General features: G+C 34.6%; 41 protein-coding genes and 1 tRNA gene. 40 read left to right on the top strand and 2 right to left on the bottom strand.

Going from position 1 to position 41,121, the window contains the following annotated elements; all coding sequences use genetic code 11:
• Positions 1-166: 166 nt before the first annotated feature.
• Both P6936_RS06820 and P6936_RS06815 read left to right on the top strand, forming a co-directional pair.
• Entirely contained in the window at positions 167-1,123 is a 957-nt protein-coding gene (locus tag P6936_RS06820) for a DUF3137 domain-containing protein (RefSeq protein WP_276881214.1), read from the top strand.
• 8 nt (positions 1,124-1,131) lie between these two features.
• Positions 1,132-1,785, top strand: a complete 654-nt coding sequence (locus tag P6936_RS06815; protein ID WP_276881213.1) for a LemA family protein — start codon at positions 1,132-1,134, stop codon at positions 1,783-1,785.
• A gap of 328 nt (positions 1,786-2,113) precedes the next feature.
• Here P6936_RS06815 and P6936_RS06810 read toward each other — a convergent pair whose 3' ends face one another.
• Positions 2,114-3,016 (bottom strand): diacylglycerol/lipid kinase family protein, encoded by a 903-nt coding sequence (locus P6936_RS06810; protein ID WP_004837672.1) that lies wholly within the window; start codon positions 3,014-3,016, stop codon positions 2,114-2,116.
• A gap of 121 nt (positions 3,017-3,137) precedes the next feature.
• On the opposite strand from P6936_RS06810, the gene P6936_RS06805 reads away from it, so the two are divergent.
• From P6936_RS06805 to rpe, 28 genes are all read left to right on the top strand, one after another.
• The gene (locus P6936_RS06805; RefSeq protein ID WP_276881212.1) at positions 3,138-4,550 is read left to right on the top strand and encodes a CapA family protein; all 1,413 of its coding nucleotides are present in this window, start codon (positions 3,138-3,140) and stop codon (positions 4,548-4,550) included.
• Positions 4,547-5,113, top strand: coding sequence for a phosphatase PAP2 family protein (locus P6936_RS06800; protein ID WP_276881211.1), 567 nt, complete (start codon positions 4,547-4,549; stop codon positions 5,111-5,113). The genes P6936_RS06805 and P6936_RS06800 overlap by 4 nt, the downstream gene beginning before the upstream one ends.
• 26 nt (positions 5,114-5,139) lie before the next feature.
• A tRNA-Leu gene (locus P6936_RS06795) sits at positions 5,140-5,226 on the top strand.
• A gap of 135 nt (positions 5,227-5,361) precedes the next feature.
• Positions 5,362-6,750 carry an MATE family efflux transporter gene (locus P6936_RS06790; RefSeq protein WP_276881210.1) on the top strand — a complete coding sequence of 463 codons (1,389 nt, stop codon included), beginning with the start codon at positions 5,362-5,364 and terminating at the stop codon, positions 6,748-6,750.
• Positions 6,751-6,822: 72 nt separating this feature from the next.
• The gene (pyrH, locus tag P6936_RS06785; protein WP_276864423.1) at positions 6,823-7,539 is read left to right on the top strand and encodes a UMP kinase; all 717 of its coding nucleotides are present in this window, start codon (positions 6,823-6,825) and stop codon (positions 7,537-7,539) included.
• The gene (gene frr, locus P6936_RS06780) at positions 7,539-8,099 is read left to right on the top strand and encodes a ribosome recycling factor (RefSeq protein WP_004837677.1); all 561 of its coding nucleotides are present in this window, start codon (positions 7,539-7,541) and stop codon (positions 8,097-8,099) included. Before pyrH ends, frr begins: the two co-directional genes overlap by 1 nt.
• Positions 8,100-9,194 (top strand): type II secretion system F family protein, encoded by a 1,095-nt coding sequence (locus P6936_RS06775; RefSeq protein ID WP_276881209.1) that lies wholly within the window; start codon positions 8,100-8,102, stop codon positions 9,192-9,194.
• Positions 9,195-9,203: 9 nt separating this feature from the next.
• Positions 9,204-9,572, top strand: a complete 369-nt coding sequence (locus tag P6936_RS06770; protein ID WP_004837679.1) for a type II secretion system protein — start codon at positions 9,204-9,206, stop codon at positions 9,570-9,572.
• Complete coding sequence (locus P6936_RS06765; RefSeq protein ID WP_276881208.1) at positions 9,569-10,285, top strand: prepilin peptidase; 717 nt, start codon at positions 9,569-9,571, stop codon at positions 10,283-10,285. Before P6936_RS06770 ends, P6936_RS06765 begins: the two co-directional genes overlap by 4 nt.
• Positions 10,282-10,746: a pilus assembly FimT family protein gene (locus P6936_RS06760; RefSeq protein WP_276881207.1), complete on the top strand. Its 465-nt coding sequence runs from the start codon at positions 10,282-10,284 to the stop codon at positions 10,744-10,746. Before P6936_RS06765 ends, P6936_RS06760 begins: the two co-directional genes overlap by 4 nt.
• A complete protein-coding gene (gene comGE, locus P6936_RS06755) occupies positions 10,727-11,038 on the top strand; it encodes a competence type IV pilus minor pilin ComGE (protein WP_276881206.1) in 312 nt (103 codons plus the stop codon). Before P6936_RS06760 ends, comGE begins: the two co-directional genes overlap by 20 nt.
• Positions 11,039-11,530 (top strand): PilW family protein, encoded by a 492-nt coding sequence (locus P6936_RS06750; RefSeq protein WP_276881205.1) that lies wholly within the window; start codon positions 11,039-11,041, stop codon positions 11,528-11,530.
• Positions 11,527-12,327, top strand: a complete 801-nt coding sequence (locus P6936_RS06745; protein WP_276881204.1) for a hypothetical protein — start codon at positions 11,527-11,529, stop codon at positions 12,325-12,327. Before P6936_RS06750 ends, P6936_RS06745 begins: the two co-directional genes overlap by 4 nt.
• Positions 12,328-12,392: 65 nt before the next feature.
• The gene (locus P6936_RS06740) at positions 12,393-13,586 is read left to right on the top strand and encodes an acetate/propionate family kinase (protein ID WP_276881203.1); all 1,194 of its coding nucleotides are present in this window, start codon (positions 12,393-12,395) and stop codon (positions 13,584-13,586) included.
• Positions 13,587-13,649: 63 nt separating this feature from the next.
• A complete protein-coding gene (gene rpmF / locus P6936_RS06735) occupies positions 13,650-13,829 on the top strand; it encodes a 50S ribosomal protein L32 (RefSeq protein ID WP_004837686.1) in 180 nt (59 codons plus the stop codon).
• Between the two features lie 53 nt (positions 13,830-13,882).
• Positions 13,883-14,857, top strand: coding sequence for a phosphate acyltransferase PlsX (gene plsX, locus P6936_RS06730; protein WP_276862281.1), 975 nt, complete (start codon positions 13,883-13,885; stop codon positions 14,855-14,857).
• A complete protein-coding gene (locus P6936_RS06725; RefSeq protein WP_004837688.1) occupies positions 14,854-15,078 on the top strand; it encodes an acyl carrier protein in 225 nt (74 codons plus the stop codon). Before plsX ends, P6936_RS06725 begins: the two co-directional genes overlap by 4 nt.
• Complete coding sequence (gene rnc, locus P6936_RS06720) at positions 15,078-15,797, top strand: ribonuclease III (RefSeq protein WP_276881202.1); 720 nt, start codon at positions 15,078-15,080, stop codon at positions 15,795-15,797. Before P6936_RS06725 ends, rnc begins: the two co-directional genes overlap by 1 nt.
• Positions 15,790-16,869 carry an elongator complex protein 3 gene (locus P6936_RS06715; RefSeq protein ID WP_276881201.1) on the top strand — a complete coding sequence of 360 codons (1,080 nt, stop codon included), beginning with the start codon at positions 15,790-15,792 and terminating at the stop codon, positions 16,867-16,869. Before rnc ends, P6936_RS06715 begins: the two co-directional genes overlap by 8 nt.
• Complete coding sequence (gene smc, locus P6936_RS06710; RefSeq protein ID WP_276881215.1) at positions 16,860-20,378, top strand: chromosome segregation protein SMC; 3,519 nt, start codon at positions 16,860-16,862, stop codon at positions 20,376-20,378. Before P6936_RS06715 ends, smc begins: the two co-directional genes overlap by 10 nt.
• A gap of 44 nt (positions 20,379-20,422) precedes the next feature.
• A complete protein-coding gene (gene def / locus P6936_RS06705; protein WP_004837692.1) occupies positions 20,423-20,899 on the top strand; it encodes a peptide deformylase in 477 nt (158 codons plus the stop codon).
• A complete protein-coding gene (gene fmt / locus P6936_RS06700; protein WP_276881200.1) occupies positions 20,892-21,830 on the top strand; it encodes a methionyl-tRNA formyltransferase in 939 nt (312 codons plus the stop codon). The genes def and fmt overlap by 8 nt, the downstream gene beginning before the upstream one ends.
• A complete protein-coding gene (rsmB, locus tag P6936_RS06695) occupies positions 21,823-23,124 on the top strand; it encodes a 16S rRNA (cytosine(967)-C(5))-methyltransferase RsmB (protein WP_276881199.1) in 1,302 nt (433 codons plus the stop codon). The genes fmt and rsmB overlap by 8 nt, the downstream gene beginning before the upstream one ends.
• Positions 23,105-24,130, top strand: a complete 1,026-nt coding sequence (gene rlmN / locus P6936_RS06690; protein WP_276881198.1) for a 23S rRNA (adenine(2503)-C(2))-methyltransferase RlmN — start codon at positions 23,105-23,107, stop codon at positions 24,128-24,130. Before rsmB ends, rlmN begins: the two co-directional genes overlap by 20 nt.
• Positions 24,131-24,132: 2 nt before the next feature.
• A complete protein-coding gene (locus P6936_RS06685; RefSeq protein WP_276881196.1) occupies positions 24,133-24,858 on the top strand; it encodes a Stp1/IreP family PP2C-type Ser/Thr phosphatase in 726 nt (241 codons plus the stop codon).
• 8 nt (positions 24,859-24,866) lie between these two features.
• Entirely contained in the window at positions 24,867-26,825 is a 1,959-nt protein-coding gene (gene pknB / locus P6936_RS06680; protein WP_276862291.1) for a Stk1 family PASTA domain-containing Ser/Thr kinase, read from the top strand.
• Positions 26,822-27,694, top strand: coding sequence for a ribosome small subunit-dependent GTPase A (gene rsgA, locus P6936_RS06675; protein ID WP_276881195.1), 873 nt, complete (start codon positions 26,822-26,824; stop codon positions 27,692-27,694). Before pknB ends, rsgA begins: the two co-directional genes overlap by 4 nt.
• Entirely contained in the window at positions 27,688-28,353 is a 666-nt protein-coding gene (gene rpe / locus P6936_RS06670) for a ribulose-phosphate 3-epimerase (RefSeq protein ID WP_276881194.1), read from the top strand. The genes rsgA and rpe overlap by 7 nt, the downstream gene beginning before the upstream one ends.
• Before the next feature lie 126 nt (positions 28,354-28,479).
• Here rpe and rpmB read toward each other — a convergent pair whose 3' ends face one another.
• Positions 28,480-28,668: a 50S ribosomal protein L28 gene (rpmB, locus tag P6936_RS06665; protein WP_004837700.1), complete on the bottom strand. Its 189-nt coding sequence runs from the start codon at positions 28,666-28,668 to the stop codon at positions 28,480-28,482.
• Positions 28,669-28,862: 194 nt separating this feature from the next.
• Between rpmB and murB the strand changes: the two genes are divergently transcribed.
• The 10 genes from murB to P6936_RS06615 all read left to right on the top strand — a co-directional run.
• The gene (murB, locus tag P6936_RS06660; RefSeq protein ID WP_276881193.1) at positions 28,863-29,765 is read left to right on the top strand and encodes a UDP-N-acetylmuramate dehydrogenase; all 903 of its coding nucleotides are present in this window, start codon (positions 28,863-28,865) and stop codon (positions 29,763-29,765) included.
• The gene (rapZ, locus tag P6936_RS06655; protein WP_004837702.1) at positions 29,765-30,625 is read left to right on the top strand and encodes an RNase adapter RapZ; all 861 of its coding nucleotides are present in this window, start codon (positions 29,765-29,767) and stop codon (positions 30,623-30,625) included. The genes murB and rapZ overlap by 1 nt, the downstream gene beginning before the upstream one ends.
• Positions 30,607-31,329 (top strand): tyrosine-protein phosphatase, encoded by a 723-nt coding sequence (locus P6936_RS06650; protein WP_004837703.1) that lies wholly within the window; start codon positions 30,607-30,609, stop codon positions 31,327-31,329. The genes rapZ and P6936_RS06650 overlap by 19 nt, the downstream gene beginning before the upstream one ends.
• Before the next feature lie 12 nt (positions 31,330-31,341).
• The gene (whiA, locus tag P6936_RS06645) at positions 31,342-32,244 is read left to right on the top strand and encodes a DNA-binding protein WhiA (RefSeq protein WP_060929419.1); all 903 of its coding nucleotides are present in this window, start codon (positions 31,342-31,344) and stop codon (positions 32,242-32,244) included.
• 12 nt (positions 32,245-32,256) lie between these two features.
• On the top strand, positions 32,257-35,709 hold the full coding sequence (locus P6936_RS06640) for a DNA polymerase III subunit alpha (protein WP_276881192.1): 3,453 nt from the start codon (positions 32,257-32,259) through the stop codon (positions 35,707-35,709).
• 9 nt (positions 35,710-35,718) lie between these two features.
• Positions 35,719-36,678, top strand: coding sequence for a 6-phosphofructokinase (pfkA, locus tag P6936_RS06635; RefSeq protein WP_276881191.1), 960 nt, complete (start codon positions 35,719-35,721; stop codon positions 36,676-36,678).
• Between the two features lie 8 nt (positions 36,679-36,686).
• Entirely contained in the window at positions 36,687-38,459 is a 1,773-nt protein-coding gene (gene pyk / locus P6936_RS06630; protein ID WP_060929422.1) for a pyruvate kinase, read from the top strand.
• Entirely contained in the window at positions 38,459-39,700 is a 1,242-nt protein-coding gene (gene rlmD / locus P6936_RS06625; RefSeq protein ID WP_276881190.1) for a 23S rRNA (uracil(1939)-C(5))-methyltransferase RlmD, read from the top strand. Before pyk ends, rlmD begins: the two co-directional genes overlap by 1 nt.
• Positions 39,701-39,930: 230 nt before the next feature.
• Positions 39,931-40,704, top strand: a complete 774-nt coding sequence (locus P6936_RS06620) for a replication initiator protein A (RefSeq protein WP_276881189.1) — start codon at positions 39,931-39,933, stop codon at positions 40,702-40,704.
• On the top strand, positions 40,701-41,121 hold a 421-nt coding region (locus P6936_RS06615; RefSeq protein WP_276881188.1), incomplete at its 3' end, for a DnaA ATPase domain-containing protein. The genes P6936_RS06620 and P6936_RS06615, both read left to right, overlap by 4 nt.

Here is a 41,121-nt window from a genome sequence, read left to right as displayed (position 1 = left end):
GGCGTGCCGGTATTCTTCTTATAGGCCCTGTGCAAACTGCCAGCTAAGCCGATAGCTTTGATTAAGGAGCTTAGCAAAGCTAAGGATTGTTTTATGCTATTGAAATTAATTATCATTAGATGTAATATAAAAGTAAGTAAACTAAGAATTGGAAAAGGGTTAGGGGATGACAAGAGATTATAGGAACGTTTTCTTGGATGATCAAATTATAATAAGACTAAAAGAAGCTGATAAGACTTTGACCATAAAAGATAGTCCAGCAGGTATTAAAGATTGCAAGGAAAGCAAGCCCTCAAATAAATTAAACTTGAAATTGATAATGATGGCCCTTGTGGCTATAATTGTTTTTCAATCTCATTATTATTTTCTCTTCATTTTTTTGTTGGCATACTTTATACTTATGAAAAAGCCACAAGCAAGTGAAGGTGAAGGAGAGAGTGATACTGAAATTGTCTATAAAGAAAATATTTTAAAGCCTATCTTAGCTGAGATTTGTCCAGGGACGAGCCTTGATTATTCTCCAGCTAATGATTACGATGTCTATGAAAAACTCCTTCCTAGGGCGGATAAATATTATTCAGATTGTCATATACAATTTGCTTTCGAGTCCAAGACAGAATTTTCTAATATGACAGCTTATCATTATAGGTCTTCATCCAAGGGCAAAAGAATTTATATCGAAGATTTTGATGGTCAAGTCATGTTGATTAGACAACAGACCAAGCTAAGGGGCCATATTAGGATATTCCCTAAAAAAAGTTATAAGGGGGAGGATTACAATCCCTATCTAAAAAAACTAAGGGATGAAAGAGAAATTATAAGTGAATCCTTATCTTTTAATGAAAGTTATGCTGTATTTGCCACAGATGATTTCTATACGAAATTAATCCTAGATCCAAGTCTTATAGAAAGATTAAATGCTTGGAGCGAGAGGATGAATATTTGCCTATATATTAGTGAAAGCATTATTGCCATAGCCTTTGATTCCAAGGCTAGTCTTTTTCCTTGTCCATCTACAATAAATGAAGTTAAGAATTTAACTCTTGTAGGCGAATATGAAAGGGTCAGATATTTACTGGGAGATTATTATGAGTTAATCAATATAATTAGGGATAAATTATAGGAGTGAGGATGTATAAATCAATCATATATATATTGGTTCAATTATTTTGGATAGGAGTAGTTTTTGCGGTTATGAATGGAGTAGGATTAGATAAGTATATAAATGGCAAATCCCTTCACATCTTTTTGCCAGTGGCAGTCATACTTATAGTAGGCTTTGCCTTTATCAAGAAATCAAACAAATTGAAGAGGTATGGAATAATAATAGATGAGTCAAAGAAAAATGTGGATATTGCTCTTGCTAAGAGATACGATACAATTTTACAAATGATGAAAGTTGCAAAATCTTTTGCCTCATATGAAAAATCAACTTTTTCTGACTTGGTTAAATTAAGGCAGGGATCAAGTATAGACAATATCAACAAAAAAATCACCAGGCAAGATGAAGCTTTAGATAAGATTTATGCCTTGGCTGAATCCTATCCAGAATTAAAATCATCTGAAGAATTTCTTAACCTTCAATCTGAGATAGACGAAGAAAACGAACAATTGGCGGCTGCCAAGAGAATAGTTAATTCTAATATAAGTATCTTTAACCAAGAAATAGTTTCCTTCCCAACTTCACTTATAGCAAGGCTAAATGGCTTAAAGGAAGTTGAATTTTTAGATGAGGAAAAGATAGACGATAAAAGAAATATAGATAATTTCGATTATAATCTCTAGTTGTAGCTACAAGTAAAAAATTTTAAAGTAGATAAGGACGGCAGATAAAGCTGCTGTCTTTTTTTTAGCAAAGACTTCTGAGCGTTTTATTTTTAAAATAATTTTATCTTTTAAGTTTGTACTTATGTTTATTTATAAATATTGCCTAGAATATAAGTAGGATGGCTTATGAAGGTAATTGAATTAGAAAGCTTGGGAAATTATAAAAGAAAGACTATAATATTTTCTATTTTACAATCGAGAAAATACCGTCTACACCACAGAAGCCTACAAGAAAGCCATAGAAGTAGGCTATATAAATCCTCTTATCTAGTTTTAGAGACCTTACTTACTCAAAATAAATCCACCTAATAGCAGAAGGCAAAATCTTAAAGTCTATTTCTTTGGCGGTAAATATTTCACCGTCGATATTTCCAAGAAAGGCTTTACTTGAAGAAATTTTGCCACTTTTTATTTTGTATTCATTAAGATGAGGGCTTGTTCCGTGTCTACCCTTCTTGTATTTTAGGATAAGCAAGGGTAGCTTATAAAAAGGAATCTTGTCGGCACAAACTAGGTTTATTATACCATCATCAATTACAGCCTTAGGGGCAGGGTTAAAGCCTGAACCGTAAAAACCTCCATTACAAAGAGCACTTATTAGAAAATCACCAGAAATATTTTTTCTAGACCCATCATCCATAGTCATAGTTATATCTAGCTTTTCGTATTGAATATTTCTTAGAGATGATATGACAGCGTAGATATAGGCTTTTTTACCGATAGATGGCTTTTTGTGAAGGAAGCGATAGGCCTCTTCGAGGACTTGGGTATCAAAGCCGAGACTAGTTACATTTATACAAAGCTTGTCATTTATCGCTATAAGGTCGATTGGTCTTGTCCTAAAGCTAAGGGCCTTTTCTAGGGAAAAATTCTTATAGTCGAAATTTTTGGCAAAATCATTGCCAGTGCCCATAGGTATAAGACCAAGGGCTATATCCTTGCCATAACCAGCATTTACTAGTTCATTCAAAGAACCATCGCCACCACAAACTATGGCGTATTTGTCGGAAAGCTTATCTTTGGCGAAGCTATCAATAGCATCTTTTATGTGGCCCTTATATCTTGTTTCTACAATTTCTATATCAATATCAGAAGGAGCCTTATTAGTTAAAGCTATTAGATCCTCTTTTTTTATATCAAATTCTGTTTTGCCAGCCTTGGAGCTGATTATAAATAATAATTTTTTCATAATTTCACCTTATTCATTATACATGAAAAATGTTTATAGATAAAGTTTGCTTCTCCTGACTAGAATAAAGAAAAGATGAAATATTTATCAAATATGTTAAAATAAAATAAGGAGTGATTATATGAAAAAGACTATACTTAATATATTGACAAGCCTTACTTTACTTATGCTTCTTGTTGGGTGTGGACTTAATTCCAAGACTACAGTAGACACTAGTGCTAAAAACACAAGTGATCTTCTTGAAAACTTAGATAAAGCCACAAATGAAGAAGTTTCTGAAGAAGAAGGCGACAAGATAACTGATTCGAAAAAATCTGACAGGGAAAATGCAAAATCAAGATGGGAAAGAAGTCTTGCAAAAGAAAAAAATGACAAAAAAGCCCAAGCCAAAGAAAAAAAAGAAAGGGCAATTGCCGATAAGGAAATAAAAAAAGATAAAAAAACAATCTCTAAGAACAAAGAAAAGGATGAAGATAAAGAAGGAGACTATACAAAAATCAAGGCCAAATTTTTTGGTGATACCATGGCCCATATTGGTCAGTTTCAATATGCTCTTGCCTATGGGGGAGGAGAGTATGATTTTTCTAACCAGTTTAGCTATATAAAAGACTATGTTAAGGATAGCGATCTTGCCATAACTAATTATGAGACTACAAGTGATCCAAATAGAGAATACTCTGGATATCCTGCCTTCAATACTCCAGCATCCTATCTTAAAAACATCAAGGAAGCTGGCTTTGATGTAGTAACAACTGCCAACAACCACGCTTTAGACACTGACGAAGAGGGCGTTCAAACGACAATTGAAGCTATAAAAGAAGCAGGCCTTGATTTTGTTGGAACTAAGGCAAAGGAATCTGATAAAATTCTCTATAAGGAAATAAACGGCATCAAAGTAGCCATACTTGCCTATACCTACGGGGCAAATGGTAAGGAAGACTTGCTGGATGTAAGAGATGAAGTTTCCTCCCTTAACTATTTGAATGAAGAAAATGTCAAAAGTGATATAGAAGAAGCCAAGAAAAATTCTTGCGACTTTATAATAGTCTATCCTCATTGGGGTATAGAATATGAATCTTATCCTACAGATGAAACGATAAAACTAGCCCATAAAATGGTCGATTGGGGAGCTGACCTTGTTATAGGCAACCACCCACATGTAGTCCAACCAGTAGAAGTTTACAAAAGTGAGGACGGAAGAGAAGGAATAATAGCCTATGCCTTGGGCAATTTCATATCCAAGCAATCCCTCGAAGTTAGCGGTGACATAAGAGTCGAACAAGCTTTAAGCATAGAAGTTACTCTCGAAAAAGACAAAAAAACTGGCAAGAAGAAGCTTAGCGATATGAAACTTCACCCCCTATGGGTTGGGACAAACTATGACCAATACGGAGCAAGTAGCAAAACCTATCTTTGCGAAGATTTCCTTGAAGGAGGAAGCAAATACGACTTGGTAGATGATAATATGAGGGCAAGAATCCAACAGGCATATGATATGACTATTAAAACAGCCAAGACAGAGGTAAAAGAATGATGGGACTTCAGGCCTACGAATTAGGAATCTTAAATGCTATCCAAAAGATAAGAACAGACAACCTAGACAGCTTTATGGTAACCATAACATCCCTTGGTAACATGTCCATCCTTTGGTTTAGCCTAATCTTAGTCTTTCTAACAACTAGAAGATACAAGGAAATAGGAAAAATAATCCTAATTTCCTTTATCCTAAACCTAATCCTAGTAAATATAATCCTAAAAATATCAGTTGGAAGACCAAGACCCTATGAAGCAGCCAACTTCACAAACCTATTAATAAATCATCTCTCCGACAACTCCTTCCCATCAGGTCATACATCTTATGCTGCATCATTTGCGACAATAATAATATTACTTGCAAAATCCAAAGTCCTAAAATCCTATATAGGAACAATAGCAATCCTTATAGCCTTTTCAAGACTCTACCTCTACGTCCACTATCCAACGGACGTCTTGGCAGGAGCCATTATAGGCGTACTATTAGCCATAGCAGCAATAAAAATATATCAAAGTAAGACCTATGGGTATATAAAAGAAAAATATAATTTACATCGGGCTTAAATCATGGTATAATAAAAGGGTATTAGGCCGGTGTGTTGGAATTGGCAGACGAGACAGACTCAAACTCTGTTGTCCACTAGGGCGTGTGGGTTCGAGTCCCACCACCGGCACCAAATACCTTTAAAGCGTTGAATTTTCAACGTTTTTTTTGATAACAAAGTATTATTTTTAATTGAGAATATTTATAACTATAATAAAAATATATTATGTGATAAAATATATAATAAGTATTTTTTTTAGGAGATTTTATGAAGAATGATAGAAGGGAATTGATTCTTCATGGTAATATATACAGGGCTATTGCTCTTATTTCAATTCCAATTATTTTAAATAATTTTATCCAGCAACTTTATTCTTTGGCGGATGCTTTTTGGCTTGGTAAGTTAGGGACTGCGGAGTTTGCTTCTACTTCTTTTACCTGGCCTGTTATTTATTTGTTTAATTCTATTGGTATGGGCTTGTCTATTGCTGCCATATCGCTTGTTTCCCAACTTCTTGGCAGGGATGATATTAGAAGTGCACAGAAATATACCAATACTTTAATAAATATATCCTTGATTTTTTCTGTTATTTTTATGTTAGTAGGTTATTTTACAGCAGATATTATTGTAGCCATGATGGGGGCTAGTGGTAAGCTTTATAAGTTTTCGGTGATTTATCTGAAGTATTCATATTTTGGTATTCCCTTTATATTTTTGTATTTCATTTATTCTGCTATATATTCTGCTCAAGGAAAAAATTCTATACCTACTCTTATTAGTACAAGTTGTGTAATTCTCAATATGATTTTAAATCCTTTTTTGATTTTTGATAATATTCCTATTATTGGCCTAAGGGGCCTTGGCATGGGAGTTAAGGGTGCTGCGATTGCTACAGTTTTTACTCAAGCTTTGATGTGCTTTATTGGTTTTGTCCATCTTAGGATAAACAAGGATTTGATTAAGCTTGATCTGAACTCACTTTTTATTATAAAGTGGGAAAGAGAAATTCTTAAAAGGATTTATAGGATAGCTGCTCCTTCTGTAATTGGTCAGATGGGAACGGCGGTAGGTTTTATAATCCTTAATTCATTTATCCAGTCCTATGGAACAGATGCGGTGGCTGCCTACGGTATGGTAAATAGGATTAGTGGTCTGCTTAATATTCCTCCTGGAGGTATTGGTTCAGCTATAACGAGTATTATTGGTCAAAATATTGGTAATAGAAATATTGAAAGAGTAAAGGAAACTTTCAAGAAAGCTTCTTTTATAGTAATAATCATGTCGGTAGTCATAGCTATAATTTCTTATATTTATAGATTTGAAATCTTGCAATTTTTTATTGATTCACCGAAAGATTCACCTTTGATGGTTAAGGCTGAGTCTTATATGTCCTATACCCTTCTTACTCTTTTGATGCTTAATATGTTTTTTATCTATCAGGGTCTCTTCCAGGGAACAGGCAATAGTAAATATTCTATGTTTGTCGATTTATTGAGACTTTGGGGCATAAGGATACCTCTCTTATTTGCCTTTAAATATTTTACAAGTTTGGGCGTTACGGGTATATGGATTGCCATGTCTATATCGAATGTCTTAGTTAGTCTTATTGCTCATTTAATCTACATTAAAGGGGATTGGAAGAGTGGGTCTTTTTAAAAATTATTGAATTTTTTTCCTTGCAAATGTTAACATCAATAGGTTATAATTAATGTAAGTAGGAGGATTATTTTGCAAGATTACAAAAGAGTTGTTCTAAAGCTAAGCGGAGAAGCCCTAGCAGGGGATCGAGGTTTCGGCTTTGATGATGATATTATTATAAATATATGTGAAAATATAAAGGCTGTAGCAGAACTTGGTGTTGAGATAGCTATAGTTGTTGGTGGAGGCAATTTCTGGAGGGGCAGATCTGGTAAGGAAATTGATAGGGCAAGCTCTGATACTATTGGTATGCTTGGTACTGTTATGAACGGTTTGAGAGTTCAGGGAACTCTTGAACAAATGGGTCTTGAGACAAGATTAATGACTGCCATAGATATGAAGGAAGTTGCAGAGCCTTACATCAGAAGAAGGGCTGTTAGACATTTGGAAAAGGGTAGGATAGTTATATTTTCTGCAGGTACTGGCCTTCCATATTTCTCAACAGATACAACAGCAAGCCTTCGTGCCCTAGAGATTGATGCTGATGTTATTCTTCTAGGTAAGACTGGAACCGATGGTATTTATGATAAAGACCCTAATGTTTATCATGATGCAGTTAAGTTTGATAAGCTAACTTACAGAGAAATTCTTCATAAAGAATTAAAGATAATGGATACAACTGCTACATCATTGTGCATGGATAATGATATGCCACTATTTGTTTTTGGTATTGATGATCCAGCCAATTTAGTAAGAATATTTAAAGAGGAAAGTCCAGTAGGGACTATAGTAAAGGAGAGTTTTTAATGATTTATGAGCAAATTAAAAAGCAAGCAACTGACGAAATGAACAAGGCTGTAGAGTCTTTTGAGAAAAGAATTTCTACAATCAAGGCAGGTCGTGCTACTGAAGCAATTCTAGATGGCATTACTTTTTCATATTATGGAACAGAAACTCCAATCAATCAAGCTGCAACAGTTTCTATACCAGAAGCAAGGCTATTAGTTATCAAGCCTTGGGATAAGTCTAATATTGGGCCAATAGAAAAGGCTATACTTAAATCTAATGTAGGTATCACCCCACAAAACGACGGGGAGATTATAAGACTTCCTTTCCCACAACTAACAGAGGAAAGAAGAAAGCAATACACCAAAGAAGTAGACACCTATGCAGAAGATAGCAAGATTATTATTAGAAACAAGAGAAGAGAAGCTATGGAGGAAGTCAAAAAGAGTGAAAAATCTGGTGATATAACAGAAGATGACAGATATACACTCGAAGATGAGATCCAAAAAATTACTGATAAGAGAATAGAAGAATTAGAGAAAATTGCTGCTAAGAAAAACAAGGAGCTAATGTCAGTATAATTGAATAAGTTGAGTAAACAAAGGATAATTGAACTTTTGAATAAGGATATTATTCCTAGTAGGATTCCTGCTAGGATAGTATCTTTGTTTCTTAAACAATTATCCTTACTTTTAAATTCAGGCATAAGTCTTGATGAAAGTCTTATGATAATTAAAAATCAAAACATGGATAGGAAACTTACAAAAAGTCTTGATAATATCTTGGGGCATTTGGATAAGGGCTTTAATGCCTATGAGGCCTTCTACAAGGAAAGAAAGGCCTTTAGTCCTATGTTAATAGCCTTCATTAAATCAGGGGATGAGAGTGGTCGCTTGGCTGATATCTTATCAGAATATTCTGATTATTTACTAGTTGATAGCAAAAATAAATCTCAGATCAGGCAAGCCTTTATATATCCTGCAATCCTCCTTTTTGTAACTATAATAGTAGTTGTCCTTATAGTAAGTTTGGTTATTCCAAGTTTTAGCGAAAGTTTTGCAAATTATAATATGGCCTTACCCTTGATGACTAGGATACTCTTGGCAATTTCCTCATTTTTTATGAATTATGGACTTGTATTTTTACTAATAATTTTCGCCCTTGTTTTGGGATATCTTTACTTATACAATAGCAAGGCCTATAGACTTAGGATTGATAGCTTTAATTTCAAATACCTACCCCTAAAGAAGTTTAGAATGTTAAGGGTTGAGTATGAATTAAGTTCGCTTCTTTACATCCTAAGGAGTGGTGATATCAATATCATAAGTTCCATAGAAATCATCAGACAAGCCTTCTTAAATACCTACATAAAAAGAAAATTAATCCTAATAGAAAAAGATTTGTTGGATGGTAGAAGCCTAAGCTATGCCTTTAAGGGGGCAGGAATATTTTCCAAACTTCTCATATCTATGATAGAGGTAGGCGAAAATAGTGGCGACATGGTTGCTTCTTTGAAGAAGACTTCAGAATATTTTTCTAATGAATATATTTATAGGCTAAAGAAATTATCACGTTTAGCTGAACCAGTTTTGATTCTAATTATGTCTATAATCGTTGCTTTTGTTGTATTTTCTGTAACAATACCGATGTTTGATTCGGTTAATTACTTATATTAAGGAGTTTCTATGAAAAAGAAAAAAGGTTTTACTTTGATAGAACTAGTAATCGTTATAGCAATTATAACAGTTCTAGCTGCTATTGCGATTCCTAGATATAATGTTTCAAAGAAAAGAGCAGCTATTGCTGCCCATAATGCTAATGTCCAAATGCTAACAAGTGCTGCTAATATGGCTGTATCTGATGGAATACTTGATAAGTCTTGGAAAAAAGAAGATGATGCAAAGGACTATGTAGAAAAATGGCCGCAAGTACCTAAGGAAGCTGGCGTGACTGGACAATCCTATGAGGTTAAGATTGATAAGGATGGAAAAATAACTGTTACGCCGGCTGCTGTAGATATCAAAGATGATAATACCAAAAAAGAAAATAAATGATTAATCTATTAATATTTTTCCTAGGAAGTATCTTCGGCTCTTTTGCCAATCTTGTAGTTAATAGAAGCATTTCCGGGGAAAGCATAGTCTTTCCTAGAAGTCATTGTGATTTTTGCAAGAGAAAACTTGAATGGTTCGAACTTATTCCCATATTTTCTTATATCTTCCTAAGGGGAAGCTGTAGGAGCTGTGGGAAAAAGATCGGGCCTTCTTATCTTTTGATGGAAGTAGGGGGAGGTTTTTTAGCCCTTATAGGATTTTTGCCTGATTTTAATTTAAAAGCTTTCTTTATCTTTGCCTCCCTAATTCTTTCTATGATAATAGCTATAATAGACCTAAAAACCATGGAGATATTTCAAGGTCAGCTAATTTTCCTGATAGGCTTAGGACTTTTCTATAGGCTTATTTTTATTGGCTTTAGCGGTGCTTATTTGTTAGAGCTTTTCGGATTTAGCATAATGTATCTTGCAATCTTTTACTTATCTAAGAAAAATATAGGGGATGGGGACTACTATTTCTACCTAGGACTTAGTCTTTTTATTAAAGATTCTAGCTTTCTTTTGTTTATCCTTATATCAATTTGGCTAGGAGGCCTTGTTGGTCTAATAATTCTTCTTAAAGAAAGAAAAAGAGGAATGAGGATGCCCTTTGCTATCTTTATTTATTGCTCTTACCTTTTAATATTAATCTTAGAAAAAGGAGCTTTCTTATGAAAAAGAGGGGATTTAGTCTTATAGAACTTATTGTAGTAGTAGCTATTATGTCCCTTATTTCCCTTGTGGCTCTTTTTAAATTCAATATTTTAAATAAAATAAAGGCCAAAAACGAAGTAAATTTATTGATTAATGACCTGTACTATGCAAAGGAGAGGGCCCTTGCAAGTGGTAAGGATGTTAAGGTCAAATTTAAAGATGACAAGTATTATATAAGTTTTTATAATAATTTTAAAAAACCTAAGTTACAAATAGAGAGGACTTTATCCTTTTTAGTGCTAAAGGTCAGCCATGAAGTAGAAAATGATACGAGAAATTTCGAATTTAAAGCTACAGGTTCAGTTGGAAATCCCCAAAGCATAACTTTTACTTGCAAAGATCTCTATGGTAATGATGGGGAACTTATAATTCACATTGGAGTTGCAGGAGGCTCGTTAAGAATTGAAGAGGAAAAAAAATAAGGGATTTACCCTAATGGAATGTATAGTAGCTCTTGGTCTAGTTAGTATCCTAGCAGCTGTATTACTTCCCAGTCTTAATTACCTAGCAAAAGCTAACAACAAGCTTCAAACAGATACTAGGCTAATCTATGCCCTAGAAAGCGCCATAGAGAAAAATAAGACAAAAGGCATTGGTGATTTCACAGAAAATATAAATGGTTTTGAGATAAAGGTGTCAATAAGCCGCTATGATGATAATTTAAAGGAAATAAGGGCAAGCTACGAAAACTATAGCTTGGATTTGGTAAGATAGATGAAAAAGCCTGCTTTTACTCTTATGGAGCTAATTGTAGCTCTTGCAATCGCAAGCCTACTTGTAGCAGCAATTTCTATGATACTATCCCTGAATTTGAGTTTCACAAACAAGGCCTATCTAGATGAAAAGTCCTACAAACAAGCAAGCCATGCTGCCTTGTACATAGAAGATAAAGTAAGAAGGGCTTACAAGATTGAAAAAAACGACTTGAGTGGGGATAAATTCACCCTCTACATATCTAGCTACAACAAAGATAAGAGGGCCTTTGAAGAATCTACCTATAAGTTTTTTCTGGATAATAAGGTCTTATATGCCCTAGTCTCTAATCTAGATACCCCCAGTGATAAGGGCGGAGAGGTTAGAATATGTGAACTTGAATATCTCAGCCTTAAATATGATAAGAAAAACCAATATGTAGAAATTATAGTCGAAGGCAAATCCAAAAATTCAAGAATAGAAACTTGTATAAATTTAGGAGAAAGAGAATGAAAAGGGGCTTTATTAGTATCTATGTTTTGCTAGTCCTTCTTTTCATATCAGTAAGCATAGCCTTCCTAGTAAGACAAGTCCAAAACAACACCGACATAGAATCAGACCTTTATGCAAAAAAAGAGGCTATCTACGATGCCCAATCCCATGTAAATATCTTTTACAAGAATGAGTTTGATAAAATCAAAGAATATGTCCTTGAAGATTTAAAAAGAACAAATGTAGATGGTATGAGTGATGAAAATTTTCAAAATGCAAAACAATACCAGCTTACTTACAAAAATAAGGATACAATAATCTACATGGGTAGGGTTATAGACACTAAAATAAATAGAAAAAGGGATAAGATTTATAAAATTGCTAGTGTAATTGAAAGTGGCAATGTCAAAGCTGAGGCAAATATTTATTTTAAAATCAAAGAGCATATCCTAATTGATTCGGATTCTCCTATAAAATATAATGATATCAAAGACTCTCTTGGAAAGATTCAATTTAAGAAAGACTATTCTATTTATGGGTCAATCCCAGCTACTAGTCCTAGCCATCCCTACTATGGTCTTATTTGTATAGATAATGACTTAAATCTCGATAATGATTTGTATATAAATGGAGTCTTGCTAGTAAAAGGAAAGATCAATACTAATGGCAAAAAATTGAAAGTTACAGGTCAGCTTATATGTGATAATGAGGATTTTACTGGCATTGATTACACTAAAGATTATACTTATATAATTAATAGTGTAGAAAATAAGATGGATCTTATAGATGTGGAAGTTATAATTAGGAAAGCTTTTTAGATTTTTTGCCTAGAAATAATTTATGGTATAATGAGAATAGTAAAATGAAAATAAATGGAGGAAAAATGAAAATTCTAGTAATAAACTGTGGTAGTTCATCACTTAAATATCAATTATTTGATATGGACAAAGAAGAAGTTATGGTAAAGGGTCTTGTTGAAAGAATCGGCATTGATGGCTCAAGACTTATCCAAGAAAAGGATGGGGACAAATACACCATAGAAGAAGATATGAAAGATCACACAGAAGCAGTAGCTCATGTATTTAACGCCCTAGTAGATAAGGAAAATGGTGTTATCAACAATCTTTCCGAAATTGATGCAGTAGGACATAGATTCGTTCATGGTGGAGAAAAAATCACCAAATCTTGTCTAATTGATAAAGAAGTAAGAGAAGCTATAGAAGAATATAGCAAATTTGCTCCACTTCACAACCCAGCCAACCTTATGGGCCTTGAGGCTTGCGAAAAACTTCTTGAAGGCGTTCCAAATGTAGCAGTATTTGACACAGCCTTCCACCAAACAATGCCTGAAAGAACCTTCCTTTATGGTATTGACTACAAATATTATGAAGAAGATGCAATTAGAAAATATGGTTTCCACGGAACAAGCCACAACTTTATTACAAACAAAACAGCAGAAATCCTCGGTAAAGATGTAAATGAATTAAATATAATCTCTTGTCATTTAGGAAATGGCTCATCAATTACAGCCGTTAAAGAAGGAAAGAGCTACGATACATCAATGGGTCTTACACCACTTGAAGGACTTATCATGGGAACAAGATCTGGAGATATAGATCCAACAGCTGTAACTTATATAATGAAGGAAAAAAATATAAGTGCTCGTGAGATGGAAGATATTCTAAACAAAAAATCTGGTATACTTGGTGTTAGTGGAGTTAGCTCAGACTTTAGAGACCTAGAAGATGCAGCTAAAAAAGGAAATAAGAGAGCCCAATACGCCCTAGATATGTTTGTTACTAGAGCTAAAAGATATATAGCAGGCTATATGGCAGAAATCGGAAGAGTTGATGCTATAGTATTTACAGGCGGAATCGGTGAAAACTCAATCGAAATGAGAAAAGACATCATGGAAGGTTTTGCTCAATTCGGTATCGAAATTGATGATGAGAAAAACAATGTTCGCGGTGGAGCTCACGAGATTTCTAAAGATGGATCAAAGGTTAAGATAATGGTAGTTGCAACCAACGAAGAGTTGATGATTGCAAGAGATACAAAATCTATAGTAGAAGCTTGACAAAGGACTCTTACCATTATATAATATAAAAGATTGCTAAACTGATAAGAGGAGGTGTTAAAGATGGCAGTACCAAAGAGAAGAACATCAAAAACAAGAAAAAATAAAAGAAGAGCCTCAGCTTATACTTTGAAAAGATCAAACTATGTTGAGTGTCCAAATTGTCATGAGCCAAAACTTCCACACAGAGTTTGCCCAAACTGTGGTGAATACAAAGGCGAAACAATTCTTGATGTAGAGTAAGAGATAGTGTTTTACACTATCTTTTTTAATATAATAATTTAAAGAAGGAAGATATGAAAATACTTATAGATACTTACGGTGCAGACCAGGGTGAGAAGGTTCTAGTTGACGGAGCCATCCTTTGCAAAGAAAAAAGAGATTTCACTCCAGTTTTTATAGGCAACAAAGAAAAAATAGAAAAGCTAATAGGAGGAAGAATTTCTGACTACGAAATAATCCATACAGACGAATTTATTTCTAACGATGAAGATCCAGCTAGGGCTATTAGAAGGAAAAAAGATGCTTCAATAGTTATTGCATTCGAAAAAGCCAAAGAAGAAGCTTATGATGGCATTCTTTCAGCAGGATCGACCGGAGCTCTGCTTGCAGGAGGACTCTTTATAGCTAAAAGAATAAAGGGAATCGACAGGGCCTGCCTTGCAACAAGCCTTCCAACTCTAGAGGGAACGACTCTTTTGATGGATACAGGAGCTAATATGGACTGCAAGAAAGAATTTTTGGAAGAATTCGGATTAATGGGTAAAGTATATCTAGAAAATGTGCTTGCTATAGAAAATCCAAAGATTGGCCTTCTAAATGTAGGAGTCGAGGAGCATAAGGGCAATAAATTAACTAAGGAAACTTACGCCCTCCTTAAAGAAGCAAATATGAATTTTGTAGGAAATATCGAAGCAAGGGACCTATTAACAGGAAAGGTAAATGTCGTACTAGCTGACGGCTTTGATGGAAATATTGCAATAAAAACTGCAGAGGGGGTTCTAAAATTATTAGCAGGTCAGATGAAGGACGTATTTTATAAGTCTTTATTAAATAAACTTGCTGCAGGAATCTTAAAGAAGGACCTAAAAGCTATGTTTAATAAGTATTCGGCAGACGAAGTTGGAGGAGCACCTCTTTTAGGGGTTCAGGCCTATGTCTACAAGGCCCACGGAAACGCCAACGAGCTTGCTATTTCTAATGCTTTGCTAGGATTAATGGATTATATAGACAAGAAAGTTATTGAAAAGATAGAAGGAGAATTGATTTGATTAGAGAAAGATTAAAAGAATTGGCTATAGAACACCTTGATATCAACCCAGAAGAGATTGATTTTGATAGCAAGATTTCTGATTTAGATATTGATTCCATCGACCTTGTGGATTTCATAATGGTACTTGAGGATGAGTTTTCAATAGAATTTTCTGATGAAGAATTAGACGAGATTGAAACTCTCGCTGATATAGTAAGTTTAATTGAGAGCAAGAATTAATGGCTATTTCTAAAGATAGACTAAAAAAAATTGAAGAATTTGAGGAAAAAATCGGCTACAGCTTCAATGACAAGGAATTGATAGATGTAGCCTTTACTCATTCGTCTTATACTAACGAGGTTAAGGGTAAAAAGAAAAGCAACGAAAGACTAGAGTTTTTGGGTGATTCAATCCTTGATATGATAGTTAGTGAGATTCTTTTTAAGAATTATTCACAAAAACCTGAAGGCTGGCTAACTAAAACAAGGTCAAGGCTAGTCTGCACTTCTTCTTTTGCCAAGGCTTGCGAAAAATTTCAGATGTCTTCATATCTAAATTTTGGCAATGGTGAAAAACAAGGTGGAGGAGAGCTAAAAAAGCATGTAAAGGCAGATACTTTCGAAGCAGTCTGTGCTGCCATTTATTTAGATAGTACTTATGAAAATTTGTTCAATTTCCTTGTGACAAATTATAAGGCTGAAGCCTTGCATGTAATCAATGATGATTCGATTTTTAATGATTATAAGACTAAACTTCAAGAATACCACAATGCTAAGGATAAAAAAATATTAAAATACGAATTAACTAAGGAAGAAGGCCCAGAACACTCCAAGACCTTTACCATGGCTGTTAAGTTAGGCAACAAAATCTTAGCTTATGGTGTTGGAAAAAACAAGAAGCAAGCAGAACAAATGGCTGCCAAGGCTGCCTTCGAGAAAATTAACAAAAAAAATGGCTAAGAAAGAATATATAATACCAATATTTATTCCTTTTTTAGGTTGTCCTCACGATTGTGCCTTTTGCAATCAGCTAAAGATTACAAACTTTAAGGATAAGCTTGATAGGGAAAAAATAATTGCTGAAATCGAAAAAAATTTATCTTACTTTCCCCAAGCCAAGGCTACAGAACTTGCATTTTTCGGAGGCTCCTTTACAGGTCTTGATGAGGATGTCATGAAGGGATATCTTTCTATCGCCAAGGAGTACAAAGAGAAGGGAATTATTGATAGAATCAGATTATCGACAAGACCTGATTATATAAATAATTCTATTCTAGAAATACTAAAGGCCTACCAGGTGGATATTATAGAACTTGGCATCCAATCTCTTAATCAGGAAATTTTAGATGCTAATGAGAGGGGGCATTCAGTCGATGACTCTCTAAGGGCAAGTGAGCTAATAAAGTCTTTTGGCTTTAGTCTAGGTCATCAAGTAATGCCGGGCTTATTTAGGGATACAAAGGATAAGTCTATCCAGACGGCCATAAAATCTGCAAATATGAAGCCAGATATGGTGAGGATATATCCGACCTTGGTTATAAGGGATACAAAACTTGAAAAGCTCTATCAGGCTGGCATCTATAAGCCCTTAGACCTTGATAAGGCTGTTAGCTTGTCAGCAGAAATATATATGATTTATAGGGCCAAAGATATTGATGTTATAAGGATTGGCCTACAGACTACAGAAAATATAAATGATAAAGAAGATGTAGTAGCAGGACCCTTCCATCCTGCCATTAGACAATTGGTTGAAGGCTATATCTATAAGAAATATCTAGAAGAGTTGATAGGAAAAGAAAAGCTCGAAGGGGAGCTTACAATTCACACATCTTCTAGGAATATTTCCATCATAGCAGGAAATAAAAAGATAAACAAGAAATATTTTTACGATAAATATGGGATAGTTATGTCCTTTGTTTCTGACAAGGATGACTTTATTGAAAATAAGGATAAGAAAATCCAACTTGATATGGCTAGTTTCATAAAATCTTATGTGAAGAAAACTTACGGTGGTGATTTAGTATTAGATTAGAAAGTATTGAACTAAAGGGCTTTAAGTCCTTTGCTGATAGGACGAAAATTGAATTTGACGAACAAATTACTGCTGTTGTTGGCCCTAATGGATCTGGAAAGAGTAATATTTCGGATGCCATAAGATGGGTCTTGGGTGAGCAATCCGCCAAGTCCTTGCGTGGGGCAAAGATGAATGATGTAATTTTTCAAGGCGGAGAAAATTCTAAGTCCTTAAATCTGGCAGAGGTAAATCTAAATTTTTCAAATGAAGATAAGGCACTTGATCTTGTCTATGATAAGGTCAAAATCTCAAGGCGTATCTTTAGAGATGGAGACAATGAGTATAGGATTAATGGCAAGAAGGTTAGACTAAAGGATGTAAGAGAATTATTCCTAGATACAGGAGTTGGCAAGGAAGGTTATTCCATCATCTCCCAGGGTAGAATCGAAGAGATTATTTCATCATCAGCCAAGGATAGGAGAAATATCTTCGAGGAAGCTAGCGGTATAGCTAAGCATAAATTTAGGAGAGATGAGGCAAATAAAAAACTAGAAAAAGTTACTGATGATTTGGAAATAATAGACAGGGAATGGGAATACAAGAAAAAGGACTTGGCCCTTCTTAGTGGCTATAAGGATAACTTCCTTAAAAACAAGGCTTTAACTGAAGAATTAGATGAAAAATCATATTTTTATATGCAAGATAAGTCGAGAAGTCTTCTAGATAAGAAGGAAAAGCTTCTTGGTAAAATCGAAAAACTTGACCAAGAATTAACTACATCGACAAGTGAGCTTGATGAAATAAGAAAAAAGCTTAGTCCCTACAAGAAAAATCAAGAAAGTCTCGAGGAAAAAATAAATAGTATCCGAGAAAATATTGATAAGTACACAAAAGATATAGAAAAATCGGAAAATAAGCTTCTCTTGAATAAGGAAAAATCTGCCTATAATAATAAAGATATGACTAGGCTTTTGGAAAATATCAAGTCAAATGAAGATAGGCGAGCTAAGGTTAAAAAGGATTTAGAAAAAGAAGAAGCTAATCTTTTAGCCTATAAGGAAAAATTAAAGGACAGCGAAGATAAGAGTAAGTTAAATGAAAATAATATAGAGGGTCTAAGAGTTGAGATAGAAAAACTTAAAAGCCTAAAGAATGAAGAAGAACTAAGGCTAGAAAAGCTAAAAGAAGAAATCTACAATTACGAGGTCGACCAGAAGTCCAAGGCCCTATTTGACCAAAAAAAGGCTGAAGAAGATAAGAAAAGGCTTGAGAAGCTAAAAAAATTAGAAGATGAGCATAAGAATCTAAATATGGAAAGGCAAAAGCTTGACCAAGAAATTATCTCCGATGATAAGGATAGAAAAGACTTTGCCCAAAGGCTCAAAGCCAAGGCAGAAGAGCTAAGTAAAAAGAAAAGTGACTTGGAAGAGCTTATCAAAGATAATAATGATAACAATATAAAATTAAAGACTTCCATATCTGAGTTCAAGCTTCAAAAGGAAAATATAGATAAAAATAGGGGCTATATTTATTCAATCCAAGATTTCCTTAACAAGACTAAGGAAAATGGCCTGGATAAACTCTACCTAGATTCTCTAGCAAATCTTATTAGTGTAAAAGAGGGCTATGAGGATGTAATTGATAATCTTATGGGAGCGAGCCTTCAAAACATTGTAACGAAAAATAAGGCTGATACAAGAGACCTTATTAACTTCGTAAATAAGATGAAGCTTGGTAGAATAACCTTCCTACCTATTGATTCCATAAAATCTTTTAGGAAGGAGAGGCCAGATGAAGAAGAAGTAATTGCTATGGCCTATGATTTGATAGAAGCACCAGACAATCTAGCTAATATTATTGACCACTTCCTAGGCTCAACAGTAGTAGTATCAGATATCGACAAGGCGGTAAGTCTTTCTAATAAGCTAAAGGGCTATAGGATTATAAGCATGAATCTCGACATAATTAACACTTGGGGGTCTATGGTTGCTGGTAATGATAAGAATAGGAAGAAAAATACAAATCTACTAAATAGAAATAAGAAATTAGATGACCTAAAAGAACTTATTTTAACTTTGAGAAATAAGAAAGACAGCTATAGCAATTCCTACAAAGACCTTATGGAAGCTGTAAGCAGGAATGAAGAAGAAATTGACCTTGCTAGAAAGGACTTTGACCTAAAGGAAGAAGAGAGGAGATTGAGAAAATCTAAGCTAGAATCTCTTGATTTAAGGTTAGCAAATATACAAGTGAGGATTAAAGAGCTAGGAGAAGAAGATGAAGGCTATGTATCCTTACAAGATAAGCTTGATATTAATGAACTTAGGTTTAGGCTTGATAAGCTAAAGAAGGAAATTTCAGACAAAGAAGAAAGCCTAAGCGAAAAAGAAGCCTTGCTTAGAGATTACGAAGATGAGATAATAAGACTTGAAAATACTATAGAGATAATAAAACGTGACATAAATCTCTTGCTAAATTCAACAAACAAGCTTAGAAATACGCTAGATGATCTAGATAATTCTGATAGATTAGAAATTAAACTAAAAAAAGAAATTGAAAATTCCATAGCAGAGCTTAAAGAAAATGATGATAAGCTAAGAAAAATAATAGAATTTTCTAGGACGAACATGGCTAAGGAAGAAGAAGGCCTTAAGGAAAGTATCAAAAAACTTGACTCTATGACTTTGGAAAATGCTAATATGGTTGATAGGGACAAGGCCCTTGATGAGAAGATAAAAAATTTCAATTTAGAAAAGGTGAAACTCGACTATGAGCTAAGCTCCATAAATTCTAAATATAATTCAATTGTTGATGAAGTAAAGCCTTTTATTAGCATGGGCTTAGATAAATTAGAAGAAAAGTTTAAGGATAAGGAGCCGGTAAAGACAAATAAAACATCTCTTATAGAAATTCAAAGAAAACTCAACTCAATTGGATTTTTTGATGAAAACTCCCTAGAAAATTACAAAGAGGCTAATGAGGCCTTTGATTTTCTGGATAAGCAAATGAAAGATTTGATTAACTCTAAGGCTGATATAGAAAAGATGATCCAAAAGCTCGAAAAAGAAATGAAGGAAGAGTTTATCAAAAACTTTAACATTATCAATGATAAATTTATGAGGATATTTAAGACCCTCTTTATAGGTGGCGATGCCAAGCTAATACTCGATAGTGATGATAGCTTAAATGCGGGAATTGAAATAGAGGCAAGACCTCCATCCAAATCCCTAAAGTCCATTTCCCTTCTATCAGGTGGGGAGAAATCTCTTACTGCTGTAGCCTTGCTCTTTGCAATATTCGAGACCAATCCTGCACCCTTTGCCATCCTCGATGAGATTGATGCGGCCTTGGATGAAACAAATATCAAAAGATATATAGAATACCTAAAAAGCTTATCTGACAAAACCCAGTTTATAATGATAACTCACAGGCAAACGACCATGCAATTGGCTGAGAGGATTCATGGAGTAACTATTGGGGATAATGGAAAAAGCAAGATATACTCAATAGACTTTGCAAATAATTGAAAATAAGCTTTGCAAAAGTACAATAATTTAGATAAGGAGGAAGTATGGCAATTAGAAATATAAGAAAAGAAGGGGATCCTATTTTAAGAAAAATTTCGAGAAATGTCCCTGAAATTACTGATAGAATAAAAGTTTTGCTTGATGACATGGCTGATACCATGTATGAAGCTGATGGTGTCGGACTTGCTGCTCCTCAAGTTGGAATATTAAAAAGAATAATCGTGGTTGATCCACATGATGATAGTACAGGACTAATCAAATTAGTAAATCCCGAAATAATAGAAGAAGATGGAGAGCAAGTGGGAATCGAAGGTTGTCTTTCGATACCTAATTTTAATGCTACTGTAAAAAGACCAGAGCATGTAAAAGTAAAATATTTGAATGAAAATGGCGAGGAAAAGATTTGGGATGCCCATGGTTTTCCGGCTGAAATCTTATCTCACGAGATAGACCATCTTAATGGTATTTTGTTTAGGGATAAGGCAATAGAAGAGGTTAAATACGATACAGAAAATGATTAATATATGTTTTATGGGCAATCCAAAGTTTGCGGTGCAGACTTTGGATATTCTTTATAATGATGAAAATATAGATGTAAAACTAGTCGTAAGCTCCCCTGACAAGAAGAGAAATAGGGGAAAAGTAACACCAACTGAGATTAAAAAATATGCCCAAGAAAAAGGAATCGAAGTTGTTTGTCCAAAGACTGTAAATACCAAGGAGTTTGTAGAAAGCCTAAAAGACTTAGAGATTGACTTCATAGTAGTCGTAGCTTTTGGTCAGCTAATAGGCAAGGACTTATTAGAAGCTTATAAGGATAGGATAATCAATCTTCATCCTTCCCTTCTTCCTCTTTATAGGGGGGCAAGTCCTATGCAATTTACTCTATTAAATGGAGATAAAATAACTGCGGTAACAACCATGCTTATAGAAAAGGGTATGGATTCTGGGGATATCCTTATCCAAGAAGAAGTTGAAATAAAGGATGATGATAACTACACAAGCTTGGAAGAAAAGCTAAGTGAAATTGGCTCAAAGGCCGTAAGGGAAAGTATCCTAAATTATGATAAGCTTTACGAAAATAGGAGAAAACAAGACGCCAGCAAGGCAACTTTCTGTACAAAAATTACAAAGGAGATGGGAAAGATTGACTGGAATAAGTCATCAGCTGAAATTATAAACCAAATTCGAGCCTTTGTAGAGTATCCGACTAGCTATTTTTCCTATGAAGATAAAAACATCAAGGTCTACGATGCAGAAATTGCGACTGGCTTTGAACAAAGACCTGCCTATGTTTACGAAGCAAATGCTAAAGCAGGCATAGTAATAGGTACAAAAGATGGTGCCATAAGGCTAAAGAAAATTCAATTTCCTGGCAAAAAGGCCATGGATGTCAAGGCTTTCTTGATGGGCAATAGCTTCAAGGAAAAGATTAGTCTAGAAAATGAATGATTTAGAATTAATTTGTAATAGCCTTGTAAATATAATCTATGAAGATAAGAAAAGTAACGATGAGATTAACTACCTAGCCAAAAAAGTCCAAGGACTAGCCTATGCGACCAAGTTAATCTATGGGGTACTTGAAAATAAAATCTACCTAGATTATATGATTGGCAAATTATCGAAGGTAAAAATTAAAAAAATTCACAAAAATGTCCTAACTATTCTAGAAATGGGACTTTATAACATCCACTTCCTAGCAACTAAGGACTATGCAATAGTTGATAAACTTGTTGAATTATGCAAAAAGAAGAACAAGCGTTCGGCAAATTTTGTTAATGCTATCCTTAGAAATTTCATAAGAAATGAAGAGGACCTAGCAAAAATATATATCAATGACGATATCAAAGCCCTATCAATCAGATATTCTATGCCAGAAGAAATAAGTAGATATATTTATGAAAACTATGGCATGGCTTATACTAAAAATTTTCTAAGATATACTAATGATGAGGCCCGCCTTTCTATTAGGATAAATTCCTTAAAGACTGATAGGGAAAGCCTTAAAAAACGCCTAGAAGCTTTGGGTTATGAACTAAGTCTATCAAAAATTAGCGATAGGGCACTTATAATCCACAACCCATCTGGCCTAGCAAATAGCCTTGAGTTTAAAGAGGGGCTTTTTACCATCCAACAGGAAGCAAGTATGAAGACCGTTGAAGTTCTTAATCCTAAGAAAAATTCTAGGATTTTAGATATTTGTGCAGCCCCAGGAACAAAGACTTCCTATCTGGCTGAATATACGTCAAATACTGGTAAAATAATAGCGAACGATATTTCCGCAAACAAGCTTTGCCTTATCAAGGAAAACATCGAGCGTTTGGCTCTTACAAACATCGAGATAAAAAGCTTCGATGGAAGTGTATTTAACAAAGAATACGAAAAAAGCTTTGACTATATTCTAGTCGATGCTCCATGCTCAGGCCTTGGAGTCATGGCGAGAAAACCTGAGATAAGATACAATAGGAGTCTTGATGATATAAGGACTCTGAGCATCCTTCAAAGGGAAATTTTGGATACTTCCATAAGATATTTAAAGGATGGCGGAGAGCTTGTTTATTCTACTTGCACCCTAGGGCCAATCGAAAACCTAGATAATTTTAACTATCTAAAAGGCCATGAACAATTGGAACTTGTACAGGTAGAAGGCAAAGATTACATAGAATTTGTTTGTTTTGAAGATAAAACAGATGGATTTTTTATAAGTAAATTTAAGAAGAAAAATTATGACGAAAACACTAAATGACAAGTCTATAAAAGAAATCGAGTCTATATTTATCAAGGAAGGCTACCAGAAATTCAGGGCCAAGCAAGTCTATAGGCAAATTCATGTAAAAAGAATAAATGACTTTGATAAGATGACTGACCTATCGAAGGAAATGAGAGAAAAATTAGGGGAAAACTATGCTTTTCCAAAGATGAAATTATTAAAAGGATTTGTTTCCAAGCTTGACTCTACAAAAAAATATCTATTTTCCTTAGATGATGGAAATATTATTGAGGCAGTTTTTATGGACTATGACAAGAGAAAAACCATCTGCATATCATCTCAGGTAGGTTGTAGGATGGGTTGTAAATTTTGCGCCTCAACTAAAAATGGACTTGTAAGAAATCTTACAGCAGGAGAACTTATTGAAGAAGTATATGAGCTTGAAAGAATCAATGGAGAGATAAATAATATAGTAATCATGGGTATAGGCGAACCCCTAGATAATTATGATAATATTGTTAAGTTCATAGACCTTATAACCGATGCTGAAGGAAGAGACTTATCTCACAGATCAATTACCCTTTCAACATCAGGCCTTGCTCCAATGATTAGAAAACTTGCTGATAGTAAGCTTGATGTAAATCTTGCCCTAAGCCTTCACTATGCCAATGATAAGAAAAGGCAGAAATTTATGCCAGTTGCCAACAAATACAAGATAGAAGACTTGCTTGAAGCAACAGATTATTATTTGGCAAAGACTAAAAGGCGAGTGAGCTTTGAGTATGTTGTAATAGACGGAGTTAATAATACAGATAGTGATGTAGACAATCTTTATTCATTACTAAAAAATAAAAATGTCCACATCAACCTTATTCCCCTAAATCCCATAGAAGAGTTTGCCTATAATAGGCCAAAAAGTTCGGCTTTGACAGAATTTAGGGATAAGTTAGTTAAAAGAAAGCTTAATGCAACCATAAGAAGATCAATGGGATCGGATATTGATGCTTCTTGTGGTCAGCTTAGAAACAATTATGCGAGGTGAGCATGAAATTTAGTACAATATCGAATATTGGAAAAGTGAGGCAAGAAAACGAGGATGCCTACGCTAATACATCTCTTGGCGATTTAGACTTTTTTATTGTCGCTGATGGGATGGGAGGTCATAGCAGGGGAGAAGTTGCAAGTAAACTTGCAAGTAAATCCTATATAGACTTTGTTGAAAAAGCAAAGATAAATGACTATCCTTCACTAAGTATCCTCCAAGAAGACGCCATAAAGTATGCCAATGAGAAAATCTATTGTCTATCAGATGATAGTGAAGGGCTTAGGATGGGGACTACGGTTGTTTGCATGGTTATAGATGAAAAAAACAGAACTTATCATATAAGCCATGTCGGCGATTCTAGAATCTATATCTATCAAGATAAGAAACTAAGTTTAAAAACTCGTGATCATTCACTAATTAATGACTTAATAGATACAGGCTCTCTTACAGAAGATGAGGCTAAAAACTTTATCAATAGGTCTGCCATTACCAAGGCTGTCGGTACTGAAAAGGAGATAGAACCTGAAAGCTCTACTTTTTCTATGAAAGATGGGGATGTAATATTGATGTTTACAGATGGTCTATCAAATGAACTTAGTGATGAAGAGATAACAAAAGTTGTAGATGACAATGATGATCCTTACGAAATCTCATCAAAACTCATCGAACTAGCACTAAATAAGGGTGGTCGTGACAATATAACTGTTACAACCATTTTGATATAAGGGGTAATATGGAAAAGATAATTTTGGACAATAGGTACGAGATTATAGAGCAGATTGGTATAGGCGGCATGGCCAAGGTATATAAGGCAAAAGATAGGCTCTTGGATAGATTCGTAGCCATCAAGGTTTTAAAGGAACAATATGCTGAAGATGAGGAATTTCTAAAGAAATTCAACAATGAAGCCCAATCAGCTGCCAAACTAAATCATATAAATATTGTAAATGTTTATGATATAGGTCAAGACCTATTAGAAGGTAGAAAAATATACTATATAGTGATGGAATATGTCGAAGGAGAAACTCTCAAAGATCTTATAGATAGCGAGGGCCATCTTTCAAATCACGATATAATTGATTATTCTGTTCAAATAGCACAAGCCCTTAAATCAGCCCATGCTTCAGGCATTATCCATAGAGATATTAAGCCACAAAATATCTTGATAGATAAGTTTGGCTTAGCCAAGGTTACAGATTTTGGTATAGCAAGGGTTTCATCAAACGCAACTATAACCTACACATCATCAATTCTTGGTACAGTTCATTATATTTCACCAGAACAAGCCAAGGGCAAGATTGTCGATGAGAAAAGCGACTTGTATTCTCTAGGAGCTGTGATGTATGAAATGGCAACTGGAAAGGTGCCTTTTGATGCAGATAACTCAGTAGGAATAGCAGTTATGCACATACAAGATAAGCCAAGACCTGCCAAGGAATTAAACAATGACTTATCTGACCATCTAAATTATATAATAATGAAGCTTTTGGAAAAGGAACCAGGCAATAGGTTCTTGAACGCAACAGAACTTATTTCAAGTCTTGAAGACCAAAATTCCTTTAGCAATAATAAGGCCCTTGATGAAACAGCAAGGATACCAATAGTTGTCCCATCCAAGGAAAAGAAAAAAAAGGCAAAGGAGAAAAAACAGAAAAAAGCCAAGGCTGAAGAGGCAGTTTATGTTTCTCCAACTGATGAAAGTCCAAAGACAAAAAGCAAGTCCAAAAAAGTCAATATCTGGCCACTTGCTCTGCTTGCCTTAGTTTTAGTTACTGCAGTTTTCTATTTTATAAACAAGCCTAAGGGAGATAGCCTAGAAGTTCCAGCTGTTATAAATCTAAGTCAAGATATGGCCGTAAAGGAACTTGAGAAGAGAGGTCTCAAGGCGAATATCTCAAGGACAGAGGAAAGTGATGAATACGATAAGGGTAAGGTAATGAGTCAAGACCCTGAGGCTAACACTAAAGTAAAGGTCGGAACGACAGTAAACTTAGTAATTAGTGCAGGTAGAGAAGTCGAGGTACCCGACCTTTCCAAATTAACAGTAACAGAAGCAGAAGAAAAGCTAAAAGACATGGGACTAAGTCTTGGTAGTACAAGCACAGCATACAGTGATGATATAGAAAAAGACCTAGTAATAAGCCAAGAGCCAAGGGCAAACACTACTCTACAAGCAGGAAGCAAAGTAGACTTGGTTGTATCTGCTGGTCCTGAAAAAAAAGTTGAAAATGTAACAGTGCCAAACCTCATAGATGTAAGTGAAGACCAAGCCACTAGCCTTATTACCCAATACGGCCTAAAGCTAAGAAATCTTGACTATAAGGAAAGTGATGATGTAGAAAAGGGTCATGTCATAAGTCAATCCATAGCAGAGGGCACCGAAGTTGCCAAGGGTTCACAAATAGACATAGTTGTTAGTAGCGGTAGTAAGCAAAAAGAAGCTAGCAGGTCCAATAGGGTAAAGAACGTAGATTTAAGATTAAGTGTCGGTTCTGATAGGGATAGATTCAATGTAAAAATTTATAAGCTTGATGATAATGACAGAAGAGGAGATATCCTCTATGATCAAAATCATACAAAAGATGAGTTAAATGATCAATCAATCTTACAACTTAACTTTCAAGCTAGCCTAAATACCAAGTTTGAAGTCCTTATAGATAATGAAAGCTATGGAGTGTACACTGTAAATTGAAAAAAGGAAAGATAATAAAATCACAAAAAGAACTATATTATGTAGCTTGTGATGATAAAACATTTATGGCCAAGGCTAGGGGCAATTTTAGAGTCAAAAAAATAAAGCCCCTAGTAGGCGATAATGTTATAATAGACAACTTAACTGATGGAAAAGCCTATATAACAGATATTTGTGAGAGGAAAAATGAAATCAAAAGGCCAAATATTTCTAATATTGACCAAATACTTCTATTTGCAACTATCAAAAATCCACCGCTAAATATCTATAACTTAGATAAATATCTCGCCATGTGCGAGTACAAGCATATGGAAGTCGTAATAATCTTATCCAAAATCGATCTTTGTGATGAAAGTGAAATAGATTATTTTACAAATATCTACAAGAAGATTGGCTATAAGCTTGTTTGTATAGACAATTATGGCAATTTTCCTAAAGAGGAGATATTAGACCTATTAAAGGATAAGACTTCGGCTGTTTCAGGCGCAAGTGGAGTTGGTAAATCTACTTTTCTTAACAACTTGGTAGACCATGATGTTGAAATAGGATCTATATCTGAGAAGAGTAAGAGGGGGAAAAATACAACCCGTCATACAGAGATTTTCAAAATCGCCGATAATACCTTCCTTTTTGATACGCCAGGCTTCGATTCATTCGATATTGACTTCATAGAAGATGAAAGAGAGCTAAAGTATTTATTTAAGGAATTTAGGGATAAGGCTTGTAAGTTTAAAGATTGTAATCATATCAACGAACCTAATTGTGCTGTAAAAAGTGCTCTTGAGAAGTCTTTGATTGATGAGGGTAGATACAAAAATTACCTCATGCTTTTTGAGGAAGTAAAAAAAAGGAGAGAGAATAAATGGTAGAACTTGCACCTTCTATACTTTCTTGTGATTTTTCAAAATTGCAAGAGGATTTAGATGCTACAAAAGATACAGGACTAAAGATGATCCACATAGATGTTATGGATGGCTTATTTGTACCAAACATATCCTTTGCCTTTAAAATCATCAAGGACATTAGGGACAAAAATGATTATTTCTTCGATACACATCTTATGATAGTTGACCCTATAAGATACATAGATAGATTTGTGGAAGTTGGCTGTGATAGGCTTACCATCCATTATGAGGCTAGCGATAGTCCCCTAGAAGCTATTAAAAAGATAAAGGCTTGTGGCATTGAGGCAGGCATAAGCTTGAAACCAAAAACAGCTTGTGAGAAAATCCTTCCCCTTTTGGCATATGTGGATGCAGTCTTGGTTATGAGTGTAGAGCCAGGTTTTGGTGGACAAAGCTTTATGGAAGAAAGTCTTGATAAGGTGAAATTTTTAAGAAAGTACATAGATGAAAATAAACTTTCTTGTAAAATCGAAATAGATGGTGGGATTAAGACTGGCAATGTTAGAAAAGTAATAGCTGCCGGTTGCGATGAAATAGTCTCAGGCTCAGATATCTTTGCTAAGGAAGATATAAGGGGTCAAATCGAAAAATATTATCAAATCTTTAATGAAAACTCACATTAAGAATTAAGCCTTTTATAATAGGAAAAGTTAAAAAATCGAATTTAAACATAGAAATAGGATGGGGAAAATTCCTCATCCTTTTTAATACAAAATTATTTAATTTAAAATAAAAAAAACATTTTGCAATTATGCTTTTTCTACTTTACCGCTTTTTAGACATTTAGTACATACGTTTAATGTTTTAGGTGTTCCATCTACTAAAGCTTTTACTTTATGCACATTTGCTTTAAATGTTCTATTGATTTGTCTGTGAGAGAAAGTTACAGTCTTACCTGATTGGGTTCCCTTACCGCAGATATCACATGCTCTTGCCATTCTTACACCTCCTAGCTTTTATTCATCTTTATTATTCTACCAAAGATTAGGATAAATTACAAATATTTTTGTTAGAAATTTAAAGATTATCCTCCCTAAGAGTCAATAGAGAATCTCCATCATAGTTATATAAGCCTAATTAAGGTATAGTCCTTGTAGAAATAAAAAGATTTAAATGAATCTTAGGAGGGAATATGGACTTAAAATCTATATACGATAAGGAAAATGTGGGAGAAGTTCTCGCAGATGAAATAACCAAAGACTACACTACTTTTGGTATCGGCGGTAGGGCTGATATTTTGATTAAACCAAACAATGAAGAACAATTAAAAAATATATTAAAGATAAATCACAGAGAAAATATTAAGACGACTGTTATTGGTAGGGGATCAAATCTTTTAATCAGCGATAAGGGTATTAGGGGTTGCGTTATAGTTCTTTCCTCTAATTACGATGAAATAAAGCTTGAAGGCGATATTCTTACTGCTTATGCTGGAACAAGCCTAAATGAAGCAGCTCTTTTTGCAATTGATAAGGGACTTGCTGGCATGGAGGAGATATCCGGCATACCTGGATCTATTGGTGGAGCTGTAGCTATGAATGCAGGAGCCTACGGGGGAGAGATAAAGGATATTTGTGTAAATGTAAAGGCCTTCGATTTTTCTGGACAGGAATACAATTTTACCAATGATCAGATGAACTTTTCTTATAGACATTCTAAAATATTTGAAGAAAATCTAATAGTTTCTCAAGCAAGCTTTAAGCTAAGAGCAGGAAATAAGGAAGAGATAAGAGAAAAATATGAAGACTTCACCCACAGGAGGGTGAGCAAACAACCCCTTGATAGAAAATCTGCAGGCTCAACTTTCAAAAGACCCCAAGGTTCTTACGCTTCAAAATTAATTGATGAATGTGGATTAAGAGGCTATAGGAAGGGAGATTGTCAAGTTAGTGAAAAGCATTGTGGCTTTATCATTAATGTCGATAAGGCAACTTGTAAGGACATGCTATCCTTTATCAAAGAAGTCTCAGGAATTGTAAACGAAAAAACAGGTTTTATATTAGAAAGAGAAGTTAAACTAATAGGAGAATTTTAATGATTCTTAAAATTATCACAGGCCTTAGTGGATCAGGCAAGACTTCAGCCTTAAGGGCCTTCGAAGACATGGGATATTATGCAATGGATAATGTGCCAGCCTATCTAATAGAAAAATTTATAGAACTTAACAACAATCAGAAAAATCCAATAGAAAAGATGGCTGTGGTAATTGATTTTAGGTCATATTCTCTAACAGATGATTTATACGAATCCCTCCTTCGACTAAAAAAAGCTAATATAGATACAGAAATTATCTATATCTACTCTTCAGATGAGGCTATTTACAAAAGATACAATGAACTAAGACGTCCCCATCCCTTGGGTGAATATGGAAATGTAAGCGAGGGAATCGAAAAAGAGAAAGACTTGCTAAAACCAATTAGAAAGATCGCCGATAGATTTGTAGATACTACAAATTACAAGATAAGCGAGCTAAAAAAAGTAATAGAAGATTCAGCCTACAAGAAAGATAAGACTATAATAAATCTTATATCTTTTGGTTTCAAATATGGCCTAAGTGATAATTTTGAATTTGTATTTGATGTAAGATTTTTGCCAAATCCTTATTATATTAAGGAACTAAAGGATGAAAATGGAACTAATAAAAAACTAAAGGATTTTCTGGATGGCTTCGAGGCTTCCAAGGCCTTTGAAGATGATCTTTGTAAGCTTATTAAAAATTTGGTTCCAGAATTTTACAAACAAGGTAAGGATATTATCAATATAGCCATAGGCTGTACTGGTGGCCAACATAGGTCTGTTTATATGGTTGAAAGACTCTATGAAAGATTAAAGGATGAAGATTATATACTAGTGAAAAAACATAGAGAGAAGGATAGATGGAAGAAAAATATATGAAAAGATACCCCCTTAGGAATGTAAAGAATGTTAGAGATTTGGGAGGAGTACCCACTCTTGATGGCAAAGTTACTAAGTGGGGGAAATTTATTAGAGCTGCAAGCCTAGATGATAGCAAGGATGATGATTTGGCTTATCTTAAAAAACTTGGCGTAACAGCTATAATAGATTTAAGAAGAGAAGGGGAAATAAATCCCAAGCTTAGCTCTATCGAAAAAATCAAGGAAGAATTCGACTATTATAATATTTCCTTGGCAGGAGATAGGGAGTTTAGAAAAGAAGATATTGAAAGAATAATTAAAAAAGAAGTAAGCATAGGAAGAACCTATATAAATCTTATAGATAACTACAAGGCTATTAGACAAATCATGGAAGTCTTTGCAAATAACGATGGAGTAAGCCTCTTCCATTGCCAGGAAGGCAAGGATAGGACGGGGATAATCTCTATGATTCTTATGGGCTTATCTGATGTAGGAAGGTCAGATATCATAGCTGATTATGAAATAAGCTCAGCCCTCCTAGGTTATATAGAAAGATATGATGAAGATGATGAGCTTTCTATATTTAGGATTACCAGCCCTTACAATATGAGAGAAGCCTATGATTATATATTAAGAAAATACAAGACCTTCGATGATTATCTTCTCTACGCCAAGGTTGATAGATGCACAATTGATAAAATTAGGGAGAAATTAGCAGGATAGCTGGGGTGGAATATGTCTTTTTCCAAAAGATGTAAGAAAGAAGTGTTAAAAAAAGAACCTATATCTACTTTAGGAGAGTTGCTTTCTATAATTCATTTTATAGGATCAATTAGGATAAATAGGGGAGCCTATAATGTCAAATTCGAAACTGACTCAAACTCCAATGCTAGATATATTTACAATCTAATCAAGGATCTCTACGATTACTCACCAACTTTCGAAATTTTCGATAAATCCTATAAGGATAAAGAGAGAATCTTTACGGTTCTTGTTGAAGATAACGAAATATCTGAAGATTTGATAGAAAAAAAGAGTGAGGGTTTCATAGACAATTTTTCTGATATAGAAGATGTATCCCTTGATGATATCAAATCTTTTTTAAAGATTGCCTTTATCTATAAGGGCTCTATTAACGACCCCCAAAGAGGCTACAATCTTGAAATTATAGCAAGGGAAGAAAAGGAACTTAGGCTTATAAAAGAATCTATGGATACCTTCGACCTTAATGCAAAAATCAATGATAGGGGAGATTATTATATTGTCTATATCAAGGATTCTGATAAGATTTCTGATTTTTTGGCTATAATTGGAGCCAATAGATCCCTTTTTGAATTAGAAAATGTAAGGGCGATGAAGTCTATAAGAAATAATATTAATAGGCAAACCAACTTTGATAAGGCAAATATAGACAGGACTGTCAAGGCTTCTTTAAGGCAAGTTGATGCTATAAAGCTTGTTATAGAAAGTGATAAATACGAAAAGCTTTCATCTGAAATGAAAGAGATAGCTAGCCTTCGCTTGGAAAATCCTTATTTATCCATAGAAGAGCTGGGAGAGATGATGGATCCTCCTATGACTAAGGCTAAGGTGAATTATAGATTGCAAAAATTTATAAAGCTTTCTGAAGAACTGTAGGAAGGATGGGAAATGACAGGGAATTTTACTCATTTGCATGTACATACTGAATATTCACTTCTTGATGGTTTCTCAAGAATCGACCTCCTCCTAGATAGGGCAAAGGAATTGGGAATGGAGTCAATTGCCATTACCGATCATGGGTCTATGTATGGGGCTATAGAATTTTATAAGCAAGCCAAAAAACGTGATATTAAGCCTATAATTGGTTGCGAAGTCTATGTCAGCGAAAAAGATCACAAGATAAAAGATTCTACAAACAGGAGATACTACCATCTGATTCTTTTAGCTAAGAGTAAAGAAGGCTACAAAAATCTCATAAAAATTGTATCAGAAGCCTATGTCAATGGTTTTTACTATAAACCTAGGGTATCTTTTGATTTCATCAAAAAACATGCAGGAGATATTATAGCCCTATCAGCCTGCCTAAATGGAGAAGTTAACCAAAAAATCCTAGAAAATGATTATGAGGGAGCAAAGAAGGCTGCACTTAATTATGAAGAAGCCTTTGGCAAGGGAAACTACTTCCTAGAGCTTCAAAATCATGGCATAAAGGAAGAAAGTTTGGTAAATGCCAAGCTTAACAGAATCCACCAAGAAACAGCAATCCCCCTAGTTGCTACAAATGATGTTCATTATGTAAATAAAGAAGACTTCTACTATCAAGATGTCCTCTTGTGCATCCAGACTGGAAAATTAATCAAGGATGAGGATAGGATGAGGATGCCGTCAAGCGAGTTTTATCTAAAATCTTATGAAGAAATGGAAGAGATTTTTGCTGGTTATGAGGACGCCTTGACCAATACTAAGCTTATTGCTGATCAATGTAAGCTTGAATTTACTTTCCATGAGCCTCACTTGCCTTACTTTAGTAAAGTTGAGGATGGCCTTAGCAATTTAGAATATCTCAAAAAATTAGTTGACCAGGGTCTTATCAAAAAATATGGAAAAATTGATGAGGAGATAAGGTCAAGGGCAGATATGGAAATAAATGTAATCTCCTCCATGGGTTATGTAGATTATTTCCTCATAGTTTGGGACTTTGTAAGATATGCTAGGGATAATGATATAGCAGTTGGCCCTGGAAGGGGCTCTGCGGCAGGCTCCATTGTATCCTACGCCCTAGACATTACCCAAATTGATCCTATCAAATACAATTTGATTTTCGAGAGATTCTTAAATCCCGAGAGAGTTTCCATGCCTGATATAGATATTGACTTTGACTATGTTCTTCGTGATAGGGTGGTCGATTATGTTAATGACGTGTATGGCAGAGATCATGTTTCACAAATTATCACCTTTGGTAGGATGCAGGCGAGAAATGCTATAAGAGATGTAGGTAGGGTCTTAGATATAAGTTATGCTAAGGTAGATAAGATAGCAAAACTCATCCCTTCTACTCTAGGTATGACTATAGATAAGGCCTTTGAAGCATCTAGCAAATTCAAGGAAATATATGAAAGTGATCTTGAAGGCAAGAGATTAATTGATACAGCAAGAAAGCTAGAAGGCCTTCCTCGCCATACCTCTATACATGCGGCAGGAGTTGTAATATCTAAGGAAGCTCTAACAGATATAATCCCCCTTGCCTTATCTAATGATCAATTGGTAACCCAATTCGATATGACAGAAATTGAGGAGTTGGGCCTACTAAAGATGGACTTTTTGGGTCTAAGAAACCTCACTGTCATAAAAAATACCATCAAGGACGTAAAGAAAAATCGTGGTATTGACGTTGATTTAGGAAAAATTGACGTAAATGACAAAAAAGTAATCGAGCAGTTTAACAAGGCAAAAACAATAGGAATCTTCCAATTTGAATCGGCAGGAATGAGAAATTTCTTAAAAAATCTTAGACCTACAGTTTTTGATGATCTAATAGCTGCAAACTCACTTTTTAGGCCGGGACCTATGGATGAGATACCCAAATATATCCACAACAAGAACAATCCAAAGGACGTTAGTTTTATTACCCCTGCCTTAAAGCCAATCCTTGATCTTACCTATGGGATAATAGTTTACCAAGAGCAAGTAATGCAAATTGTACAAAAACTTGCTGGCTATTCTCTAGGGGAAGCTGATAATCTAAGACGAGCCATGTCTAAGAAGAAGATGGCAGTCATGGAAGAAAATAGGGAAATATTTATCCATGGTAGGCTTGATGAAAAAGGCGAGGTTGAGATAGCTGGATGCGTAAGAAATGGGGTTGATGAGCTTTCCGCTAATCAAATTTACGACGAAATGATTTCTTTCGCCAAATATGCCTTTAACAAGTCCCACTCGGCAGCCTATTCCCTGGTAGCCGTACAAACTGCCTACCTAAAGCACTATTATCCAGAAGAATACATGGCTAATCTTATTTCTTCTGTAATGGATCAATCAACTAAGCTTTATCTTTATGTTAACGAAACTAAGGCCCTGGGCATAGAAGTTTTGCCACCTGATGTAAATAAGTCCTTGGCAGAGTTTAGGGTTGAGGAGGGAAGAATTATTTTTGGTCTTTCAGCCATCAAAAATCTCGGTATAAATATGATTTCTGCCATAGTAAGGGCGAGAGATAAGGGAGGAAAATTTGAAAACTTCAAAGATTTTCTCCAAAGAGTGGATGAAGTTGACCAAAGAGCCCTTAATAAGAAGGGGATAGAATCCCTTATTAAGGCAGGGGCCTTCGATAGGATGGGCTACAATAGGTCTTCGCTAATGGCAATATATGAGAAGGCCATGGCTAGTGTTTCAGAAAATAGAAAAGTAAACTTAAAAGGCCAGCTCAATCTCTTGGATGATTTTTCAAGCGAAAGCAAGAAAAGTGATGATGTTAAAATCCAAAATATTAATGAATATCCTAAAAAGACCAAACTAAAGCTAGAGAAGGAAGTCCTTGGCTTTTATATTTCTGACCACCCACTTTCTGATTTAGCTGATAGGTTGAATGATTTTGTGAATTTCACAAGTGATTATAAGGATAATCTTAGTGATTTGGAGATTCAAATGTTAGATAAGAAATTCGTCTCTATGGCAGGTGTAATCACCAACAAAAGCGAGATTATGACCAAGAAAAAACAACTAATGTGCTTTGCCAACCTTGAAGATATGTATGGGTCAATAGAGATGGTGATTTTCCCAGAAACATATAAAAAATATAGAAATGTCATTGATGAAGACAGCGCTGTCCTAGTTAAGGGAAATTTACAAATTGATGAAAGGGATGTAAAATTATTAACATCTGAATTTATTGATATTAATCAAATAAATTTGAAGACTTTATACTTAAAAACTAAATACTTAAGGTATAATGATTTAAGAAACATTCTAGTACGCTACAAGGGCGATACGCCAGTTGTGATTTATTTTTCGGATAAGAAGAAAAGCGTAAAGCTCGATAAGAAATTATGGTTTGATATTAATGAAAAAAGCATTAAAGTATTAGAAGAGTTTTTAGGAATAGAAAATGTTAAGATAAGTTAAGGAGTTTTTATGAAAACTATAGGAATACTAACAAGCGGAGGCGATGCTCCAGGCATGAACTCTGCTATAAGAGCGGCAGTAAGAACTGCTCTAAATAGTGGTATGCGTATCAAAGGCATAAGAAATGGTTATGATGGACTTATGCAAGGAGATATTTACGAGATGAATGTTTCTTCAGTTGCTGATATTATCCATAAGGGTGGTACTATACTTGGAACTGCAAGAAGCTTAGAGTTCCAAACACCAGAAGGACAAAAAAGAGGAGCCCAAATTCTAAGTGATTATGGAATAGAAGGCTTGATTGTTATTGGTGGAGATGGATCCTTTAAGGGAGCTAAGGCCCTATCTGATTTAGGTATAAACACAATTGGCATACCTGGAACAATAGATAATGATATGGGCTATACAGACTTTACCGTAGGATTTTTCACAGCCATAGAAACTGTAATTGATGCTATTGGAAAATTAAGAGATACATCCAGCTCTCACGGTAGGGCAGTTGTAATAGAAGTTATGGGACGTAATTGTGGAGATCTTGCTTTATATTCAGGTCTTGCTGGTGGAGCAGAATCTATTATAGTTCCAGAGCACAACTTCTCAATCAATGAAATAATTGATAAGATGGAACATGGTAGAAAAAGAGGAAAATTACACCACCTTATAACTCTCGCTGAAGGAGTTGGCGATCCATATTCTCTAGCAAAAGAGCTTGAAGAAAAAACTGGAATCGAAACCAAGGTAACAATCCTAGGCCATGTCCAAAGGGGTGGCTCACCTTCTGCTGTTGATAGACTCTTAGGATCTGCAATGGGATCTAGGGCTGTTAATTTGCTTAGTGAAGGCAAGACAAATCTTGCCATCGGTTATGTAAATGGAAATATTATAGAAGTTAGTATAGATGAAGCAGTAAGCAAGAAATCAGAATTTGATGAAAATCTATATGATCTTGCAAATTCTTTATCAAGATAGGAGTAATGATGAAAACAGAAATTTTAAAAAAGACCAAAATTGTATGTACAATCGGACCAGCTAGTGAAAGTCAAGAAGTTCTTGAAGAATTAATCAACAACGGCATGAACGTTGCAAGACTTAACTTCTCCCACGGAACTCACGAAGAACACCTAGCAAAGATTAAGACAATTAGAAGAATCAGAAGAAAACTAAACAAACCTATAGCTATCATGCTTGATACTAAGGGACCAGAAATTAGAACAGGTAACTTCAAAGTTAAAGAAATCTTCCTAAAACCAGGTGACATCTTCACCCTAACAACTAGAGATGTTGAGGGAGATCAATCAATTGTATCTGTTTCTTACGAAGGCCTTCCAAAAGATGTGGCAGTTGGTAGCGAAATTTATATAGATGATGGACTCGTTCAATTAGAAGTTCTTGAAATAAAAGACGGAACAGACGTTGTATGTAAGGCTCTCAACAATGGTATTCTATCAAACCACAAGGGAGTTAACCTTCCAGGATCAAAGACCAATCTTCCAGCAATAACACCAAAAGACGTAGATGACATCAAATTCGGTATAGAAAATGACATTGATATCATCGCTGCATCCTTTGTTCGTAAAAAAGAAGACGTATATGATATAAGAAAAGTTCTAGAAGACCATGGTGGAGAACACATCAAGATTATTTCTAAAATAGAATCTCAAGAAGGTGTTGATAACGTAGATGAAATCATTGAAGCAAGTGATGGAATAATGGTTGCTAGAGGAGACTTGGGAGTAGAAATTAGAACTGAATTAATACCATTAGTTCAAAAAGAAATCATCAGAAAATGTAATGATGCTGCAAAACCAGTAATTACTGCTACCCAAATGCTTGACTCTATGATTAGAAACCCAAGACCAACTAGGGCTGAAACAACTGACGTTGCCAATGCCATCATAGATGGTACTGACTGTGTAATGCTTTCAGGAGAAACAGCAGGCGGAAAATATCCAGTAGAAGCAGTAAAAACTATGAGAAACATCTGTATAACAACAGAGCTTTCAGATGACTTCTACCAAAATGTCTATGACGTTAAAATTCATTCTGCAAACACTACTACAAACTCAATCGCAAGATCAACCAAAAACATCGCAGAAGAGCTTAACGCCAAGGCAATTATCTCTTGTACAGCAAGTGGTAACACATCAAGAATTATATCTAAATTCAAGCCAAAAACTAACATAGTTGCAGCAACAGTAACAGATAGGGTTGCAAGACAACTATCAATAGTTTGGGGTGTATATCCAATAGTAATCCAAGAAGCTAAAGAAACAGATGAGCTAATCGAAAGAGCCATAGTAGGGGCCCTTGCCGAAGGATATGTAGAAGAAGGAGATCTCACAGTAGTAACTGCAGGAATACCTCTAGGAGTATCTGGAACAAGTAACCTAATCAAAGTTCACGTAATAGGAGATATCCTAACAAGCGGTACAGGAATCGGAAGCAAGTCTGTATCTGGAAAAGTCGTAATAGGCTCAACCAAAAAAGAACTTGAAGGCAAATTTGAAGAAGGCGACATCATAGTAGCTAAATTCACCGATGCAGATATCACGGAATATATAGAAAAAGCCTCAGCTATAGTAACAGAAACTGGTGGACTAACAAGCCACACAGCAGTAGCAGCAGTTCACTTTGGAATACCAGCAGTAGTGGGTGCTGTAAACATAATAAACCTAGTAGAAGCAGGTGAAACAATAACAGTCGATCCAATCGGCGGAGTAATATACAAAGGAGAAACAAAAGTTATCTAATGATCGTAAAAGACATAAAGATAATTGATATCCTACAAGATGGCAGAGGAGTTGGAAAAGCGGAATCGAAAGTCTATTTCATAGACGGGGCAAGCTATGGTGAAACTTGCGATATAGAAATATCTAAGGAAAATAAAAACTTCATAGAAGCCAAAAAGCTAAAAACAACCCAAAAAAGCTGTCATTACACACAACCTCCATGTCCATATTATTATGAATGTGGAGGTTGTACTATTATGGACATCAATTACCAACAACAACTAAAACTAAAAACAAATCTAATAAAAAATGCCATCAAGAAAACGTGCAAGATTGATCTTGACGAAATCGAAATAATTCCTAGCAGACAACTAAATTACAGAAATAAAATAAGACTACAAGTAGACGAAAATGGAAATCTAGCCTATAACAAAAAAGCATCAAATGACCTAGTAGCCATAGAAGATTGCCTCCTTGCTAACGAACACATAAGAAAAAACCTACCACAAATACAAAAAATCAGCCAAGATATAAACAAAAAATATGGGAAAATAATCAAGGAAATCAGCATAAGAAGCAATGGCGAAAAAATCCTCCTTAACATCTACACAAAAGACGAAAAAAACCTATACAATTACCTAAAAGATAAGAATAAAGACTTTAACATCAATCTAACAAACAAAAAATCCACCCTAACAATAGGAGACGATTATCTTATCCACAGAGTAAAAGATAAAAAATTTAAAATATCAAAAGACGACTTCTTTCAAGTAAATGACAGTCAAATAGAAAATCTTTACTCTGAAGCCAGCCAATATTTAGAAAAGGACAAAAAACTCCTAGACCTCTTTTGTGGATCAGGCATATCATCCATGGCCCTTGCAAATGATCACATAGTTGGAATAGAAATCAACAAAAGCGCCATAAAAGATGCCATAGAAAACGCCGAGGCAAATGGGCTAAAAGACTATAAATTCATAGCCAAAAACGCCAACTACATAGATCAAAAATTCATCAAAAAAGAAAAAATAGGCTCAGTAACCATAGACCCACCAAGAGCTGGCCTAGACAAAGAAATAATAAAAACCCTAGCCAAAACACAAATAGAAAACATAATCTACATCTCCTGCAACCCCCAAACACTAGCCCGAGACATCAAAAGATTTATGGATAAAGGCTACGAACTTAAAAAAATAAAAGCAGTAGATATGTTTGCTCAATCTATGCATGTGGAGACTATAGCGTTGATACAAAAGATATAAATTTAGAAATCCTGCATTTTAAGCAGTTTTATAAGCATTTTGTCTTCGATAAAGATGAAGAAGGATACATCAAAAAGACCCAAAAAAACTACATGGACGTAAGAGTAGTTTTGCAACTGGTATGAGGAGACACAAAGAAAAATATAATAAGATAAAACCCATTTTATACTTTCTACAAGAGTAGCTTAAATAAGGCTGCTCTTTTTTTATTTCAAAGAAAGGAGGCAGGAATGAATTTTGATTATTTTTATAATAGGCAATCTGAGATGTATAACTTCATTAGGTTACCTATGGTATTAATGGAAGATGAGATTTTTGAGAGCATTTCTATTGAAGCAAAAGTTTTGTATTCATATATGCTTAATCGAATGGGTCTTTCATATAAAAATGGCTGGATAGATGAAGATGGAAAAGTCTTTATTTACTACACAATGGATGCTATTAAAGAGCAATTTAACTGTGCTAATGATAAAGCCTTAAAGATTATAAATGAGCTTGATACAAAATCAGGAATTGGATTGATAGAAAAGAAAAGACAAGGACTTGGAAAACCAAATAGGATATATGTTAAAGATTTTATGAGTGTTTTCTCCGATTCAAATAATAGAAGTCCAGATTTCCGAAAATCAGAAGTCCAGACTTCCGAAAATCGGAATTCAAGAACTCCGAATAACAGACTTCAAGATTTCCGAAAATCGGAAGGTAACTATAACAATATTAGTAATAATGAGTTAAGAAATAATGATTTTAGTAAAGGGCAAAAACCTTATGGAATATATAAAAATATATTTTTGACTGATGAAGAATACAAGGACTTAACAAATGAGTTAGGAAGTAGAATTAATGAATACATTGATAGGTTGTCGTCATATATGAAAGCAAATAACAGAGTGTATCAAGATCACAAGGCAACGATAATCAATTGGTATCTTAATGATCAGGCAAAAAACATTAATGATAATACAACAAGGAAAATGAATTACGATATAGGAGAGAGTTTATGAAAAGCTTAAAAGATTTTGTATTAAGAGAAAATGATATTGAAAGAAATGGACATATTTATTGTAAGGTATGTGATAAAAGAGTCGATGGAGAATTACTTGACCTTGGATTTACAAAGTTTATTCCAAGAATTAAATGTGAATGTGAAATAAAGAGAGACAATGAAAATGAAGAAAGAGAAAGACTGATGAAAATATCTTCATTGAAAAGAGATTGCTTCTCATCGCCACTCCAGCACCAATATACTTTTGAGAAATTCTTAAATGAAAAAGGTCAAGCTTACAAGGTTGCTTACAACTATGCCAAAAGCTTTGAACAAATGAAAAAAGACAATGTTGGACTGTTATTTTATGGAGATGTTGGTAGTGGAAAGACTTATCTTGCTTGTTCTATTGCAAATGAATTAATTGAAAGAGAAC

It is taken from the genome of Anaerococcus tetradius (genome assembly GCF_947087635.1).
In the GTDB taxonomy this organism is placed as follows: Bacteria; Bacillota; Clostridia; order Tissierellales; family Peptoniphilaceae; genus Anaerococcus; species Anaerococcus tetradius.
Note: the sequence above shows the minus strand (reverse complement) of the source record. Positions and strands in the feature narration are given on the sequence as shown.

Bases quoted from the DNA above. Each gene is read 5' to 3' on its own strand.
- P6936_RS06770 (WP_004837679.1), top strand. From the start codon at position 9,204: ATGAAAAAGAAAAAAGGTTTTACTTTGATAGAACTAGTAATCGTTATA.
- P6936_RS06805 (WP_276881212.1), top strand. From the start codon at position 3,138: ATGAAAAAGACTATACTTAATATATTGACAAGCCTTACTTTACTTATG.
- P6936_RS06790 (WP_276881210.1), top strand. From the start codon at position 5,362: ATGAAGAATGATAGAAGGGAATTGATTCTTCATGGTAATATATACAGG.
- def (WP_004837692.1), top strand. From the start codon at position 20,423: ATGGCAATTAGAAATATAAGAAAAGAAGGGGATCCTATTTTAAGAAAA.
- P6936_RS06760 (WP_276881207.1), top strand. From the start codon at position 10,282: ATGAAAAAGAGGGGATTTAGTCTTATAGAACTTATTGTAGTAGTAGCT.
- rpe (WP_276881194.1), top strand. From the start codon at position 27,688: ATGGTAGAACTTGCACCTTCTATACTTTCTTGTGATTTTTCAAAATTG.
- rlmD (WP_276881190.1), top strand. From the start codon at position 38,459: ATGATCGTAAAAGACATAAAGATAATTGATATCCTACAAGATGGCAGA.
- plsX (WP_276862281.1), top strand. From the start codon at position 13,883: ATGAAAATACTTATAGATACTTACGGTGCAGACCAGGGTGAGAAGGTT.
- P6936_RS06800 (WP_276881211.1), top strand. From the start codon at position 4,547: ATGATGGGACTTCAGGCCTACGAATTAGGAATCTTAAATGCTATCCAA.
- rpmB (WP_004837700.1), bottom strand. From the start codon at position 28,668: ATGGCAAGAGCATGTGATATCTGCGGTAAGGGAACCCAATCAGGTAAG.
- P6936_RS06620 (WP_276881189.1), top strand. From the start codon at position 39,931: ATGAATTTTGATTATTTTTATAATAGGCAATCTGAGATGTATAACTTC.
- frr (WP_004837677.1), top strand. From the start codon at position 7,539: ATGATTTATGAGCAAATTAAAAAGCAAGCAACTGACGAAATGAACAAG.
- rsmB (WP_276881199.1), top strand. From the start codon at position 21,823: ATGAATGATTTAGAATTAATTTGTAATAGCCTTGTAAATATAATCTAT.
- rnc (WP_276881202.1), top strand. From the start codon at position 15,078: ATGGCTATTTCTAAAGATAGACTAAAAAAAATTGAAGAATTTGAGGAA.
- pyk (WP_060929422.1), top strand. From the start codon at position 36,687: ATGAAAACAGAAATTTTAAAAAAGACCAAAATTGTATGTACAATCGGA.
- P6936_RS06715 (WP_276881201.1), top strand. From the start codon at position 15,790: ATGGCTAAGAAAGAATATATAATACCAATATTTATTCCTTTTTTAGGT.
- P6936_RS06810 (WP_004837672.1), bottom strand. From the start codon at position 3,016: ATGAAAAAATTATTATTTATAATCAGCTCCAAGGCTGGCAAAACAGAA.
- murB (WP_276881193.1), top strand. From the start codon at position 28,863: ATGGACTTAAAATCTATATACGATAAGGAAAATGTGGGAGAAGTTCTC.
- P6936_RS06765 (WP_276881208.1), top strand. From the start codon at position 9,569: ATGATTAATCTATTAATATTTTTCCTAGGAAGTATCTTCGGCTCTTTT.
- rlmN (WP_276881198.1), top strand. From the start codon at position 23,105: ATGACGAAAACACTAAATGACAAGTCTATAAAAGAAATCGAGTCTATA.
- whiA (WP_060929419.1), top strand. From the start codon at position 31,342: ATGTCTTTTTCCAAAAGATGTAAGAAAGAAGTGTTAAAAAAAGAACCT.
- P6936_RS06640 (WP_276881192.1), top strand. From the start codon at position 32,257: ATGACAGGGAATTTTACTCATTTGCATGTACATACTGAATATTCACTT.
- rpmF (WP_004837686.1), top strand. From the start codon at position 13,650: ATGGCAGTACCAAAGAGAAGAACATCAAAAACAAGAAAAAATAAAAGA.
- P6936_RS06750 (WP_276881205.1), top strand. From the start codon at position 11,039: ATGAAAAAGCCTGCTTTTACTCTTATGGAGCTAATTGTAGCTCTTGCA.
- P6936_RS06740 (WP_276881203.1), top strand. From the start codon at position 12,393: ATGAAAATTCTAGTAATAAACTGTGGTAGTTCATCACTTAAATATCAA.
- pknB (WP_276862291.1), top strand. From the start codon at position 24,867: ATGGAAAAGATAATTTTGGACAATAGGTACGAGATTATAGAGCAGATT.
- P6936_RS06815 (WP_276881213.1), top strand. From the start codon at position 1,132: ATGTATAAATCAATCATATATATATTGGTTCAATTATTTTGGATAGGA.
- fmt (WP_276881200.1), top strand. From the start codon at position 20,892: ATGATTAATATATGTTTTATGGGCAATCCAAAGTTTGCGGTGCAGACT.
- P6936_RS06745 (WP_276881204.1), top strand. From the start codon at position 11,527: ATGAAAAGGGGCTTTATTAGTATCTATGTTTTGCTAGTCCTTCTTTTC.
- P6936_RS06650 (WP_004837703.1), top strand. From the start codon at position 30,607: ATGGAAGAAAAATATATGAAAAGATACCCCCTTAGGAATGTAAAGAAT.
- P6936_RS06820 (WP_276881214.1), top strand. From the start codon at position 167: ATGACAAGAGATTATAGGAACGTTTTCTTGGATGATCAAATTATAATA.
- rapZ (WP_004837702.1), top strand. From the start codon at position 29,765: ATGATTCTTAAAATTATCACAGGCCTTAGTGGATCAGGCAAGACTTCA.
- pfkA (WP_276881191.1), top strand. From the start codon at position 35,719: ATGAAAACTATAGGAATACTAACAAGCGGAGGCGATGCTCCAGGCATG.
- P6936_RS06685 (WP_276881196.1), top strand. From the start codon at position 24,133: ATGAAATTTAGTACAATATCGAATATTGGAAAAGTGAGGCAAGAAAAC.